We start from the raw sequence: 55180 nt of genomic DNA on the forward strand, positions 1-55180 counted from the left end.
CGGGGCATGACCTCGACCTGCAGGTGATAGTCGACGTTGACGCAGTGGTACACGACGGCCGCACCCTCGACGGCGGAGCGGGCCCCCGCCGGCGTCGACACGTCGGCCGCGAAGCGGGTGGCCCCCTCCATCACCGGCCCTGCCGCCTTCCGGTCGACCAGCCGGACGCGATGGCCCCGCGTGACGAGTTCGCGGGCGAGGGCGGTGCCGGCGGGTCCGGCGCCGAGGACGGCGTGAAGGGCGGGTGCGTCAGTCATGACTGACCCCTTTGGGTGAGGAGGTGACGGCGGCGCGGGCGGCTGCCGCCGAAGGTCTACGTACGGCTTCTTACTTCTGTTAGAGACCATAACTAGACTTACGAACCCTCGCAAGCCTTCTTGTTAGACTCCGTAACTGAAGTGAATGCAGCTAGCGTCGCGCCTCCGTACCCGGACGAAGGAGTCACCCCGGTGGACCGCACCAAGGACAGCCCACGGGCCCGGTACCGGGAGCAGACCCGGTCGGAGATCAAGGACACCGCCCTGCGACAGCTGGCCGAATCGGGCGTGGCCGCACTCGCGCTGACCAGGATCGCCAAGGAGATGGGGCTTTCGGGCCCCGCTCTCTACCGGTACTTCGCCAGCCGGGAAGACCTGCTGAGCGCCCTGATCAGGGACGCGTACGACGACGCCGCGGCAGCCGTCACGCAGGCCGTGGTGGAGGCCGACGCCGCCGCGCAGGGCCCTCGGGCACGGCTGGGCACCCTGGCCGGTGCCTACCGGGCCTGGGCGGTCGCGGAGCCGCACCGCTATCTGCTGATCCAGGGCGCGCCGGCCCCCGGGTATGTCGCCCCGGACGACACGCGGGGACGCGCCCGCGCAGTTCTCGGGCCGTTCCTTACGGTGTTCGCGGCCGGGGAACCCGGCGCGGGGCTCACCGGCCTCGTGACGGAGATGGCGGCCTGGCACGCGGGCGACGACGCGGTGGCCGCATGGGTGGCCCACTACGTACCGGATTCCGCGCGTGATCCGCTACGGCCCGCGGCAGCCCTGGCCGGAGCCGTCCTCGTATGGGCGCAGTTGCACGGCTCGGTTGGTCTGGAGGCGGCGGGGCAGTTCGCCGGGATGGGGCACAGCGGCGGCACACTGCTCACCGCCCAGTTGAGTCTCCTGGCGGACTCCTTCGCGCTGTCCTGAGCAGCCGGGCAGGCTGTCCGAGGGGCCGAGCCCGGCCGCAGGCCGGCGCCCGCTCAGGCGCGGAAGACCTCACGCCGGTCGATGTGCCCGACCACCAGGCCGAGCCTGCGCAGCCGGGCGCCTCATCGGGGCCCGTCCCGGTCGACGGGTGGGAGCAGCGGATGCCCGATCCCGTAAGGGATCACGGGGGAACTCCGGAGCCCGACAGCGGTGCCGGTGCCGTGGCGTTGATGAGGTGCTGGACGAGGGTGACCAGTGCCCCCGTTCCGGAGCTGGCGATCCGGGCGTCGCACAGGACGACCGGCACGTCGGGCATGAGGTCGAGGGCCGCCCGTACCTCGTCCGGTCCGTAGCGGTAGGCGCCGTCGAACTCGTTGACCGCGACGATGAATCCGATGCCCCGGCGCTCGAAGAAGTCCACGGCGGGGAAGCATTGCGCCAGCCGTCGTGTGTCGGCCAGCACCACGGCACCGAGCGCGCCTTTGGAGAGTTCATCCCACATGAACCAGAAGCGCTCCTGGCCGGGCGTCCCGAAGAGGTACAGCACGTGCTGCTCGGAGAGCGTGATCCGGCCGAAGTCCATGGCCACGGTGGTCGCCGTCTTGGACTCGATGCCTTCGAGGTTGTCGGTCGCCGCGCTGACCTGGGTCAGGAGTTCCTCGGTGCTCAGCGGGGCGATCTCGCTGACGGCCCCCACGAACGTCGTTTTCCCGACGCCGAACCCGCCCGCCACCAGGACTTTGAGGGCCACGGGGAAGTGCTCGGAGCTTCCGGCGCTGTCAGAGCTGTCGTCGTAGACCATCGAGCACTGCCTCCAGCAGGGATCGGTCGGTGGGCATGTCGTGGAAGGCGGGGGCGTGGGCGGTGACCGCGCCGCAGTCGACCAGGTCGGAGAGGAGGACCTTGGTGACGACCACGGGCAGCCGGAGCTGGGCGGCGATCTCGGCCACCGAGGTGGGGCCCTCGCACAGCTCCAAGGCCACGGTGTGTTCGGGCCCGAGGGGAACCTGGGGCCGGCTCCCCGTGGCCATCACCAGGGAGAGCAGGTCGAGCTCGGTCGTCGGCCTCGTCCGGCCGTTGCTCACGGTGTACGGGCGGACGAGCCGGCCGGCCTCGTCGTCGAGCAACGGCCCTTCCTGCGGGGCCGCCATCCTCACAGCCCCGGCGTGAACGCCGCTCCGGCCGGCTGCCGGAGCGGCGTCATCAGATAGGGGCGGACGCTCTTGACCAGCATGGCCATCTCGTAGCCGAGAACGGCGGCATCCGCCTCCCGGCCGGCGAGGACGGCGAGGCAGGTTCCCGATCCGGCGGTCGACACGAACAGGAGCGTCGAGTCCAGCTCGACGACGACCTGCCGCACGTCACCGTTGTCGCCGAAGCGGGCGCCGGCACTGCGGCCGAGGGAGTACAGGCCGGCGGCGAGCGCCGCCATGTGGTCGGCGCTGTCGGCGTCCATGCCGTGCACGGACTTCACCAGGCCGTCGGCCGAGAGCAGAACCGCGCTGCGCGTGTGGGGAACGCGCTGTACCAGTCCGCTCAGCAGCCAGTCGAGGTCCGAGACCTGAGCGGACGGCATTTCGCTCGTCATGGTGCATCTACTCCTTGGGGTGATTCGATCGATGGGGCGGGAGGCCGGGGCCGGGCATTCCGGGCCGGGCGGAGCGGTCGTCCGGGCCACTCCCCGCCAGGGGCCGGCTCGGTTCGCACGGCTCGCTCCGTTCACGGCTCCCCCGGTCCCCTGGCCGGGTCCTGGCCGGGCAGCCGCGGCCCCGGGGGGCCGCCCGGTCCCGCCGTGGTGGCGGGGCCACGGACCGGCAGCGGGACGAGGCCGTGGCTGCGCGGCGCCCCGACGGGCACCGGGGGCCCGTCACCCGTCGCCGTACCGGCGGCGGCACTCGGCGCCGCCTGCCGCGGCGGGGCTGAGGCCGGGTCGTACGGGGACGCCGCCCCCGGGTCATCCGCCGACTGGGCCTCGGCGAGGTCGACGCCCCTCCGGAAGGCGGCCAGCAGGCCGGGGTCGTGCAGGGCGTTCCCGTCTTCCACCCGCGGGGCGGGGGCCTGCCTGAGCTGGGGAACCAGATGCTCCTGGTTGCTGCGGCGGGGAAGCTGCGGGCGGGCCGGGGACGCGCCCCTCGGCTCCGGGTCACCGTCCCCGGCCGCCGCCGGACCGTCGACGCCGGCTGCGGCGCCGGCGGCCGGCCTGCTGGACGGCATAGCAGCGGCGGGGTTCGGCCGGTCGACACGTTCGGCGCGCAGCGGCAGCGGGGGCGGTGCCTCGTCCTGCCGCCGGGTCTGTCCGCCGGGCCGGTCGTGCCCGAGCGCGGGCTGATGCGGCGGAGGGGGCGGCGCGTCCGGGTGCGGGGCGGAAGGGTGCGCGGCGGAAGGGCGCGGGGCGGGCACCGCCCCGGGATGGTCCTGGCCCTCGGTGTCGATGCCCAGGAGGATCTGCGGAAGTACGAGCACCGCCTGCGTTCCGCCGTAGATGTTGCTCTGGAGCCGTACGGCGATGCCGTGCCTGCGGGCCAGCGACGCGACGACGAACAGGCCGATTCTGCCGTCCTGCAGCAGATGGGCCACGTTGACCTGGTCGGGGTCGGACAGGATGTCGTTCATCCGCTTCTGCTCGGGGCCGGGCATGCCCAGTCCGCGGTCCTCGACCTCCAGGGCGAGTCCGGCGGTCACGCGTTGCGCCCGCAGCAGCACCTGGGTGTGGGGGGCGGAGAACACGGTCGCGTTCTCGACGAGTTCGGCGAGCAGGTGGATCACGTCGGCGACAGCGTGGCCGCGCAGCGTGCCGTCGAGCGGGGGCACCAGCTTGACCCTCGGATACTGCTCGACCTCGGCGATCGCCGAGCGCAGCACCTCCGTCACGGTCACCGGACTGCTCCACTGCCGCCGGGAGACGGCACCGCCGAGGACCGCGAGGTTCTCGGCGTGCCGGCGGATGCGGGTCGCGAGGTGGTCGACGTGGAAGAGGCCCTTGAGCAGGTCGGGATCCTCGACCTGGTGCTCCAGTTCGTCGAGGATCTGGATCTCCCGGTGCACGAGGGATTGCAGGCGCCGCGCCAGGTTGACGAAGACTTCGACCTTCTGTTCGTTCCCGGCGCTCCTGAACAGCTGGGACGCCCGGACGACGGCTGCCACGGCCCCGTCCTGTGCCCGGCCCATGTCCTGGGCGAGCAGGTCGAAGGGGTCTTCGCCGGGGGCGGTGGGCGGCCTGGACGCCGCGGGCGGCACGGGTTCGCCCTCACGGAGCTGGTCGACGACCCGTTCCAGGTCGGCGGCGTACCGGACGCTGGTGCGCCGGAGGGCCAGGCAGCGGTCGAGCACGCCGGCGGCGGCCCGGTTGGCTCCGAGGAAGGCCGCGCCCACTGCGGCGACGGCCAGCGCCGCGGAGCCGCTGAGCGCCGCCAGGAGGCTGCCCGACGGACGGACACCGGCGAACCGCACGGTGAAGACGACGGCCGCGACCCCGCTCAGCACGGCGGTGGCGACCGGCAGGAGGGCTGTGCGCAGCACCTGTTGCCGCAGGCGGGCGTCGGGGGCGGGCGGTGCGGAGCGCGGCCGGCCTGCGGCCGAGTGCGCACGGCCCGCCGGGCGGCCGTGCCGCCCGCCTTCGCGGCGTTCCGGTCGCGCGGAGGGTGCGCGAAGTTGAGACATCATCGTCCTCGGTACGCGGGACACCGGGAATCGGCTTTCGTCCGGTGCGCCTACGGTGGTCGGTCAGGCCCGGGTCAACGGCTTGGCAGACCCGACCGATATGAGCCCACCGTTGATCACCGGCAACCCACGGTAGTCGCGGATCACCCCTGCCTGGCGCGCAGTTGCCGAAGTTGCCCGTCCGGCGTCCTGCTCCGGTATGAGGCCTCGCACAGGCAGCCGAATACCCGCGTCGGTCTCTTGGCGCAGGAGTCCGCATCTCGCCTGTACGTACGAACCACGCCTGCGGCGACGGGCCGTTCCGCCCAGCGGACCCGGCAGGCCGGGGGGCAACGCGGGACGCCCGCACAAAGAGAACGAGCCGGACATTCATCTGTTTACCGGTTCGAGGGCGGGTACCCGGACGGCGTGTCGTGAGACATCCCCGGAGGGAGACCCATGAAGGCCATTGTCTGGCACGACGTCGGTGACATCCGGTTGGACGACGTCCCTGAACCGAAGATCCAGGAACCGTACGACGCGATCGTCCGCATCACGGCCTCAGCCATCTGCGGAACCGATCTGCACTTCGTGCGGGGCACGATGCCCGGTATGAAGGAGGGCCGGATCCTGGGCCACGAGGCGGTCGGGGTGGTCGAGGAGACCGGCCCCGGGGTGCGTAACCTGACCCCCGGCGACCGCGTGGTCGTGCCCTCCACCGTGGCCTGCGGAGTGTGCAGCTACTGCAGGGCGGGGTACTACGCGCAGTGCGACAACGCCAATCCGGGCGGTCGGCGGGCGGGGACCGTCTTTTTCGGAGGGCCCGAGGCGGCGGGTGGTCTGGACGGGCTCCAGGCCGAGTATGCCCGCGTACCGTTCGCCCATGTCGGGCTCGTGCCCCTGCCGGACAAGCGTGGACGACGCGCAGGCGATCCTGCTGTCGGACATCTGCCCCACGGCCTGGTTCGGCGCCCGGCTCGCCGGTGTGAGCAGCGGCGACACCGTCGCGGTCCTCGGCGCGGGGGCGGTGGGGCAGGCCGCCGTGGCGTGTGCCCGTATCCAGGGCGCCGGGCGGATCATCGTCGTCGACGGCATCGCCGACCGGCTCGACCTGGCGAGGCGCCAGCACGCCGAGACCGTCGACTTCAACGCCGAGGACCCGGTGGAGACCGTGGTCGACATGACGGGCGGCATCGGGGTCGACCGGGTCATCGACGCGGTGGGCGTGGACGCGGAACGGCCGAAGAGCGGCCCTGCGGCCCGAGACGGCGAGCAGTTCGCCGGGGAGCAGGACGACATCGCTCCCCGGCAGCGGCCGCACGACGGCACCTGGGTGCCCGGCGACGCCCCGTCACAGGCGGCAGGCTGGGCGGTCGCACTGGTCGCCAAGGCGGGGACCGTCGGAACGATCGGTGTGTATCCGCCGCAGGTCGAGAGCTACCCGTTCGGTGAGGCCTTCATGAAGAACCTCACGCTGCGCATGGGCAATTGCAACCACCGCCGCTACGTGCCCCGCCTCGTTTCGCTGGTCGCCTCCGGCGCACTCGACCCCACCCCGTTGATCACCCGCTGGGCGGGCACCCAGGACGCGCTCGACGCCTACGAGTCGTTCGACCGCCGCGAGGCGGGGTGGACGAAGGTGGCACTGGGGCTCGGCGGCACCGGTGCCGTCGCGCCGGGCCTGGGCGAGTCCGCCGGAACGGGTACGGCGACCACCGCCGGGACGGCCGGTGGCCCGGCAACCACCTGACCGGTTCCTCCACCACCGCCCGCGGACCTCTCCGTGTGCGACATCACCCACCGAGCAGAAGGAGCTCCGTCATGACCGACACGAACCCCATCGAGCTGCAGAAGGCACTCAAGGGAGCCGAGTACCCCGCCGCCCGGGACGACCTGGTGGCGGTGGCCCGGGACAACGGCGCCGACGACGCCTTCGTCGACAGGCTCTCCCACGCGAAGAGGGCCCGCTTCGACGGGCCGAACGACGTGCAGAAGGCCGTGTTCAGCGACAGCTGACGGCCGGAGCACGGACGTCCGTGCGCAGACACGGGCCGTTCGGGCCGCCGACGCACGGCCGGTGCGCGGGTGCCTGCCCGCGCCCGCCCCGAGCGAGGTGCGCGCCGGTCATCGGTGAGCGCGTCCTTGTCCGGGCGTCCGCCCCCGTACCCGACGGAGGGCCGGCAGTGCCCCTGCCGGCCCTCCGTCGATACCGCCCGTCCGTCGCGGTGCGGTCAGATCCGTCCGCCGGTGAGCCGGGTGATCGGCCCACCGTGGACCTTGGCCGTCTGGCGGCCGAGAGCGAAGGCGCCCCCGACGAGGCCGACGGCACCCGCGGTGGCGCCCGCCGCTATCGCCTTGCGGTTCTTGACGACGGTCCACGCGGTGGTGGCGGTCGAGGCGACCTTGCCCGCCGTGGACCTGACGGTCTGCTGTCCGGTGTCCCACCCGGCGGCCGCGGCGCGCTTCGTCGCCTCCCCCGCGGAGCGGACTCCGGACTGCACGGACCGGGCGGCCTTGCCTGCTTCCTCGGCCGATTCCGTGGCCTTCGAGGCTGCGACCGCCGAGTCCGCCTTGGCGCTGCTCCCGGCCGAAGCGGTGGTGCGCCGACCCTTGGCAGCGGCTGCCTTGGTACCCGCACCGTTCTTCTCCGTGGCGCCGTTCGCGTTCTTCGTGTCTTCGTTCTCTGCAGTCATGGTCTGCGTGTTGCCGCTCGATCCCGGCTGAAACAAGGGGAATTAACTCTTGTGCCGATTGTTTCAGGCTGCGTCGCGGGGCAGCAGGGAGCCCAAAGGCCCCAGATCGAGATTCAGGTCGTCCATGGTCAGGCCATAACGCTCGCACAGTTCCGTCATCCGGTCCTGGAGAATCATCAGCGTCAGACCGATGCGTTCTTCCTGATCCTCACCCAGATCGCCTTGGTCGACCCTGTGCAGCGCGGTACGTTCCATGAGCTGGCGCAACAATTCCACGATGGTCAGCACCAGTTTGATGAGATCGCGTTCCACCGTGTCCGGATCGGTCTCCAGCCGCCGGGTGGCGGCGTTCTGCGTCTTCCGCTCCCCGGGTCCCGCGGGGACGAGGTCGAAAGCACGCGCTGCCGCGTGCGCCACCTCGTGCAGATCGGCCCCCCGGGGGCCCGGTCCCTCCGTGTCGTTCATGCGCTGTCTCCTCGCTCGTCGGCGCGTCCGTGGCGGGCCGGCCTCACCAGGGAGCCGGCTCGTCCGAGGTGATCGACCGGATGACGGCCCGCAGATTGATGTGGACCAGGTCCACATCGGCGACGGACAGCACCAGGTCACCGGTGAGGACCGCGCCGCCGTTCAGCAGACGGTCGAGCAGGTCGATGAGTGCGATCTCACGGCCCGCCAGGGATTCGACGGAATCATCGGCGTCAGCTGCCTGCCGGGTGCCGGTCCCCCCGGGACCGGCACCCGGCCAACCCTCCTCGGTAGGCTCGCCGTTCATCGGGTTCCGCCCCCGCTCTCCGGCGGTGTCGCGAAGGAGTAGGGGGCCCACGGACCGGTGACCTCGACCTCGACGCCCGGAACACCGTCGGCCACCCCCTGAAGCGCCTGGCGGAACTCCTCCTCCTGTGACGCCCGGACCAGATACGCCTCGTTGGCGATGTTCTCGCCCGCCGCGCGGGCCAGTTCCCCTTGCTGGGGCCGGTGCGAGACACGGGCCTCGGCGAGGCCCGCCACCCGTGCGGGGATGTCGGCCGCCACCGCCCCGGCCGCCCGGTAGGCGTCCCGGTGGTTCTGGCGCTGTGCCCGGCGCTGCTGGAGGTACGCACGTCCGGGGCTCGACGGCTGCCCGCTCCCCGGTCCGCCGCCCGCGGGGGCGGGGGCGGCAGCGCTGCGGGGATCGGCATATACCTTGACGCCCATCTCCACGTGGTCTTCGAGACGGGCCAGCAGGGCACCGAATTCCGGCTCCCGCTCCTCGAGCATCGACCGCACCCGGGCGTCGTCCACGTACACCGTGGCCAGCCGCATCGGGAGGACGGTCGTGTGCGCCGAGGCGAGCTCGACGACGGAATGGTGGGTACGGGCCAGGACCTCGAGCGCGTCGAGGTCTGCCATCCGGGACGCGATGCCCGCCGAGTCGTAGGACGTGGACGGCACCGTGGACACCACCGCGACCAGGCCACCACCCGCGACGGTCCGCAGCGGGCCGCCCTCCAGGCCGGGGCGCCCGTCCGGCACCGTGTCGAGAGGAGTGCCGGTGCGGCCGACGGCGTAGACGTAGGAGAGGCCCTGCCCGGCTGCCGGGTCGGCGTTCACCGTCACTGTCGTTCCTCGCCTTCCGCCTCCCCGGCCGTTCCCGGCAGGGGTTCGGGTGTGTGCGCGTCGGAGCCGGCGGTCAGTCCTGCCGCGCCTCGCAATTCCGCGATCTCTGCCCGGAGCCGCGCGTTCTCCTCGGCGAGGGCGCCTTGCGGCTGCCCGTCACCCGACGGTGCGCTGCCCCCGTCGAGTTGCTGCTCGGGGCGCGCCCGGGAGGAGAGCGAGGGATCGTGCTCCCACCAGTCGATACCCATTTCCTTGGCCTTGTCCACGGAAGCGACCAGCAGCCGCAGTTTGATGGTGAGCAGTTCGATGTCGAGAAGATTGATCTTGATATCTCCCGCGATCACGATTCCCTTGTCGAGAACGCGCTCGAGGATGTCGGCGAGATTCGCGGAGGATCCTTGCTGCCCGTACGGGGAAACTCCTGACGAGTTCCCCATCCGGCCGGCCAGTGAATCGGACACGTGCAATCAGCCCCGTCCGCTGTCGTCGTATCTGCGAGGCATGTCAGTCACGCGCCGACGGGGTCCGGCGCCGGCTGCGGGGGGCCGGCTCCTCCTCGGCCTCCTCGCCCTGTCCGGGCTCCTCGACGTCGTCGTACTCCTCGTCGCCCTCGGCCTCTTCGGGCTCGTCGTCCTGCTCGAACTCGCCCTCCTCGGTCTCTTCGGGCTCGTCGTCCTCCTCGAACTCGCCCTCCTCGGCTTCGTCGCCCTCCTCGGCTTCGTCGCCCTCCTCGGCTTCGTCACCGTCCTCGGCTTCGTCACCGTCGAGAGGTTCCTCGTCGGTACCGTCCTCGGCGGGGGGCTCGTCGGCGGTCTCCGGGCCCTCGTCCTCCTCCGGTTCGCCGTCCGTGAGACCTTCCTCCTCGTCGGCGTAGCCGTCGTCGGGCTCGTCGTCCCCGTCCGCCGTCTCTTCGGGCTCGGCACCGTCCGCACCGGGCTCCTCCTCGGCGCGCGACTCCTCGGCCTGCGACTCCTCCTCCTCGACGGCCTCGTCGTGTCCTACGACGACCTCTCCGTCCCGGATCTCGCCGCGCCAGCCGTCGGTCGCCTCACCGCGCATCATGATGAACTTGCGGTAGAGCTTGAGGTCGAGGCGGGCCCGGCGGCCCTGCGCCCGCCAGATGTTGCCGGTCTTCTCGAAGAGCCCCTTCGGGAAGTACTCCAGGACGAGCAGGACCCGCGTCAGGTCGTCGGTGAGCGCGTGGAAGGTCACGACGCCCTTCACCGTGCCCTTGGCGCCTTCGGTCGTCCAGGTGATCCGCTCGTCGGGCACCTGCTCGGTGACGTTCGCCTTCCAGCTGCGCGTGGACTTGGCGACCTTCACCTTCCAGTTGCTGCTGGTGTCGTCGGTCTTCTCGACACTGACGACGCCCTTGGCGAAGGTGCTGAACTCCTGGAACTGCGTCCACTGGTCGTACGCCTCGCGCACCGGCACGCCGACGTCGATGTCCTCGCTGATGGTGACGCTCTTCGACTTGCCGCCGCCGCTCTTACGTCCCTTGCCGAACAGTCCCTTGACCTTTTCCTTGAGGGCGTCCTTCACATGCGAGGCGCCGGCGGACATGGCCGCCTGGGCGGGCGACTTGCCCTCGCTGAGGTGCCGGCCTCCCTCGGCGATGGTCTTGGCCGCGCCGGTGAGACCGCCTCCCTTGCCTTCGGCCATCGAGCTGACGCCTTCGCCGAGCCGGTGGCCGAGGCTGGTGACCGCGTGCTGGGCGCGAGCCGTGAGGTAGCTCTGCAGCTCCTGCTTGAGCCGGTCGGTGGCCGGATTGTTCGCCACCTCTTCCCTGACCTTGCCGAACGTCGAGTCAGCCATTGGCGCCACCCCGCTCCTTACGGGCGGACGAGGTCGCCTTACGGGCGCCGGAGGAGGTCTTCTTGCGTGCACCGCCGGACGCCGAACGAGCGCCTCCGGAAGCGGACCGGCCTCCTGACTTCGCCGGGGACTTGGCCGTGGCCTTCGAAGCGGTCTTCGCCGTGGACGTGGCGGAAGTCCTGCGGCGCGGCGCGGGCTTCTTCTCGGCCCGCTCCTGACGGTCGTCGTCGGTCGTGCCGCTGTCGTCCTGGTCGTCGTACTCCTCGGCGTCCCGCTCCCGTCCGTCCCGCTCCTCTGCACGGTCGCCCGTGCCGTCGGGGTCCCCGAGAGCGAGGGTGCGCCGGTGCAGGGAGTCGGCGAGGCCGCTCGCCCGCTGGGTCAGGGCGTTGGTGGCGGCCGTCTTCGTGGCGCCCACCACCTCCTTGCGCACCTGTTCGTTGAGCGTTCCGAGGACCGGAGATTCGGCGAGCATCCTGCCGAGCTGCGCGGGGTCCAGGTTCAGCTTCTTTCCGGCCAGGAACATCCCGAAGCCGATCGCCATCTTGGCCTTCTTCGTGCGGCCCAACAGATATCCACCCACAAGGGCCGCAGCTATCTTCGCGTTCTTCGTCATCTTTCGAGCACCTCAATCTCCCGTCTCAGGATTCGCTGTTCCGACGCTCCTGGTACGCCTCGCATATTTCGAGACGATCCAGCAATCCGTCCTCACGCCGGTCGAACTCATCCTCGTCGATGGCACCACTCAGCAGTTCACGCTCGAGTTCCGCCAACTGCCCACGTACGGGCTCGGGGTCGTAATGGTCGCGCTCGGCCGCGAGCACGACCTGGTCGAGAACCCAGGCCGTGCCGCGTACCGGAGCGAGGGGAAGGGTGAGTATCTGCCCGATGAGGCCCATGACAAACGCTCCTCCGTTTCACGAGGGCGGTTCCGCGAGGGCGGTCGCCGCCTCAGGCGAAGCTGTAGGGCGGCAGCGGGCCGTTCAGCCTGAACTCGTATTCGTCGCCGCGCCGTTCGGCCTCTTCGTGCACTGCCTGCGAGAAGGCGGCTGCTTCGTTCCGCTTCACGAGATAGGAAGCGTTCAGGAAGTGCTTCGCGGTCGGTTCGGCCTCGGACGTACGCTCGGCCAGGGCGGAGAAGACAGCGGCGATGTCGCGTCCCAGCGCCTCCTGCCGGGCCTGTACTTCACGAGCGACGATTTCACCGAGAGCCATCATCCTGTCCTGCGCACCCGGATTACGGCGTGTGTACTCGCTGAGTTCCCGCGCCTCGGTCGAGTCCCGAAGGATTTCCCTCAGCATGCCTTCCTCGTCACGGGACACCTTGAGGTTGTACTCCAGGCATCCGGCGATCTCGGCGAGGCGAGCCGTGTATTTCTCCTTCTCCCGTTCGAGGGCGTCCTGCACCTGGCCGTCGTCCGGTCCGACGAGCCCGAACCGCATGGGCAGTACGGCCCCGTCGGCCATCAGCCGCTCCAGCACGCCCTGGTGGGCGACGAGGTCGCGGCGCTTGGCCCGAAGACCGGGCGGTGTGTCGCTGACGACGGCTCCCAGCTCAGGCGTCTTCACGGTCCGCAGTTCCGACGGCGGGTCACCGACACCGGCCAGGCCCTCGAGCCTCAGCGGATGGTCGGCCGCGGTGATCGCGTAGACGTACGTGGCCATGTACTACTCCTCCCCTTGCCGGCTGGAACGGCGGCTGCTGCTCGATGCGGTGGACTTGCGCGCCGGCCGCTTCGTGGTCTCCTTCTCCTTCTCCTCCGAGCTGTCGCGCCCGCCCTGGAAGGACTCGGTGAAGGCTTCCACCGCGCCCGTCAGCGCTCCTTTCGACTTTCCTTTGGCGCCGCTCTCCACCGTGTCACCCACTATGTCGGTGAGCTGGGCCGGGGCCTTGCGGCCCGACTCCAGATCCAGCCGGTTGCACGCCTCCGCGAACCGCAGGTACGTGTCCACACTCGCGACCACGACGCGGACGTCGATCTTGAGGATTTCGATTCCGACGAGCGAAACACGAACGAAGGCATCGATGACGAGCCCCCTGTCCAGAATGAGCTCGAGGACGTCGTAGAGATTTCCGGACCCGCCTCCGCTGCCGGAGGCGTTGCTCTGTTGTACGAGACTCATGGTCGGCCTTCCTTCCGATGTGCGTCACATGCACCGGCCTTGCACGGGGCAGGTCTCAACGGTCGACCTGTCCTCGCGAATACCGGCGCATTCTTTCGTAGCCCATGAGCTGTCCCTGGCCGTCGAGTTCGAGGCGGTAGGAGGCCATGACACTGGTGGTGTCGGGGATCTTCTCGATCTCGACCACCTCCACATCGGCCGTCCAGCCGTCGTTCGTGGCCTTGATCGCGGAGACGGAAGCAGGCTCGCACTGGAGCAGTTCCGCGAGCTGGCCGGCCGCTTTGCGCATGGCCGTGGAAATGCCTACGCGCTCCGGGCCGCTTCCGCCGCTCTTTTCGTCAGTACTCTCGGTCGTCGCCATGCGTCCGCCTGCCGTGTCATCGGGACTGCCGTCGAAGGGTTCCGGTCAGCCATTTGTTCGGGGCTGAACTGCGCGTGCCCGTCGAAGCCGAACATATGCATCCCGAAAACACGTGCCGGAAGCCGAGCAGGATCGGAAGGGGCACGTCGACGGCACTGCGGCACCCTCCGCGCGGGGAACGGCGGGCGATCAGCCGAAGAGTGTCCGCCCCAGGGCGTATCCGCCGGAAGCGGCGCCGAGGCCGGCCACGACCGAGGCGATCACATTGGCCGCGGCGAAGTACCTCGCTCCGCTCTCGGCCAGGCGCAGCGTCTCGTAGGAGAACGTCGAGTACGTCGTCAGGCCCCCGCACAGCCCGATGCCCAGGAGCAGTCGCACGGACTCCCCGGCCACTCCTGCCGCCAGGACACCGGTCAGCAGGCCCAGGACCAGTGAGCCGACGACGTTGACGGTGAAGGTGCCCCAGGGGAAGACGGTGCCGTGCCGGGCCTGTACGGCCCGGTCGGTCAGGTAGCGCAGCACGGCGCCGCCCGCACCGCCGGCGGCCACCAGAAGCAAGTCGCTCACGGCCTCGTCCCGCCGGGTGCGGTGAAGCGCACGGCCTGTACGGGCTCCAGCGTCACCGGCCCCTCGATGTCCAGTTCCTCCAGCTGCGGAAGGAAGGCGTGGATGCGCTCCTCGCTGTCCACGACGACCACCATGACGGGCAGATCGTCGGCCATGGACACCAACCGGGTGGTGTGCACGGTACGGCCCGCCCCGAAGCCCTCCACGCCGTGGAAGACCGACGCACCGGCCAGTCCGGCGGCGTGGGCCCGGCGCACGATCTCGCTGCACAGCGGATGGTGGTGCCGGCGGTCGGTGTCGGCGATCAGCACGGTCAGCCGCAGCGCCGGGACGGTGGTCCAGGTCATCGCTCGCTCCACTTCGCCAGAAGACGGCGCGCGCCCCACGCGCCGGCGCTCACCGCGGTGAGCGCGGCGAGGAGGGTTGCCGCCAGGTAGGTGAGCGCCGTCGCGGCGTGCCCGTCGTCGAGCAGGCGCTGGATGTCCACGCAGTAGGTCGAGAACGTGGTGAAGCCGCCCAGCACGCCTGTACCGAAGAACGGGCGCAGCAGCGGGTGCACCGAGAACACCTCGGTCACCGCGACCAGAAAGACTCCGATCACCAGACTTCCCACGGCATTGACCGTGAAGGTCGTCCAGGGGAACGTGCCCGGGTCGGTGGGCCACAGCCGGGACGCCCCGAAGCGGGCGACGGCGCCGAGCGCGCCGCCGACCGCGATGACGGCGAGCACGGCCAGGTGCGAGCGCCGACGGCGCCTGGCGGCCGCTGCGGAAACGGCAGCGGTCCCGGGCGGCTGCGCCGTCATCGGCAGTTCGGTCTCTTCACGGGCCATGGCTCTCCTACGCGTGGTGCCACGTCCGCGCACGGGGAGCGGGCGGTCACGAGTAGGGACCGTTGGCGGCGGGTGCCGCGGTTCGGGTACGGCGGGCCCCACCGCCGCGCGGCACCAGGGGCGTCGCAGATGTCCACCATACCGGGCCGGGCCGTGCGGAGGAGGTCGCGCGGCAGGCGGCCGGTGTGGCGGCGGGGCGGTGACCCGGGCCGGGACGGGAGTGCGCGCGGACGCAGCCTGCGCGGCGGCGCGCGCAGGCGTCGGCCGGGCACCTGCACCTCGACCTCGGGCGACCCCGGCTCGTCCGGGGCCCGCGACGGCGCGCGGGAGATCCGGAGGGGCGCCGGCCGTCGGCCGCCTCCTCATGGGGGCAGCCGACGGATCGTACGGACTCACTCACCGAGTGTTACCGAGCGAGGGACGGCATGAATCAGCCGATGATCGCCACAGGTGCGTCCCAGGCGTTACGGTCGACGGTGATGGTGTACCCGCCGCGTGTTTCCTTGCTGTTGACCATGTACTGGTGGCCACGACTGTGGTTCGTGAACTGGGCGGGGTTCCAGGGCCAGTCCGTCGTGGTCGTGTTCTTCTTGTCCCACAGCGCGTACCAGAGGTTCCCCGGCAGGTCCGTCTTGTTCGTGGCGGTGGCGATGGCTTTGGCGCTGGAGCTGCTGAACCCGTAGAAGCCGCCCCGGTAGGTCGCGTTGCGCAGCGTCTTCGTGAAGGAACGCACGTACGTCAGGACGGCGTCGTTGCACGCCTTGTCGGTGACGTCGTACGGCTCCATGTCCAGGTAGACGGCACTGCCGGTCTTCATCCCGAGCGCCGAGGCCTTGGCCACCGCGTCCTTGGCGTTGCTCGCACCGAGGGAGGAGGCCGTGGAGGCGGTGAACCGTTCGCGGTTCGCGCTCTTCTGGCAGGGCGGCTGGGCGCCGACGTAGAGCGGAATGAGCTTCCAGCCGGTGGCGTTGACCGACTTCACCCAGGACGTGGTCAGATTGGGCTGGGAGCAGCCACGGTTCTTACCACCGATGTAGACGGCCGCAGCTCCGTAGAAGCCGGTGTTCCACGCCTTCATCGCACTGAGCGAGGGAGCGGTGCACGCGTCGAACGCCCGGCCGGTGTACGTCTTCTGCGCGGGCCACGCCGTGGCCGCCATGGAGCTCTGTGCCGCGATTCCCGCCCCCGCGACAACGACGACGCCCGCCGTCGCCCATGCGATGTAGCGGCCCTTCTTGGACAGCCGATGACTGGACAAACCCCACCCCATTAGTATCGCGACCCCCGGCCGCACCGGATCCCCAAGCCTGTACGCCCCGGTACACGCTGCGGCCGTGCGGGGAGCGCCTGCGCACCGGTGACTCCGCGCGAACGCTCCGGACGCAGGCAGCGCACCGCAGGATAGCCGATGTTTGTACGGTACACAGGGCGGTCGCGACAACGGCCCGGGGCCCTGCGGTGGCGGGCACCCCTCCGCAGGCGGCGGAGCGAGAGCGGGGCGGGCTCGGGCACGCACCATGAACCGGCGAAGTCCCACCACCCCGGCGCGCGTTGGGCGCCACGACAGCGCGCAGCGCCCTCTATACTTCTACACGCCTGTAGAGCGGAGGAACTGGCCGCCCGCCCCTGCCGTTTCCGGGCGTCCACCGCCCTTCGCCACCGTCATACGCATGTAAGGGAGTGAACGCCTCCATGGTGTTCAAACGACTGCTCGGCTCGCTCGGTGTGGGCGGCCCCACCGTCGACACCGTCCTCACCCCAGGGTCCACCGCCCCCGGCGGGGCCCTCACCGGCCGGGTCGATCTCAAGGGCGGTAGCGCCGACTTCGACATCGAGCACATCACCCTGGAACTCGTCGCCCAGGTCGAGGCCGAGCACGACGACGGCGAGAGCCACGGCAGCATCGCCTTCGAGCGCTTCGTGGTCGGCGGGGGCTTCCGGCTCGCCGAGGGTGCGGAACACAGCGTGCCGTTCACGGTGCCCCTGCCCTGGGAGACCCCGATCACGGAGTTGTACGGGCAGGGTCTGGGTATCGTCCTCGGCGTGCGTACCGAACTCTCCGTAGCAGGCGCCAAGGACAAGGGAGACCTCGACCAGCTCGCCGTGGCGCCGCTGCCCGTACAGGAAGCGATCCTCGAGTCGTTCGGCCGGCTCGGCTTCGGCTTCAGGTCCGCCGACCTGGAGTACGGGCGCATCGGTGGGACGGGACAGCGACTGCCCTTCTACCAGGAGATCGAGCTCACGCCGGCCCCGCAGTACGCCCACGCGGTCAGCGAGATCGAGCTGACGTTCCTCGCCGGCCCGGGCGGCATGGAGGTCGTCCTGGAGGCGGACAAGCGCGGCGGCCTCTTCGCCGACGGCCACGACGTGGTCACCCGCTTCACCGTCGGTCACGACGACGTTCCCCACCAGGACTGGGACGCGCTCGTCGACGGCTGGGTGCGGCAGTTGGTCGAAATCCACTCGACCCGCCCGGCACACGCCTCGTACGGCCAGGGGTACGGCGATCACGGCCACTACGAGGACCACCGTCACCACGACGCCGGGCACCGCTCGGGCCCCGGCGTGGGCACGGCGGTCGCCGCCGGCGCAGCCGGGCTCGCCGTCGGTGTGGTCGGCGGCATGGTCGCCGCCGAAGTCGTCGACGAGGTCGGTGACTTCTTCGAAGGCGACGACGAGGACGAGGGCGGCGAGGACTGACCGTGCTCGGCATGAGCGAAGTCGCCATCATCCTGATCGTGGTCATACTCCTGATCGGGGCGAAGAAACTCCCCGAACTGGCCCGCAGCGCCGGGAAATCCGCCCGCATCCTCAAGGCGGAAGTCCGGGCCCTCAAGAACAAGGACGCGGCGGACCCGACCCCGGGCACCCGCGGCACCCGGGCGCCGCGTGTGGTTGCGGGCGAGACGATTCCCCCGCGCGACGCGGATCGGATACCGCGTCCGCAGTGATGCGGCCTCGGGGGTGGCGTGTGCGGCTGTGCCCTCGGCGGCATGCCCCACCCTCGACGCGGCAGACGTACACCGCGGGCACCGGTGCAGTGCCGGGAGCGCACGCGACATCGATCCGCCGAAGAGGCTCCCGACGCGGTTCCGGGGCCGCTTCGGCGCGAGCCGGGCCCTCCGGGGCCTGATCGGACGCACCGGTCGACGCCCGGTGACCATCTCCCCTCAGACAAGGGGAGGCAGGGTGCCGGGCGTCGACCGACGCCGCCGATGATCCGACGGACGTCACGCGGCGGGCCGTCCGACCACGTGCGCCTGCCTGCCCCTCCGCCGGACCCACGTCCACAGGACTCGAAGGATGCCTCCGACGAGACCGCCTCACCGAGCGGCGTCGGCCGGGAGGCCCTGCAGGCGACAGAATGACTGCATGCCGACACGACCATTGATCACCCTCGTGCGCGGGGACATCACCGAACAGCATGCCGACGTCCTGGTCAACGCTGCCAATTCCTCGCTCCTGGGCGGCGGCGGGGTGGACGGCGCGATCCACCGGCGTGGCGGGCCTGCGATCCTTGCTGCCTGCCGTGAACTGCGGGCCTCGCACTACGGCAAGGGACTGCCCACGGGGCAGGCGGTGGCGACGACAGCCGGCCGGCTGCACGCCACACACGTCGTCCACACGGTGGGCCCGGTCTGGTCGCGTACGGAGGACCGTTCCGCGTTGCTGGCCTCCTGCTACCGGGAGTCTCTGCGGGTGGCATCGGAACTGGGCGCCCGGACGGTCGTCTTTCCGGCGATCTCGACGGGCATCTACGGCTGGCCCCTCGATGACGGGGCCCGGATCGCCGTGCGTACGGCCCGCGAGGCCGCGCTCCCTCCGGTCACCGAGATCCGGTTCGTGCTCTTCGACGAAGAGGCCTACGCACGCTTCGACGAGGCGCTGTCGGCGTAGGCAGGGTCTTCGGCACCTCCGCCGGTCCCGGCGTGACTGGTGGCCAGGGTTGCCGGCGGACCGATCAGGCGTTCGGACCTCACCTCGGTGAGGTGAGGAAGGCGGGCGCAGCGCGACCGGCATCAGCTGGATGAGGACGAGATGCCGGATCGCCCGCCACCACGCCTCCACCGCCAGCCTTCCCGTCGGCTCAGCACACCCAGTGGCGGGAGCGCCAGTGCCTGGCCGACTCCTCGGCTAGGGCGTGTATCGAAAGTCCCGCCTGCCCGGCGGCGCCCGGCACGCACACTCGCCGCGTTGTCGGGATCGCCCCGATACATCCAGTATCGGGGCGACCCTCCGCCTTGCGATCGCACGCACCGGACACCGCCGAGCCTGCCCTTCGGGCAGACGGCGCTACTTTCGACACACGCCCTAGGTGGTGCCGACAGGTCAGGCGTCGGCAAGGAGGGGATCGTACGCGGTGCCCGAGCGGCGCCCCGACATGAAGGCCAGGAAGTCGCCCACGAATGCGCTGCGGCCGTAAGTGCCGTCCGTTGTGGTCAGGTTGCGGTGGAAGGCGGTACGGAAAAGTGTTCGGTACTCGTCCGCGTCGATGGTTCCGTTGCCGTCCTTGTCGGTGGCCTCGAAGAGAACCTCGGCGACGCGGATGAGCGCGGGGCCCGCGAGGGAGGGGACGGCGGTGCCATACTCGTCGGCGCTGACGCGGCCGTCACCGTCCGTGTCGAGGGCGACCTGAAGTTCGCGCCACCAGGCGGCGAAGGCGTCGTAGAGCCGAGCCTCCTCGGGTTCGTCCAGTTCGAGTCGGGTGGCCAGTTCTCGTGCCATGGCGGCGAGGTCGGGCCAGTCGAGGTAGCCGTCACCGGTCTGGTCCAGCACCGTGCGAAAGAACTCCACAGCTGAACGCCGCCCACCCCCCGTGTTCGCCGAAGGTACCGAATCCGCGTCGGTGGCAAGGTCGCCACTCAGCGGTGCGAGGAGACGAAGGAGAGCCGATGCGCGCTTCATACGGGCACCCAGAGCAGACATCATCCGGGCGCGGGGGTCGTCGCTGTCGGCAGGGAGGGAGAGGGTTTCGATGATGCTTTCGGCGTTGATCCAGCCCCGGGGCAGGAAACGGGCCAGACCGGCGGTCAGATAGGCGCCTTGCATGAGGGTCGAGGCGCCGGGCATCTCCGGTAGCCCGGCTCGGCGCCGGTACGGCTCGGGAAGCGAGGCGACGGTGATCGCGCCGAGAAGCGGGCCGGCGACCGCCCGGCCGGCCGCCCACAGTGTGGGTGCGCCGACGAGCAGCGCTGGGGCGGGCAGGTGATCGAAGAGCCGGTAGAGAATCACCCGTGCCGCCTCGGTGTTCTCCAACTCGTTCTCGACGACGCCGTCGAAGTACCGCCAGAAGTCGTTCAGATCCTCGGGAAGCTCGGCGGCGTCGCCGTCGAGCGCGGCAAGGAAGGTGCGGTACTCGGCGTACATCCGCTCCATCGTGTCATGGCCGAGCGGCTGGCCGCTCAGTCGGCACATGGTGACCGCGCTCTCGAAGAGAGTGGCGACCACCCAGGCCCGGGTCGCCCGGTCCATCGCGTCGTAGGCGCGGCCGCGGGAGTCGGAACCGCTCATCCGGGCGTGCAGTCGATTGAGCCGCGCTGCTTCACGTGCGCGTACCACCGGGTCGGTGCCGAACATGCGACGCATACTGAAGAACGTGTTGCGCAGCCTGCGCCAGGGATGGGCGACGAAGGTGGAGTTGTCGGCGAGGGCGGCGCCGATCTGCGGATGGGCGGCTTCCAGCACCGTGGCGCGGATTATCGCCAGCGCCCAGCGCGGGTCGTCGAAAAAAGCGCCGAACTGTGAATCCGGGCCGAACAGGGGAGCCTGGTCGTCCGCATCTCCGGTGACGGTTGTCATGATGGGTCTCCGTTGGTCCGGGGCGGCACGCCGCCGAAGCGGCGGTCACGGCCCCGATAGGTCTGCAGGCAGGCGAGGAAGTCGGGGGCGCGGAAGTCCGGCCAGAGGGCCTCGGGGTAGACCCACTCGGCGTAGGCGACATGCCAGAGCATGAAGTTGGAGATGCGCTGCTCGCCGGAGGTGCGGATGACCAGATCCACATCGGGGGTGCCGGGGAACGGCAGGTGCTCCGCGAAGAGCTGCTCGGTCACCTCGTCGGCGGGCGTTCCGGCCCGGATCAGCGACTTCGCGGCCTCGACGATGTCCCGGCGCCCCCCATGGTCGAAGGCGACGGTCAGCGTCATCCCCCGGTTCTCGGCGGTCAACGTCGTCAGATCCTCGAAGTCCCGGGCCAGTACGCGGGGGATACGCGGATCGGCGACCCCGAGGAAGCGACAGCGGATGCCACGGGCGAGCAGCAACGGCGCGTACGTGCGCACGACCCGCCGCACCAAACGCATCAGGAATTCGACCTCGGGCTCGGGACGGTTCCAGTTCTCGGTGGAGAAGGCATACAGACTGAGCCACTGGACACCGGCGGCGCGGGCTGCCTCGATGACGTCGATGACGGTCGTCTCAGCAGCCCGGTGCCCGGCCGTGCGAGGAAGCGAACGGCGCTGCGCCCAGCGGCCGTTGCCGTCCATCACACAGGCCACGTGCTGCGGCACCGCACGCACCTGCTGACCGTCCTGCCGCTCCCCTTCCGGCCCGCCCGCGTATTTCCGTCCGCCCTTCCGCTCCTCCTCCGCCACGCGTACGCGCGGGACGACGTGCGCCCTCAGACTCGGCCCCGTCTCACCCGAAACGGCGGAATCGGCCGCACAGTGCTCGGTCACACCCACCCCCTCACCGCCCCGCCACGCGCACACGCATGCGCGACCGGGGGTTCTCTGTCAGAGTCTGGCAGCACGAAAGGGGCCGGGCCATCGGCATGTCTGGCTGTCACCCCTGACTCAGGCGTTCGTATGTACCAAGTACTCGAGGGCGGGAGACTCACGCGAACGTCCGTGCGGTCGGGGCATCGCGAGTGACCGGGCGGCATGGGTTTGCGAACCATCGAGGACCCACCTGAGAGCCATGCCCGGCGTCTCTGTCGTTCCGGACTTCACGACTGACCCGTCCCACCCGGCGAAGGAACCAGCTCACCAGCTGGACGACGCCCCAGCCTCCGCACCATCTCGTTGAGCCCTTCCCTGGCTGGGCCCACCGCTCATCCCCGAGGTCGAGATCACCCCTTGTCGTCCCGGCCACACCCTCAGCGCGGCGAGGACGGCACCACGGACGGGCGATCGGACCGGACACAGCACGCCACCACGCCTCCACCGGAAGCGTCCCCGCAGGCTCGAACGGCTCACCCGGCCGCGGAAGCGCCACTGCCTGGCCGGCTTCCTCGGCCGCAGCCTTCATCCACTCCCCCGGCTCCGCCCAGCAGGCGGTGCGAGGTTGAACGTGCCCCCATGGATCGGCATCAGCACACGCGCCAGTCAGTGGCCGAGCCACGACCACCGGGACCCGGGTATCAGCGTCAATGTCAGTGGCATGCGGCAGCATCGGCCAGATGACGGACACCACAACATTCGGCTGGCGGTCCTTCCTGCTCCGGTGGAGCGGGGAGTGGGCAGATTCCCTGCCGGACGGCGAGACGCGGCGCGAGGCAGACGAAACCGCCCGGCAGGCGAGATGGCTGGGGTTCCCGCCCGCGTCCGAGGAGCGGATCGCAGCCGTGGAGGAGCGCCTCGGCCGACGGATGCCCCCGTCGTACCGGGAGTTCCTCAAGGTCAGTGACGGGTGGCGGCACGCGGGCGGGTTCGTGTGGCTGCTTGCAGGGACCCAGGACGCGCACTGGCACAACGACGAGTCGGGACTCGCGGACGTCTTCGAGGAGTACCTGGACGAGGACGCCGGGCCCGAGGAGCGGCGGGAGGTGGACCTCTGGCGGCGCGGGTTGCAGCTCGATGTCGAGTCCGACATCACCCACGTCCTCATGGATCCCGAGGACGTGGATGAGGACGGTGAGTGGGCCGTGTACACGTGGTCGAGCTGGCGGGCCGCGCCGCCCGAGCGGCACGCGAACTTCCTCGAGTTCATGCGGGAGATGTACCGGGAGTTCCACAGCCTGCGGGCGCACCGGAGCGACGCGGAGCCGGTGTTCGCCAATGACACGACGCGCACGCTGGACACTCTGGTGGAGGAGGCACGGCTGGAGGCGCTGCGCGGCGGCTGGGAACGGGCCGGGAAGGCACTGGACGAGGCCAAGGAGTACGGCAGACCGCGGGCTGCCGGGCTGGGTGACCAGATACGCCGGCTGCTCGGACAGACCTCCATGGTGTACTTCGACGGCCTGGGGACGGATCCTCGGTATGCGCCCGAGTTGCTGCCGCCGCTGGTCGCCGAGCACGCGGCGCACTCGTACCGGGACGACTCCACGCTGACGTTCCATCTGCGGGGCGCCGACGACGCCCTGGTGTCCCTGGCTTACGCGACGCTGGATCAGGTGAGGAACGGCACGTACCGGTACACGCCGGCCGGACCGTTCGGGGAGGCGGTCGAGCGGGCGCGGGAGCTGGCTCGTTGGGGAGACACCGACCGGGCGTGGCGGACACTGATGGACGCTGTTCCCCTGTGGGAGCCGCTGGGACCGGACCACCTGGTGCCGCTGGGGTGGGTGGCCGATCCCTTGCTCGGTCCGCTGCTGACCCCGGAGCGGGGCCGCGAGTTGCTCTCCACGCCAAGGGGCGGGCAGGCGGGTGAGACACCGAGACCGGCGGCCGGGCTCGACCCGGGCGGCCTGGCGTGGCTCGCGGAGCCGGACCCGGGCAACAACCGCACGTCCTACCGGTTCGTCCTGGTGGAGGGGGTCGAGCCGGAGGAGCTGCCCGGACGTCTCGCGGACGGGGACGGCACCGCACTGAACAAACCCCTGACCTTCTGGGAGGCGCGCCGCAGGTCGCTGCACAACCAGTCCTCGTCCTACGACGACAGGGCTCTCATGGCGGTCGGCCGGGCCGGCACCGGCTGGAGCTTCGCCTTCGACGGCGATCCCTCCCCGTTCAACCGGCAGCGGTTCGTCTCCCCGGCCGCGGCCGCCGGGGCGGGCACCCGCGCGGTGGTGGTGTGGAGCGTGAGGACGAGGCACGGGGAGCCGTTCTTCCACCTTTCGGTGGCGCGAGACGGTGTCGAGCAGTACGCCTTCACGTACGCGGACGGAGAGACCCGTCAGAGCGGGGAGATACCACCGGCGCTGGACCCGAGCCGGTTCTTCGGCGCCCTGGAGGACAGGGCCGAGGTGGAACGGTCGCTGCTGGAAGCGGTGGCCAAGGAGTTCGGTGCGTCCCTGCCGCGTCATGCCATCGTGAACGGGCGGCTGCACACATTCACCACCCGCTCCTGGACGCGGCCGCCCAGGGACGGAGAGACGTACGCGGTGATCCGCATGCACTGAAGAGCCCCACGCCCAGCAGGCATCGAGTGGACGCGAGATGACGGGCCGGGGAACAGGTGGAAACCGGCCGGGCTGCGCACCTTTGCAATGCGATGAGAGTCGAGCGCGCTGGGTGGCGTCCGGTTCGAGGACTTGCGCTCGGTCGGGCCTGCGGTGTGCTGGTGGGCATGGACGGGCGGTAGTCGTCCCCGAGTGATCCACCGGCCGAGGTGTCGAAGCAGATCCGGCCGATCACCCCAAGGCTGACAGAGAGGGGCGTTGCACGGCACTTGAGGAGACAGCGCGCTTCTCAGGCGCCTGCCGGATGTGAGCGTCCCAGCCCGATGACGCACATCAGGCGTCGGCAAGGGCACGACGTGCTGTTACACGGGCGCCTTCCGCCCGCGGGGGCGGCCATCGTCCGCGTCCAGGACGCGAGTGCGTTTCTCGGGTGCCGTCTCCGAGAGCATCTGGATCAGGACAGCCAGGTCGTCCCTGCCATGCTCATCGCTCCCCTGCCGACTCCAGCCCGGCCTACCTCTGAGCCGTGTACCACCTGCGGATGAAGAATCTCCTGGTGTCTCTTCCATCAGGGAAGTGGCCGGCCTGGCCCGGCTCAGCCCCTTTCCGCCACAGCCCTACGCGCCATTCACCGTCACTCACACACGCACGCCTCCACGGCTGGCGGAGGACAACGACCGGAGCCCCGGCGCCCGTTCCTGGCTCTGCCGACGCGGCGGCCCGTCGATGGGCAGCACGCATTCCACTCGCTCGCCCTCCGACATGGATGCAAAGACTGCCGTCCCGCGCTTCAGCTCCTCCACCTCAGCCCTCGCCCACAAGGTCGAGGTCGTCACGAGACGCCGCCGGGAGGATCTCCGGAACGGGCCACTTGCGGTTCAGCGGCTGGGACACGTCCCGCCACCAGGGGCGCGTGGGAAGGTCTCCAGCGGGCTCGAAGGGCTGACCCGGAACAGGGACGGCGACCGCCTGCCCGACTGCACCAGCTGCGGCCAACGTCCACTCCCCCGGCTCCGCCCAGGGATGCAAGGAGAGATTGAACGTTCCCCAGTGGATCGGCAGTATCACCCCGCTCGGCCGACCTTGCTGCAGGTCAAGGTGGCTCTGAACCCCCTGCGAGGGGTTCATGTGAATGTCCGGCCACGCGCCGGGCAGCGGCGTGGAATCCGTATGGTTCTTGGGCCAGTACTCCGAGTAGGCGCCGACCTGGATCATCGTCGCGTCGAACGGACCGTGTTCGGCTCCGATCTCCCGGAAGCCGGAGAAGTAGCCGGTGTCCCCGCTGTGGTAGACGCGGTGTTCCGGGCCGGCGACGACCCACGACGCCCATAGTGTGTGCTGCTGGTTGCGCAGCCCGCGGCCGCAGAAGTGGCGCGCCGGTGTGGCGGTGAGGCTGATGCCTGCGACGTGCGCGGTCTCGTTCCAGTCGAGTTCGTGGATGCGGTCGAGGGGGATCCCCCAGGCCTCCAGATGGGCACCGACGCCGAGCGGCACCGCGAAGACCGTGTCCGTCCTGGCCAGGGCCTTGATCGTGGGCAGGTCGAGGTGGTCGTAGTGGTCGTGCGAGATCACGATGACGTCGACGGCTTCCAGCGCGGACACCGGCAGCGGCACCGGATGCAGCCTCTTCGGCCCGGCGAAGGCGAACGGCGAGCAGCGCTCACCCCAGACCGGGTCGAAGAGGACCCGTCGGCCGTCGATCTCGGCGAGCACGCTGGAGTGACCCATCCAGGTCAGTCGCAGGCCGGTGACGGGCGGTTTCGCCAGGTCGGCGAGTGTGGTGGGGTGGACGGGGACTGTTCCGGCCGGTGACCTCCGGGCCCGCTCCTCCCGGCGGAAGTAGACCTGGGCGAATTCGAGCATGGAGCCGGAGGACCGGGTGCGCGCGCCCTCCGGGTTCTGGAAGACCCCGTCGGCGAAGTTGGGTGAGCGGCGGATGCGCTCCATCCGCGCACCGTCAGGGTCCGCGCCGAAGGCGGCGGGACGCAGCGCGCGGAGTCTGGTGCGGAGCGGAGGATGAGTGTCGGCGCCGGTCACAAACGTCTCCTGAGGGAGTGGGTGCGGTTTCAACACGGTCGGCCGGTGCGGCTCAGCCATGGGGCCGACCGTACGCGTGTTCGATGCGTGGGGTTGCGGACACGCGGATGACGCCTTCGTTCGGATGATAGGCGTGGTTCCCGTGGGGCATATGGGGCGTGCGAACCCGCTTGAGCGTGATCGCCCCTCCCCCGTCGTGCTCACCGAGGAGCCGCGGCAGCGCGTCGTCCCCGGATCCGATGTCCGTCATGCCGACTCCAACGTCCGTGCGGGCCGAAGGATTCCGCGTCCGGCAACCGATGTCCTCACCGTCGGCGGTGTCGGCGCGCTGCGAGCCCTGGCGGGGGCGGGGCTCGCTGCCCGCACGGAGCCGGCGCACGGGGCTGCTGCTCGGAGCCCGCACGCGGAGCCCGTACGCGGGATCGCGCGTGGGATGAGGGCTGGGGCGGGTGTCCCGGTCGATCAGGGCACGGCATCGGGTGCCCGCGCGTCGCACGGCGGAGGTGCGTCCGCATACGGAAGGGAGGTGGACGCTCCGGCAACGCCGGGGGGCGCCGCACCTGTCATCGATCGCCCACCGGGAACTGCCGGACAGCCCTTAGGGTGAGAGGCGTGGCGAGAGTGCGACTGAGCGTGGCGGAGCGGCGTGAGGAGCTCCTGCGCGCTGCCGTCGAGCAGATCGAGGTGCGAGGTGTCTCCGCGGTACGGATCGCGGATGTGGCTTCCGTCCTCGGGGTGAGCAACGCGCTGGTGTTCTATCACTTCTCGTCCAAGGAGAAGCTGGTGGCGGCCGCCTTCGCGTATGCGGCCGAGGCCGATCTGGCACATCTGCGGAAGCTGCTGGGCCGCCGCACCACGGCGGTCCGACGGCTCAGGGCCGCCGTACGCTGGTACGCCCCTCATGGGCAGGCCAAGGGCTGGCGGCTGTGGATCGAAGGGTGGGCTGCGTCCCTGCGCGACCCGGCGCTGCGCGAGGTGGCCGGTGATCTCGACCAGCAGTGGAAGGCCGAGCTGGCCGAGGTCATCGAGGAGGGCGCGGCCACCGGCGAGTTCGACTGCGACGACCCGATGTCCGTGGCCTGGCGGCTGACTGCCCTCCTGGACGGCCTGGCCGTACAGATGACGTCATACGGCGGTCCGCTGTCCCGGGCAACGGTGCTGCGGTGGACCGAGGAGGCGCTGGCCCGTGAACTCGGCCTGCAGCGCTCGGCCCTGACGGACTGAGACGGACGGACGGCATCCGCGGCGACGGAACGGGCAGGTCCCGGCGTGCCCGTTCCGCCACCGTATGCTGTGACGGTCCCCGCGGTCAGGTCTGGCGCACCGGGGCGTACGCGGCGCCGTCGAGCCCGAAGGTCCACGCGACACCCTCCTTGGCGGTGCTGGTCCTGGGGGGCACCCGCAGCCAGTAGGTCCGGTGGGTCCCGTCGGGTTCGGGGGTCGAGTTGACGACTTCCACCATCACCACGTCCTCGTCGCCCTCCAGAGCGATGCGCCAGAGGACACCGGTCTCGTCGCGGTGCACGGGCTCCGCGCCCGATTCTGCGAGGTAGCGGTCGTAGCCGTAGTACTCGAGCATGACGCGGCGCAGTTCGGCGTTCTCCTCGGCGCGTATCCGCTCGGGTGTCAGGCTCGACAGCCCGTCGAGGAACTCGGGTGGCACGGGCATCCCCCGCCAGGCGTGCAGCGCGAAGCCGTCGCGGTAGGCGAGGGCCGGGCCGTCCCCCCGGTCGAGCCGCCCCGCCTCGTCGCGGTGGAGGGCAACGGGCCGTTCGCTGATCACTACGGCACGCTCGTACGGCCACCACCATCCGGCGTTCCTGGCGACCTCGGCCAGCCCTGTCAGCCGGTCGCCACGGCCGTCGAAGGCGGCGAGCCAGGCCGCGTCGTGCTGGCCGAGGACGGCGTCGAGCAGTACCAGCCGTACGTCGGACTCGTCCTCGGGCACCGTGGCGAGCTCCGCGACGACACCCGCCCGTATCCGGTCGGCCAGGGCGGCCGTCGTCTCCCACAGCTGGGCCCCGGTGGCCGACCACAGCGCGGACCAGCCGGCCGGGCCCAGCTCGTCGTGCATCCGCCGGCGCTCCTCCGCCCAGGGGCGGGTGCGCACCTCCTCGCGCACCGAACGGCCCGCGTCGGTCAGCTTCTCCACCACCTCGACCGCGGACCTGGGCGAGTCCGCCCAGATGATGCGCTCCGGTTCGGCGAGTCCGGCGCCCCGGTAGGCGAGCCGCACCCCGTCCTCGGCGGCGCTCCGGTCGCCCTCACCCGTCGCCGCAGCCACGGCGCGCCATGTGTTCACGTACTGCATCGTTCTGCCCGTCCCCTGGTTCGTCCCGTAGCCGTCCGTCTGTCCGGACGGCGCCGCGCGTCAATCACGACCGCGTTCCCGCCGCCGCGTCCGCTCGTCCCGCACTCCGTCGCCCGCGCACGACGACGCCGTTCGCCGCCCACCGCGGCGCGGGCTCAGTCCGCGACGATGCGGACCGCCCCCGGCGCGTACTCCCGCTGACGCACGACGCGGAACCAGCCCTTGGGCAGCGCGATCGCTGCGTGCTCCTCGTGCACCACCCGCCCGCCTTCGGGGAGATGGAGAAGCATCGGGTCGAACGGCCCCGCCTCGCGCACCAGCCGGCCCGGCCCCTGGACGGCGTGCGCGTGTCCGGTCACCTCACCCAGCGCGAGGACCAGGCGCCCCCGCCCGTCGCGCAGTTCGCCCGGTGCGTCGAGGAACCGCGCGGGAACCTCCGACTCCTCCAGCGCCATGATCAGCACATCGCCCTGCCGGTACACAGACGTCTCCCCTCCACGGCGGCACCCGCTGTGCCGACCGTGGAGGCAACGCTACGACGGGGGTCTGACAACCGGCCGTACGCCGTCGAGGGGCCGCCCGCACGATTGTCAGTGGCACTTGATACACCTTGCGGACATCAACCGTCCTCAGCATCAGGAGCTCAGTGCCATGTCCGGTGTGGAACACCTGCGCGAGTTGCTCGGCCTCCCGGTCGTCACCTTCCAGCAGAAGGCCGAGGAGGCCGACCTTCCGGCGGCAGACGCCGTGGCCTGGCGTATCGGCGTCGACCCGTACGACATGGATGACGAGGGCGGAACGTGGGAGGACCGGTTCGCCGCCTTCCTCGGCACGGTCGACCCGTCCGCGGTCAAGGCCCTGGTCATCGGCCCGTGGGGAGAGGTGTACGACGACCCGTCCTCCTACCCCGTCGGCCTCGTCGTGGCCGCGGCCCACCGGCTGACCTCGCTCGAAGCCGTCTTCGTCGGGGACCTGGTGATGGAGGAGGCCGAGATCTCCTGGATCGAACAGTCCGACGTCACGGCCCTGCTCACCGCCTACCCGGGGCTGACGACCCTCGGCGTGCGGGGAGGCACGGGCCTCGAGTTCCCGCCGACATGTCACGCCTCCCTGCGGTCCCTTTCCATAGAGGCCGGCGGTCTCCCCGCCGAAGTGGTGCGCGGGATCCTGGACAGCGAACTCCCGGCACTGGAGAGCCTCGACCTGTGGCTGGGCGTATCGAACTACGGGGGTGACGCGACCCTGCCGGACCTGGCTCCCCTCCTCAGCGGCACCCGCTTCCCCCGCCTGCACCACCTGGGCCTGCGCAACAGCGAGCTGCAGAACGAGATCGCGGCCGCGATCGGCTCCGCACCCGTCGTCGCGCGTCTGCGCACCCTCGACCTGTCCTTCGGCACCCTCGGTGACGAAGGGGCGGCGGCTCTGCTGGAGGGCCAGCCGCTGCACCACCTCTCCTCGCTCGACCTGCACCACCACTTCCTGACCGAGCCGATGGAGCGCCGGGTCAAGGAGGCCCTGGAGCCTCACGGGGTGCGGGTGGATCTGTCCGAGCGCTGCACCCCGTGGGACGGCCTCGGCGCCGAGGGGCGTTACACCATGGTGGCGGAGTGATGCGGCGATGACCGAGATCGAACATCTCGACGTCGAGCACCCGGACGTCTTCCACGGCCTGCCGGTCCTCACCCTCCCGGCCCCCGACGCCACGGCTGCATCGCTGCCCGCGGCCGACACGGTCGCCTGGCGGCTGGAGTGCGAGCCGGACGGCCCCGTGTTCCCGCAGGTGTGGCGGCAGTTCCTGTCGGCCGTCGACACGAGCCGGGTCCGTGCCCTGCTGATCGGGCCGTGGTGGGAGGACGACTACACGTCCATCGCCCCCGTGGTCCAGCTCATCGCGTCCGACGCGGACCGTCTCCCGGAGCTGCGCGGGCTGTTCCTCGCCGATGTCACCAGCGAGGAGTGCGAGGTCTCCTGGTTGCGGATGTGCGACATCACCCCGGTGTTCGACGCCTTCCCCTTCCTCCAGGAGCTGGTCGTGCGCGGCGGGGGCGGCCAGTTCCCGGACGAGGAGAATCTGCGGCTGCGACCGGTGAGACATCGGGCCCTGAGGACGCTCCGGTTCGAGTCCGGCGGACTGCCGGGCCACGTCGTCCGGGCGCTCGGTGCGTCCGAGCTGCCCGCCCTGGAGCGGCTGGAACTCTGGTTCGGTACGCAGTGGTACGGCGGTGACGCCACGGTCGAGGACATACGGCCCGTTCTGTCGGGCAACGCCTTTCCGGGTCTGCGCCATCTCGGTCTGCAGAACAGCGAGATCCAGGACGAGTTCGCGGCCGCGCTCGCCTCGGCCCCGGTCGTCGCCCAGCTGGACTCCCTCGCACTGTCGATGGGAACCCTCGGTGACCCGGGCGCCACGGCTCTTCTCGAAGGGCAGCCGCTGACCCATCTCTCCTCCCTGGATCTCCACCACCACTACCTCACCGGTCCGCTGGTCTCCCGGATTCATGACCTCTGCGCCCGGGCGGGCGTGCACGTCGATCTGGCCGAGGCGGAGGACTGGGACCCCGAGGACGACGAGACACGTTATGTCGTCGTCAGCGAGTAGCGCGCCGCCCCTCGCGGTCGTCGGCAACCCCGGCAACCGCAGGGTGGCCCTGTTCCAGGACGCGCTGGGCGCCGCCGGGCTGCCCCGGGCGCGCACCGTCTCCTGGCGTGAGGTGCTGCGGAGCGGGGCGGCGTTCCTGCCGGGTGAGCGGGTCCGTATCGACTCGCCCGGAGAGGACGCCGAGGTCGAGCGGCTGCTGCGCGAGGTGGACGACCCGGCCAGGGTGGAGGGAACAGCCCTCTGGTACACCCGGTTCACCTCAGCGGTACGGGACGTGGCCCGGGCGGCCGAAGCGGCCGGCGCCGTGCTGCTGGACGACCCCCGCGACATCGCGGTGCTCTTCGACAAGCGGCTCTGCCACAAGGTCCTGGACTCCGCCGGGGTACGGGTACCGGACTCCCCCACGTCGGGCGCTGCTGGGGCCGCGGCCCCCGTGCGGGGCTGGACGGACGTACGCCGGCTGATGGCCAATCACCACATGCCGCGGGTGTTCGTGAAGCTCGCGCACGGCTCCTCCGCCTCCGGTGTGCTGGCGCTGGAGACGGCCGGCCCGGGCCGGGTGCGTGCGAAGACGTCCGTGGAGGTGGACGAGGCGGGCCGACTCTTCAACTCGCTGCGGCTGCGCACGTACAGGTCGGAGCGAGAGGTGGCGGCGGTCGTCGACGCTCTCGCACCGGACGGCCTGCACATCGAGCGCTGGCTGCCCAAGGCCTCCGTGCGGGGCGGCCGGGTGGCCGATCTCCGGGTCGTGGTGATCGCCGGCCGGGCGACCCACGCCGTCGTACGGACCAGCCGCTCCCCCATGACCAACCTGCACCTGGGCGGCGCCCGTGGCGATCTGCACGAGGTACGGGCAGCCGTCGAGGCGGCGGGCGGCAGGTGGGACGAGGCTCTGGAGGTGTGCGAGCGGGCCGCAGCCTGCTTCCCTGACACCCTGTGCGTCGGCGTCGATCTTCTGCCCGCCACCGGCTGGCGGCGCTTCGCCGTCGGCGAGGTCAACGCGTTCGGGGACCTCCTGCCGCGCCTGACCGGCCTGCCGGGCAGCGGCGCCGAGGGCATGGACACCTACCGCGCGCAGGTCGCCGCCGTCCTGCGGAACGACCGGAACGAAGCCCCGCCGAGAAACGGCCCGTCGACGAACCACCCGCCCCACCACAGACCGCCCGACCACGAACCCTCGGGGAACGGGCGTCGGGGCAAAGGGCCGTCGAGCGCCGGGCCGGCGAGCGGCAGGCCACCGAGCGACGAGCCCTCGGGTAACGGGCCGTCCGACCACGAGCCACCCGACCACGAGCCGCCGAGGACGGGGCAGTCCCACGACGACCCGTCGAAGAACGACCGAGCGAGGAACCACCGTGCCACTCCCGTCACCTGACCCTGCGTACGGCGTCATGGACGCCCATAACCCCGACATGAACGCGGTCGTGGGCACCCACGATCTACTGCTGGTCACCCTGGACACCCTGCGCTACGACGTGGCCGAAGAGCTGGCCGCCGCCGGGCGCATTCCGCATCTCGCCCGGCACCTGCCCGGGGGCGTCTGGGAGAAGAGGCACGCACCGGGAAGCTTCACCTACGCCTCCCACCAGGCCATGTTCGCCGGGTTCCTCCCGACGCCCGCTGCCCCCGGCCCGCACCCGCGGCTGTTCGCGGCGCGCTTCGCGGGCAGTGAGTCCACCGCGGACGGCACGTTCGTCCACGACGCGCCGGATCTGCTCGCCGGGCTCGCGGACGCCGGGTACCGCACCGTGTGCATCGGCGGCGTCGGCTTCTTCAACCGTCACCCCCCGCTCGGCTCGGTGCTGCCAGGGATGTTCCAGGAGAGCCACTGGGAGCCCGCGTTCGGGGTCGCCTCTCCCACGTCCTTCGAGAGCCAGGTGACCCGCGCCGAGCAGGTCGTCGCCGAACTCCCTTCCGAGCAGAAGCTGTTCCTCTTCGTCAACGTGTCGGCCCTGCATCAGCCCAACTGGTTCCACCTGCCCGGCGCCGACGCCGAGGCGGGCGACTCCCGGGCGTCCCACGCCGCCGCTCTGGAGTACGTCGACCGGCACATCGGCCGGCTCTTCGCCGCAGCGAGCAGCCGCCGCAGATGCTTCGCCATCGTCTGCTCCGACCACGGCACGGCGTACGGCGAGGACGGGTACACCGGTCACCGGATCGGTCACGAAGCCGTCTGGACCGTGCCCTACGCCCACTTCTTCCTCGACCCTGGGGCAAGCCGATGACCAGCGCGACCGGCCGGACGGGCATGACGCACACGACGGGCACCATGGGAACCGCGAGCACGGGCATCAGGCCCTACCGGAGCTACGTCTACGCCTACCCGCACAAGACCGCCTACCGCCCGCTCGGCAGCCACCCGGCCGGACGGCCTGCGCTGAGCGAGCTGTGGGCGGGCGAGCGCAAGGACGCCCTCTCCCTCTATCTGCACATACCGTTCTGCGAGGTCCGCTGCGGCTTCTGCAACCTGTTCACCCGCATCGGCGCACCCGACGAGCTGACCACACGGTACCTCGACGCGCTGGACCGGCAGGCGACGGCGGTCCGCGAAGCCCTGGGCGACGACGAGCCGGTACGTTTCGCCGCCGCCGCCTTCGGTGGCGGCACCCCCACCTTCCTCACCGCCGGCGAGCTGGACCGTCTCTGCGACATCGCGGAGAAGCGGATGGCCGCCGACCTGCGGTCCGTTCCCCTGTCTGTGGAGACCTCGCCGTCCACCGCGACGTCGGACCGGCTGACGGTGCTGGCCGACCGCGGCACCACCCGGATCAGCATCGGGGTACAGAGCTTCGTCGACGCGGAGGCCCGTGCGGCGGTCCGGCCGCAGCGCCGGTCCGAGGTCGAGGCCGCCCTGGGCCGCATCCGTGCTGCCCGCATCCCGGTGCTCAACATCGACCTGATCTACGGCATCGACGGGCAGACGGAGGCGAGCTGGCGCACCTCGCTGGACGCGGCCCTCGTCTGGCGCCCCGAGGAGCTGTACCTCTACCCGCTGTACGTGCGCCCGCTGACCGGCCTCGGGCGGCGGGGCGGCGCGGAAGGCCCGGCGGCCCCGCAAGAGGCCACCGACGCACCGGGCACACCCGGCGCACCAGCCACCCCGGACAGTGCGGAAGCCGCCTGGGACGAACAGCGGCTACGCCTGTACCGCGTGGGGCGCGACCATCTGCTGGAGCGGGGCTACGAGCAGGTGTCGATGCGGATGTTCCGCCGTGCGGACGCCCCGCGGACGGGCCCGGACGACTACGCGTGCCAGACCGACGGCATGATCGGGCTGGGCTGCGGTGCCCGTTCGTACACCTCGTCCCTGCACTACTCCTTCGACTACGCCGTGGAGATGCGGGAGATCCGGGGCATCATCGACGGTTTCACCGCGACGGAGGACTTCTCCCGGGCGGAGGTCGGCAGGTACGTCGACGGCGACGAGGCGCGCCGGCGCCACCTCCTCCAGTCCCTGCTCCAGTCGGAGGGCCTGCGGCCCGCCGAGTACCGCGAGCGGTTCGGCACCGACCCCTGCGCCGACTTCCCGGCCGAACTCCGGCTGTTCGCCGACCGCGGCTGGCTGGACGACTCCGCGGGCCCCGGTCTGCTCCGGCTCTCACCGGAAGGCCTGGCCCACTCCGACGCTCTGGGTCCGGAGCTGTTCTCCCCCGCCGTGCGGGCCGCCATGGCCGCCTACGAACAGAAGTGAGCAGTCCGATGAGCGGGGGCCGATGACCGTGGACCTGACGATCCTCTACCGGGGCCCGCTGGCCTCGTGCGACTACGACTGCCCCTACTGCCCGTTCGCGAAACGGCGTGACAGCGGGGACCAGCTGCGCGCCGACCGGGCGGCTCTGGAGCGCTTCACGGCGTGGGCCGCCGCACAGACCGGTGACCGGCTGTCGGTGCTGTTCACTCCGTGGGGCGAGGGGCTGGTGCGGTCCTGGTACCGGAGGGCGATCGTCGCACTGTCACGGCTTCCGCACGTGAACAGGGTCGCCATTCAGACCAATCTCGGCGGCCGCACCGACTGGCTGACCGACGCCGACCGGGAGAAGGTCGCCCTCTGGTGCACGTACCACCCGGGTCAGACCCCGTACGAGCGGTTCCTCGGCTCCTGCGGCAAGCTGTCGGCACTCGGGGTCCGTCACAGCGTCGGAGTCGTCGGCCTGGAGGGGCATCTCGAGGAGGCCCGGCGGCTGCGTGCCGACCTTCCCCCCGAGGTGTACCTGTGGGTCAACGCCGCCGAGGGCCACACCTACACGGACGAGGAGGCCGGCCGCTGGACGGCCCTCGACCCCCTCTTCCCGTACAGCAGGTATCCGCACGCCTCGGCCGGACTGCCCTGCCGGACGGGCGAGTCGGTCATCTCCGTGGACGGGGACGGCACGGTGCGCCGCTGTCACTTCGTCCCCGCCGAGCTGGGGAACCTCTACGACGGCAGCTACCGCCGTGCCCTGGGCCCGCGCGGCTGCCCGCTCGACGTGTGCGACTGCCACATCGGCTATGTGCACCTGGAGACACTGCCGTTGTACGACGTCTTCGCGGGCGGCGTGCTGGAGCGGATACCCGCCCGCCCGCTGCGGATCCCCCTCCCGGGCGGTCTCGCGCCGCCGGTCGCGGAGCGGCCTCTGCTGCCCGTGATCACCCGGTAGCGGAGTTCGCTCGGCAGGGCCGCAGCCGCGATCCGGTACGCCGCCCCCGGCGGGAGGCGGCGTACCTCACGGGCCGGCTGCCGCACCTCGCGGTGGCGCCGCGTCAGGTACCCGGCGGGCCACCGCTCGCCCGACCGGCCCCTCGCCCCCGCCGCCGGCGTGGTCCCGGTCACGCACCGCTATCACAGGGGGAGCAGATCGGGACGCTTGGCCTCGACGTGGTCCCCCGACGACTCGCCGCGCAGCCGCCGCCCGATCCACGGGACGAGGTACTCGCGCGCCCAGTGGATGTCGTCGCGGCGCACCTCGAGCGTGCCGCGCTGCAACTGCGGCGGCCACCCCTGGTCGGGATCGGCCGGCACCTCGATCCCGAGGACCTGGGCGGCCCGAAGCGCGACCCTGGTGTGTCCCTCGGCGGAGAGGTGCAGCCGGTCGGCGTCCCAGGCACGCCTGTCCTGGACGGACCGCAGCGACCACAGGTCCAGGACCGGGCAGTCGTAGCGGTCGGCGATGGACCGGACATGGGCGGTGTACGTGGCGATCTTGCCGCGCAGGTGCCGGAGTACCGGGATACCGCGGGTGTCGAAGCCGGTGGTGACCATGACGGTGCCGACCGCCTGTGTCAGGTCGGCGACCGCGCGCTCGAAGCGTTCGGCCACGTCGTCCGGGTCGGAGCCCGGCCGGATGATGTCGTTGCCTCCCGCGCAGAAGCTGACCAGGTCGGGGGCCAGTTCCTTGGCGCGGGGCACCTGTTCCTCGACGATCTGGTCGAGGAGGCGTCCGCGTACGGCGAGATTGGCGTAGCGGAAATGCCCGTGCGGGTCGTCCACCGGGCCGGCCTCCGGAACCGGGAGCTGGTCGGCGAGGAGCACCGCGAACCGGTCCGCCCAGCCGACGAGCCTCCCGTCTGGGCCGGGGTCTCCGACGCCTTCGGTGAAGCTGTCGCCGATCGCTGCGTACGACCCGATGACGCCTCGTTGTCTGTTTCTCGAATCGTCTGCCACAAGCGCATATCCTGCACCGTAGAATGTGACCTACGCGACCGTAATGAGGGGTTGACGGGTGGTGAGAAAGACCACCTGGTCAGGTTTCGGTAAAGCAGGAATAAGGAAGAGGGCGGTGCGCCGCCGCGCACCGCCCTCTTACTCGGTCCCTCTGCTGAACTGCCGCACCTACGCGGTCGCGTCAGATGGAGACGCCGTGCGAGCGCAGGTAGGCGATGGGGTCGACGTCCGAGCCGTAGCTCGGACCGGTGCGGACCTCGAAGTGCAGGTGCGGGCCGGTGGAGTTGCCGGTGCTGCCGGAGAGGCCGATCTGCTGGCCGCCGGTGACGGTCTGGCCGGCGGAGACGTCCAGCGAGGACAGGTGGCCGTACTGGGAGTACATGCCGTCGCTGTGCTGGATGACGACCTCGTTCCCGTACGAGCCGCTCCACCCGGCCGAGACGACGGTGCCGGGGCCGATGGACCGGACGCTGGTACCGGAGGCCGCCTGGAAGTCGGATCCCGTGTGGTAGCCGCTGGCCCAGCTGGAGCCGGAGGCGTGGTACTGGGTGGTGACGTTGGCGTCGGCCACCGGGGTGGTGTAGCCGGAGCTGTTGCTCGCGGCGGCGGTGGTTTCGGCGGCGTCCGTCACCGCGGCCGCCTTCTCCACGGGGGCGGCAGCCTTCGGCGCCGGCTCCGCCTTGGTGGGTGCCGCCTTGGTGGGTGCGGCCTTCGCGGCGGGAGCGGACGCCTCGGCGCCGAGGGTCAGCTTCATGCCCGGGAAGATCAGGCTCGGGTTGTCGCCGACGACCTCGCGGTTGTCCTTGTACAGCTTCTGCCAGCCACCCTTGATCTTCTGGGCGGACGCGATCTTCGCCAGGTAGTCGCCCGGGACGACGGAGTAGGTCGCGGTGACGCTCTCCTTCTTCGCGGCCGGAGCGGCCGGCGCGGACTGCGCCGCGGCCGCGGCTGCGGGCTTGGTGGCCGGGGCGGCCTGCTCCGCGGCGTGGGCGCCGGTGGCGCCGATCAGCGGAAGGGCGAGTACGGCGCCGCCGGCCCCCGCGGCTATGACGCCTCGGGAGATCGGCCCGGTCTTCGTACGGCGGTGCTTACCCTGTGCGGGCATGGTGCTTTCCTCTCCGGCGCCTGCGAGGTGAGCTGTCGGGTTCGGACTGGAGATGCCCGGCCGCGTCGGACGCGACTTGACCCCGAGCCGTCCGGATCTCCCGGTCGGCGGCTTACCTGGTTCCCCCGCTCCTGCCACACGTGGGTCGGTGCGGATTCCGGGCGGCGGCAGGATTAGGCGTTCCGTCCGGATTGACGGTGACCGTAAGCGAGTGGGGACGGGGTGAACAAGCCACCGGCTCCCGACCGGAATGCGCGCCTCAATTCCGGTACGGAATTCCCGTCACACTCCGTGGATTACGGATCTTGGCTTTCCGCGCGGCGCGGGGAATACCCGTCGGCCTTTCCGCCACACACCGTCACGGATATGATCCCGCTCACCCGGGACCTTCCATCTCCCGCATAAGACCGGCATGTTCGCCTAAATGCACCAATACGGACACAGCCTTCGCACCCCCGGCACACCCGGGTGAGGGCACGCGCATCGGCCGAGGGCACGGCCATGGCCCGGCGCCCCCGTGTCGTATCGTCGCGAGCGTGCCCTTCGCCGGCGAGCGGCGCCGGCACCAGACACTCCAGGAGTCCTTGTGACGCAGCTGCCAGAGGTTCCGCCGGCCGATGCCGAGCTCACCGGTGTCCGCAACTTCCGCGATGTGGGCGGGCTCCCGACCGTCGACGGCCGGAGGGTGCGCCAGGGGCGCCTCTACCGCAGCGGCCACCTGGCGCACGCCACGGAGTCGGACGCCGCGTTCCTGGCCGGCCTGGGCCTGCACACCGTCTTCGACTTCCGTAACGCCGCCGACCACAAGCTCGACGGCCATGACGTGGAGCTGCCGGGCGTCCGGAACGTCAGCATTCCGCTCTCCGACCCGGCGGACGGCGCCGAGTTCTGGCGGCTGGTACGGGACGGCGACATCCGGCAGCTGCGTTCGATCCTCGCCGACGGCAAGGGGACCGCGCGCATGATCGCCTCGTACCGGGCCATCATCACGGACCGCACCGCGGAACACAGCCGCGTGCTGCACGCACTGGCCGAGGACAGTGTTCCGGCGCTCATGCACTGCGCGGCGGGCAAGGACCGGGCCGGCCTGTCGGTCGCGGTCTCGCTCCTCGCCGTCGGCGTCGAGCGGGAAGCCATCGAGGCGGACTACCTCAAGTCCGACGACACGCACCGCCGATACCGGATCCGGCGGAGCGACACGTCGTCGGCGGGGATGTCGCAGGAGGTCCTGGAGCTCTTGAATCCGCTCTTCGGAGCGCGCTCCGAGTACCTCGCCGCCGCCTTTGCCGCGATCGAGGAGAACTGGGGCAGCACGGACCGCTACCTCCGGGACGGCTTGAAGCTCTCCCCGGAGACCCGCGAGAGGCTGCGCGAGCGCCTCGTCGAGGACGCGTGACCGCAGCTCCGGCGACGCGCCGTTCACCATCATCACCCTTGGCACCGGGGCGACACCCCGACACGGCGGGCGGCAGCCCCGGGCACCTGGCAGTCGGCGGACGGCACCGGCCTGAACGCGCCGGACGCCACCCGCACCCTGGCGCCCAGGCGGTCACCCGGCGCGTCGCCGAGCCGTCACACCCCCCGGTGACAGCCGGCCCGTCAGCCCTTGCCCGCCACGGTGAACAGCAGGAAGAGGAACGCGGCGACGACGTGTCCGGCCACCAGGTAGGCGAAAAGACGGATGATCACACCCCGTGGCATCTTGCGCTCGTGGGTGTCCTGCCCCTTCGGTCGGCGGGGTGTGAGCGGGTCGTAGTCCTCTGAATCAGACATGTCAGTCCTTCCTCTCAGCCGTCCGGCGGAGAGAGCGAGCGGGCGGTGCGGGGGTCAGAAGCGATGGGTTCCGCTGCCCAGGCACAGCTCCGCGACGGGGCTCTGCAGCAGTGTGTGGACGAAGAGCAGGTGGGCGCCCGAGGGGTCGAGCGCCGCGATCCGGTGCGGGGTGAGCGAGTCGAAGTGCGCGCTGTCCCCCGGTTCGAGGTCGTGCACGGTCTCCCCGAGTACGACCCTCAGCCGGCCGTCGAGGACGTGCAGCCACTCCTCGCCGGGATGGACGCGGACCAGATCACTCTGGACGCCGTAGGTCACGTGCACCCGCAGGGCCTGCATGGCGCGGCCCGGGCCGCCCGCCTGCCGGTACTGCCAGCCGTCGGCCTCGGCGCCCGCGCCTCCGAGCGGTCCGCCCCTGACGATCGCGTCACGTTCGGGCGGCATCTCGCCGAGGAGCTCGGAGACCGTCGTACCGTAGATCCTGGCAAGGCCGAGCAGCATGGGCAGCGAAGGCTGGCGATTACCGGTCTCCAGCCGGGAGAGGTGGGCCGGGGAGAGTCCGGCCCGCCGGGCGGCGCCCTCCAGGGTGAGACCCCGGTTGCGGCGCAGGTCACGCAGGCGTGGCGCGATGCCCGGCAGTTCGTCGGCCACCCCCGCCTCAGGAGGATTCATACCTCCATTGGGCCAGGAACTTTCCTCACAGGCAAATTTCTTGCCCGTGAGGCAAAGATTGCCGGCGAGAACCGGCCGGACCAGAAGGGACAGGCCGGAGATCCGGACCGGCGGGCAGGAGCAGGACGCCCGGAACGCGGTCTCAGCGGTTGCCGACGGCCTGCTTCACCAGTGTCCTGCCGAAGTCCCACATCAGTCCGCCGCCGTTGTGCGCGTCGTCCATCACGGCCGTGAAGGCGGTCACGAAGCGGTCCACCTCGGGCTCGCCGATGACCAGCGGCGGGATCAGCTTGATCACCTCCAGGTGGTCACCGGACACCTGCGTGAGGATCCGGTGCTTCTGCAGCAGCGGCACGACCACCATCTGCGCGAAGAGCCCCTTGCGTGCCGCCTGCAGCATCGTCCAACGGCTGCGGAGCTTCAGTGAGGACGGCCGCCCGAACTCGATGCCGATCATCAGCCCGCGTCCCCGCACCTCGTGCAGCAGCTCGTAGCGGCCGACGAGCGCGGCGAGCCGCTCCCGCAGCAGGTCTCCGGTGCGGCGGGCGTTCGCGACGGTTCCCTCGCCGTCCATCACCGACAGGACCGCGAGCCCGGCCGCCATGGCCTGGGCGTTGGAGCCGAAGCTCGCGGAGTGGACCAGGACCCGGTCCATGGAGGAGTAGACACGCTTGAAGATCCAGTCCTTGCCGAGGGTCGCCCCGACCGGCACATATCCGCCGGAGAGTGCCTTGGCGACACAGATCAGGTCGGGCTCGACACCCTCCTCGTGCTGGTACGCGTAGAAGTCACCGGTCCGGCCGAGCCCCGTCTGCACCTCGTCCGCGATGAGTACCGCCTTGTGACGGTGCAGCAGTTCCTGCGCGGCCCGCAGGAAGCCGGGCGGCGAGGCGTGGACTCCCTTGCCCTGGACGGGCTCGACGACGAGCCCCGCCACGTCGCCGCGTTTCAGTTCGCGCCGCAGGGCGTCGAGGTCGCCGAGCCGGATCGCCGTGTCGGGCAGCAGGGGTGCGAAGCCTTCCCGGAACCCGGACTCGCCGTTGACGGAGAGCGAGCCGGTCGTCAGCCCGTGGAAGGCGTGCGTGCAGTAGAGGATCCTGGGCTTCCCGGTGGCGTACCGGGCGAACTTCAGCGCGGTCTCGACCGCCTCCGTGCCGCTGTTGCCGAAGAAGACCCGGTCCAGGTGCGGGCTGTGCTCCAGGAGCCTCTCAGCCAGCAGACCGGGCAGCGGCTGGCAGTCGAAGCGGGTCAGGTCGGCGAGGGAGGCGTCCAGGACGTCGTGGAGCGCCTTGCGTACGACGGGATGGTGCCTGCCGAGCCCCATCACCCCGAAACCGGCCAGCATGTCGAGGTAGTCGTTGCCCTCCGCGTCCCAGAAGTACGCGCCCTCGGCCCGTTCGTAGACCCTGTCGAAGCCGATGGTACGCAGCATGCGCGGCAGCTGGTGGTTGAGGTGACGGGCGTGCAGGTCGTAGCGTTCGGCGCCGCGCTCCGCGAGGAGCCGCGTCAGGTCGAAGCCCTCGGGCCGGTCGTTCGTCATGCCCCGCTCTCCTTCGGCACGTCCCGCTCCCCCGCCGTCCCGTGGGCTGTCGGCGCCTCGCCGATCCGCCCGGCGATCCTCACGGGCGTGAGCCCGGTGTCGCCGAGGACCCCGGCCTGCCTGGCGTGGGCGGGGAACCGCCCGGGGATGCCGAACGTCCGCGGCGTCTCGACGACGTCGTGCTCCGGCTCCTCGCGCGAAGGGTAGCCGGAGAGTCCGGCCTTGCTCCGCAGCGCGGAGGAGTCCTGTCGTCCGGTCAGGAGCTTGTGCACGTGACTCCGGTGCCCGGCGTCCCACAGGATGCGGTCCGCGGGCGAGTCGAAAAGCCGGTGCAGGGTGGTGGAGCGTTCGGCCACTCCGAGGGTGGGGCCGAGATGTCCTCCCGCCCGCGTCACGGCCCGGTCGAGGAACGTCCGGATCTCGTCGGCCGGTCCGGCGAGCTCCGGTCGGCTCAGCGCCTTGAGATCCTTCGGCCCCTTGACGGTTTTCGGCATCGTCACGCTCGGCCCCCTCTCTGGTCCTGTTCCTCAGCTCACTGCCACGGCGGGTACCCCGCGATCAGCGGGCTCCGGCGGTCGCCGACCCGGCCCGGACGCACCGCGAGGGGCGGCGCCCACCGCCGACGGCCTGGCCGGCAGTCCGGGGAGCCCCCCGGGGTGGCCGGCTACCCGTGGGTCATGACGTCACCGGTTCCCGCCGATGGTCTCCCGGGCGGCGCGCAGGGACTCCTTGAGCGACCCCATCGTGGCGAGCACGGCGGTGGGCTCGTATCCGCAGTGCGCCATGCAGTTGGCGCAGCGCGGGTCCTTGCCTCGGCCGTACTTGTCCCAGTCGGTCTCCTCGATGAGCTCGCGGTAGGTGGGGACGTATCCGTCGCTCATCAGGTAGCAGGGCCGCTGCCAGCCGAAGAGGGAGTAGTTGGGGATCGCCCAGGCGGTGCACGGGAAGTCCGCCTTGCCCTCCAGGAAGTCCAGGAAGAGCGGGGAGTGGTTGAGCCGCCAGCGGGCCCGGTTGCCGCCCGCGAAGGACTTCCTGAAGAGTTCGCGGGTCTGCTCGACACCCAGGAAGTGCTCCTGGTCGGGTGCCTTCTCGTAGGCGTAGGCGGGCGAGATCATCATCTCGTCGACCTTCAGGTCGTCGTTGAGGTAGTTGAGTACCTCGATGACGGTCTGCGGGGTGTCGGTGTTGAAGAAGGTGGAGTTGGTGGTGACCCGGAAGCCGCGCCGCTTGGCCTCCTTCATCGCCTCCACCGCCTCGTCGAAGACGCCTTCCTTGGCGACCGACTCGTCGTGCCGCTCGCGCAGTCCGTCGATGTGCACGGCGAAGGCGAAGTAGGGCGAGGGGGTGAATTTCTCCAGCTTCTTGCGCATCAGCATGGCGTTGGTGCAGAGGAAGACGTACTTCTTCTTGGCGACCAACTGGCGCACGATCTCGTCGATCTGAGGGTGCATCAGAGGCTCACCGCCGGCGATGGAGACCATCGGGGCACCGGATTCGAGCACCGCGCCGACCGCCTGGGCGACCGGCATGCGCTGCTTGAGCACTCCGGCCGGGTGCTGGATCTTCCCGCATCCCTCGCACGCCAGGTTGCAGGCGAACAGGGGTTCCAGCTCGACGATCAGCGGGAACTTGTCCCGCTTGCGGATCTTCTGTTCGACGAGATACGTCGCAACCTTGATGGACTGACGGAGCGGCATGGCCATCTGGGCTCACCTCCTGGGGAGCAGCAAAGATCGGTGCCATTCATGGAAAGCGGGAAGGACGGCACGGAGAACGCGGAATGCCGATATTCCACCGCGGACCGTGCCGATACGGACGAGCTCATGCTCTGGGGCGTCCACGACCACCCGTACGGCGGCAACCGGGCGCGGCCCGGTCCGTACGGCGGTGCGAAGTGTGGCGGCGGACTCCATGTCCACCGCGATGGCGCCGGTCGCCAGCAGCCCCGCCCGTTCGGCACCGCGGACGACATGGTCCGAACCGGACAGCGGGCCGGTGTGGACGGTGCTGCCGGGTACCGCCCTGGTCAGGGCGTCGACGAGCAGACCGGCGCCGGTGCAGGGCGTGGTGCCGGCGGCGTCCCTCGTCTCCTCGGCCACCACGAGGTCGCCTGGGTGCATGCCCGGAGCGAGACCGGCGCAGAAGCCGGAGGCGATGACCGCGGCGCCCCCGGCCCCGTGCCGGTCCAGTGCGCCGCGGACCGCTTTCTCGGCCGCCCTGGGGCCCATCCCGGTCCTGACGACGGTGACGGTGCCGGGCCCGTCGCCGGCCCTGCCGGTGCGCAGGGCCAGCTGTTCGATACCCAGGGCACAGGCGATCAGGAGCGGCACGGCGAGGCCGGGCGGCGCCTGGGGACCGCCCATCGGATCAGGCCCCCTTTCCGCTGCCCGCACTGTCGTGGGCGGCGAACGGGTCGCCGTACACGTACCGGCCGAGGGCGGTGAGGGGGAACACCTGCCGGTAGAGGTGGTAGTTGATGGAGAAGTCCCACGGGAAACCCGTACCGGTGAAGTACGGCTCGTCCCAGGAACCGTCGGCCTGCTGGGTCCCGACCAGCCAGGCGATGCCGCGTGCCACGGTCCTGCTCTCGCGTTCCCCGGCCGCGAGGAGCGCGAGGAGCGCCCACGCGGTCTGGGAGGCGGTCGAGGCGCCGTGCCCGATCCACTTCTCCTCCCGGTAGGAGCGCAGGTCCTCGCCCCAGCCCCCGTCGTCGTTCTGGACGGACTCGAGCCAGCCGACGGCCCGGCGGACGGCGGGGTGCGAGGCCGCAAGGCCCGCAGCGACCAGAGCGGGCACCACGGAGCCCGTCCCGTAGATGTAGTTGACGCCCCAGCGGCCGAACCACGCGCCGGAGGGCTCCTGTTCGGCCAGGAGCCATTCGACACCGCGGCGGGTACGGGGATGGCGGGCACGGCCCTCGATCGCGAGCATCTCCACCACGTGCCCGGTGACGTCCGCGGAGGGCGGGTCGATGACCTCGCCGAAGTCGCAGAACGGCAGCCGGTTGGGGAAGGGGCTCGTGTTGTCCGCGTCGAAGGCGCCCCAGGCCCCGTTGCGGGACTGCATGCCGAGGTTCCAGCGCACTCCGCGCTCGATGGCGGCCTCGACCCTGGCGGGGTCCGGGTGACGGACGCGGCGCAGCGCCAGGACGACTTCGGCGGTGTCGTCGATGTCCGGGTAGTTGTCGTTGTGGAACTCGAACGCCCAGCCCCCCGGGGCCAGTTCGGGCTTGCGTACGGACCAGTCGCCCGGCCGTACGATCTCCTCGCCGAGCATCCAGTCGGCAGCCTTCACGAGCGCCGGATGGTCGGGGCTCACCCCGGCGTCGGCGAGAGCGATGGTGGCGAGGCAGGTGTCCCAGACCGGTGACTGGCAGGCCTCGACCATGCGGGCGCCGTCCTCGCGCATGACGGTGAACCGGTCGAGCGAGGCGAGCCCCGCGCGCATCACCGGATGATCGAGGTCGTAGCCGAGCAGGTGCAGTGCGATGACGGAGTACACGGCGGGCGGCTGGATGCCGCCCCAGCAGCCGTCGTTCTCCTGGCGCTCGATGATCCAGCGGGCGGCGGTGTTCATGGCGAGGCGGCGCAGCCGGCGCGGGGCGACCTTGTGGTAGGCGTGCAGGACCTTGTCGATCCGCTGGAAGACGCCGTCCCAACTGGCTGCCGGGGCCATGGGTCTGGGCGGGTTCGGTCGGGCCGGGTCGGTGTGCAGCTCGTCCAGGGTGAACGGCGCGGGGCGGACGGGCCGCTTCGCGGAGACGATGGTGAGCGGGACGATGGTCTGGCGGGCCCAGCAGCCGAAGTCGTAGATGTTGAGGGGGACCCACGGAGGGAAGAACATCAGCTCGGGCGGGAGTTCCGGCAGGTCGTCCCACTTCCACCAGCCGAAGAGCGCGAGCCAGATGCGGGTGAAGACCCGGGAGGCCGCGATGCCGCCCTCTTCCCTGACCCAGCGGGCCGCCCGGATCATGTGCGGGTCGTCCGGCCTGTCCCCGGCCAGCCGGAGTGCGACGTATCCCTCGATGGTGGCGGAGAGGTCGGGGGGCCCGCCGTAGAAGGTGGCCCAGGTGCCGTCGCCGAGCTGTTCTCCGCGGATGAAGCGGGCTGCCGCCTGCACCGTGTCCGGGTCCTGGATCCCGAGGAACTGGCGGAGCAGGAGGTCCTCGGCGTCCATGGTGATGTTGGTGGCGAGGTCGCCCTTCCACCAGCCCTGCTCGTCCTGCCTGCCGAGGAGGTGCTGTACCGAGCGTTCCGCGGCGTGCCGTGCGGCGACGAACGCGTCGTCCGCGGCGGTGGTGGTGGTGGTTGATTCGGTCGGTCGGCTCACCGAGGCTGCGCGGAGGTTCGCGGCTCCGGTGCTTCCGTCGGTCGTCGCTGTCATGGCTTCCCCTTCGTGCAGTGTGGTCCTCTGCTGTGCTGGGGTCTCCGTCGGGGGGGGGCCCCCGGGGGGGCCCCCCGCGCCAGGGAGTGAAAATTTTAAGGTGGTAAAAAAATTTGGAACAACCCCAAATGGGCGGGCGCGGTGAGCTGCGCCCGCACGTGTTCCGGCATGTCGACGCCGTCCAGCGCCTCGATGGCTACCGTGTGCTGTCGACGGGCTTCCTGTGCGGTCCATGCACGGCCGCCCGCCTCCTCGATGAGTGCCGCGCGCGCGGCGAACTCCTCTTCGGAGAAACTGTCGAAATCGCTGCTCTTCGCGTCGGCGGCGAGCAGGTCGCCGAGCCGGGTGGAGGCCGGTCCGCCGGCGGCGAGCGCGGCGACGACGGGCAGGGACTTCTTGCGCTGGCGCAGATCGCTCCAGGTCTGCTTGCCCGTGGACTCGGGGTCGCCCCAGATGCCGAGCAGGTCGTCGACGGCCTGGAAGGCGAGTCCGAGGTGGTAGCCGTACGCCTCCAAGATGTCGGCGGTGCGGTCGTCGGCGCCGCCGAGCACGGCACCGATGGAGACCGCGCAGGCGAGGAGGGCGCCCGTCTTGTTGCCCTCCATCTCCAGGCACTCCTCGACGGTGACCCGCTCCCGGTGCTCGTAGGAGATGTCCTGGGCCTGGCCGTCGATGAGCTTACGGCTGGCCGTGGTCAGCCTGCGGGCGGCGCGGCCGGCTTCCACGGTGCCGAGCTCCAGCAGGATCTCGTTGGCCAGCGCGAAGAGCGCGTCGCCGACGAGGATGGCCTGGGCCGGGCCGTGCACCTTCCATACGGTGTCGCGGTGGCGGCGCTGTTCGTCACCGTCCATGAGGTCGTCGTGCAGCAGTGAGAAGTTGTGCACGAGTTCGACAGCGACGGCGCCGGGGATGCCGGCCTCGGCGGGGGCGCCCGCCGCCTCGGCGGACAGCAGGGCGAGCGCGGGCCGCACGGCCTTGCCGCCGTCGCCGTCGGCGGGCCGGCCCTGGGCGTCGATCCAGCCGAAGTGGTAGGCCGCGACGGTGTCCATGGGCGGCGCGAGCCGGTCCACGGCAGCTCGCAGCACCGGCGCTGACAGGGCCCTTCCACGCTCCAGTAGCGCGGTGACATCCATGGTGTCCACCACGGTGTCGTAAGCCGGATTCGCCGGGGTCACAGACTCTCCTCTTGTTCCGGTGGTACTGCTCATGCCGCCTCCTGCAGCGGATGTTCGTGGGTCCGGCCGAGGGCACGCAGCGCGGCGTCGGCGGCGCCGAGGCCGCTGCGGACGGCGCCCTCCATCGTGGCGGGCCAGCCGGTGGCGGTCCACGCACCCGCCAGGTGGATTCCGGGGGCACGGGTGTGGGTGGCCGGCCTCAGGCGCCCTACGCCGGGTGCGGGGGCGAAGGTCGCGGTGCGTTCGCGGGTCACGAAGAAGTCGCGGATCCCGGCACCGCGCGCGGCCGGCAGGAGCCGCTCCAGTTCCGGCAGGTAGCGGCTGCGCAGTTCGGCGACGGGCAGGTCGATCTCGTCCTGCGCCGCGGACTGGGAGACCGCCAGGTACTGGCCGGGGCCCTGGAGGCCGGAGGGTGCGGTGCGGTCGAAGACCCACTGGACGGGAGATCCCAGAGCGGCGAAGAACGGCCTGCGCAGGACCGTGCGGTCGTAGACGACGTGCACGTTGAGGATCGGCGCGTCCGTGATGTCCAGCAGGCGGTCGGGGTTCTCGAGCGCCCCTTCCGGCAGCAGGCGGTGCGTCTCGCCCTGCGGGACGGCGAGGACGACGGTGTCCGCCTCGATCCGCTCGCTGCCCGTGCCGACGGACCACCGGCCGTCCTCGCCCCGGGTGACCGACTCCACCCGGGTGCGCAGGCAGGTGCGCACGCCCGCCGAGTCGAGGGACTTACGGGCGAGGGTGTCGTGCAGGTCGCCGAGCGGGACCGCGGCCCAGCCGATGTCGGCGGCGCCGGGCTCGGAGAGCAGGCCGGTCTTGAAGACCATGGCGGCCAGCGCCATGGAGGCGTGGGGCGCCGTTGCGTTGAGGGTGGCGACGCCGACGAGGTCCCAGAGCGCCTCGATGGTGCGCGGGGACTGCCCGTTACGGCGGAGCCAGGTGGCGAAGTCGATGCCGTCGAGCGCGGGGTCGGCCGGGTCGAGGCGGCCGAGGGCCAGCGCGGCCCGTGCGACGCCCGCCTTCTCGGCCAGAGAGAGGTGCGGGTAGGCGGCGAGCCCGCCCGCGAGGTGCAGCGGGACGGGCAGCCCGGTGCGGCGCAGCCGTCCGAGCCTCGGGCCCGCGGGCCGCGCGACGTCGAGTACGGGCACGTCGAGGCGGTCCTGGAGCGGCGCGAGGTGGGTGCCGTCGATCCGGTCGAGGAACCAGCGGTAGCCGGTGCAGCAGCGCAGGTACACGTGCTGGCCGTTGTCGACGGACAGCTCGCCGCGGCGGAAGGAGAACGCCAGGCCGCCGAGTCTGGGCCGGCCTTCGAGGAGGGTCACGTCGACCCCCGCGTCGGCGAGTCGCAGGGCGGTGGTGACTCCGGCGAGGCCGCCGCCGACGACCACCGCACGGTGCGGCTGCGGATGACGGCCGGTCATGGGTTCCCCTCTCGCCGTGGTGTCGCTGTCCTGGACGCGTCGCGCGGGCGGGAGGTTGCCCGCCCCGTGCGCCCGGAGCCGGTCCGACGGTGAGTCATCGGACCCGCCCCCTGAGCGTCCGGCGCGCGATGTGGCGCGCGTCGAATCCCGACAGGCCGCGTACGGCAACGTACGCCTTCTCGTGGCCGGGCAGTGACACCCTGCCGCGCAGGACCGCCTCCGGGTCGCGTTCGATCCGGTCCAGGAGCCTGCGGTAGATGCCCGCCATGGCGGCCACACAGGCACCGCTGCGCCGGTCCAGCATGGGCAGCAGCCGGTATCCCTCGGCGAACAGGGCCCGGGCGCGCCGCACCTCGAAGTGCACCAGTCCGGCGAAGTCGGAGCCGGGTGGCGGGGTGGCTCGCCGGAATCCGTCGGCGCAGCCGAACTTGGCGAGATCGTCGGCGGGCAGGTACGTACGCCCGTTGCCCGCGTCCTCGCGGACGTCCCGCAGGATGTTGGTGAGCTGGAGGGCGAGGCCGAGGGTGTCGGCGTACTCCGCGGCCCGGTCGGCGCCGGGTGCGCCGGGTACGGTGCCGAAGACGCCCAGGCTGAGGCGCCCGATCGCACCGGCGACGCACCGGCAGTAGGTCCTGAGGTCGTCCCAGGTCTCGTAGTGCTCGCCGCGGACGTCCATCAGGACGCCGTCGATGAGCTCGTCGAGGCCGCCGAGCGGCAGCGGGAACCGGCGCGCGGCGTCGGTGAGCGCGACGGCGACGGGATCGGTGTCGTCCTCCTCGACGGCGCCCTCCCGGATCCGGTCGAGCAGTTCGCGGGTGCTCTCCAGCCGGGTGCTCTTGGTCTCCGGGTCCAGCTCGCCGTCGCCGATGTCGTCGACGCGGCGGGAGAAGGCGTACAGCGCCGACATGGCCTGCCGCTTCGCGTACGGCAGCAGTCTGATGCCGTACGCGAAGTTCCTGGCCTGTTGTCCGGTGACGGCCTCGCAGTAGCTGTACGCGGCCTGTACCGGTGCCGACATGTACGTCGTCTGTCCCTCCACGGTCCGGCTCACCTCTCTCTGTGCGCTCTTCGCAGGACGGTTCCGACGGCGCGCAGCAGGCCGGGCGCGGTGGGTCCGGGCGGTCCGGGCAGTACGTCGAAGCCGGCGGCCGAGATCGCGCCGAGGGCGGCCCGGCCTCCGCCGACGAAGCCGGCGAGGAGCAGCCTGAGCCTGCCGTGGACGCTGCCCACCAGGGGGATGCCCTCGTCCAGCAGGTCATGGGCGCGCTGGGCCTCGAACGCGATCAGGGCGCGCACGGAGGCGCCCGCGGACGGCACGGCCAGGTCCGCCTCGCTCACATGGAACCGGGCCATGTCGGCGGCGGGCAGATAGATCCGGTCGCTGTCGAGGTCCTCGGCGACGTCCTGGAGGTGTTCGACGATCTGCAGGGCGGTGCAGACCGCGTCGGAGCGGCGCAGGCGCTCGGGGCTCGCGGTGCCGGTGATCTGCAGGACGAGCCGGCCGACGGGGTTGGCCGAGAGCTCGCAGTAGGCCACGAGCTCCTCGTACGTCGCGTAGCGGCGGATCTTCTGGTCCTGGCGGTTGGCCTCGATGAGGCCGAGGAAGGGCTCGGGGGTGAGCGCGCAGCGTCGCACGGTGGGACGCAGGGAGCGCATCAGGGGGTGGCGCGGGCCCTCGCCGCGGCCGGCGAAGACCCGGTGCAGGTCGGCCTCCAGCGCGTCCAGCATGGCCGGCCGGTCCTCGCTCTGCCCGGCGTCCAGGCCGAGGTGGCGGGCGTCGGCGCCGCCGGGTGCCAGGTCGCCGTCACCGATGTCGTCGACGAGCCGGGCGAAGCCGTAGACCGCCATCAGGTCGTCGCGCCAGACGCGGGGCAGGAAGAAGGGCGCCACGGGGAAGTTCTCGGCCGCGGCCTTGTCGAGCGTGCCGGTGGCGGCGTCGGTACGCGCCTGCTGGGTAGGCGTCACTGCGTACCGCCCGACGCGGGGACGGCGACACCACGTCGGAGCTGGAGATTTCCCATCATTGCCGTCATATCTCCCGTTCTACACTGCTGACCCAAAACATCCCTTTTCGGACACGCCGCTCGTCTTCCCGAGTGCGACCGGCACACAGCGGGCGAGGCGCCGGGGGACGTATCGGCCACATTGCCGCGAATCAGCACCGGTACAGCTTACGTTGTACAGCTCACAGAGCCGCTGCGGGGTCCAGCGCGCCCTGGTTCAACACGTTGATCTCCGCCAACCTTCCCCGGGTCGCGGCTGGTTGACGTCATCCGACGGGAGGAGATAGTCCCCACAGGTCTCCTCCCACCCCCGCACACCGCGTGGCCCCCGCCGCTCTGCTCCGGCGGGGGCCACGCGGTCACGACGGCCTACTTCCCGGTCTCCCGCTCGTACGCCTTGAGCACCTCGTCGGTGGCGCCGTCCATCAGGAGCTCCCCCTTCTCCAGCCACAGCACACGGTCGCAGGTCTCCCTGATCGTCGTGTTGTTGTGGCTGACGAGGAAGACGGTGCCGGCCTCCTTGCGCAGCTCACGGATCCGCTCCTCGGAGCGGACCCGGAACTTGCGGTCCCCGGTGGCGAGCGCCTCGTCGATCATGAGGACGTCATGGTTCTTGGCTGCCGCGATCGAGAACCGCAGCCGCGCCGCCATGCCGGAGGAGTACGTGCGCATGGGCAGCGTGATGAAGTCGCCCTTCTCGTTGATCCCCGAGAAGTCCACGATGTCCTGGTAGCGCTCGCGGATCTCCTCGCGGCTCATACCCATGGCGAGGCCGCCGAGCACGACGTTGCGCTCACCGGTCAGATCGCTCATCAGCGCGGCGTTGACACCCAGCAGCGACGGCTGACCGTCCGTGTAGACCTTGCCGGACTCGGTCGGCAGCAGTCCGGCGATGGCCCGCAGCAGGGTGGACTTGCCGGAGCCGTTCGTACCGATGAGACCGATCGCCTGGCCCCGGTAGGCGGTGAACGACACTCCTCGCACCGCGTGCACCTTCCGCACGCCGCGCTGCTCGCCCTTGCCACGCCGCACCATCCGGCTCAGTGCGGCCGTGGCGCTGCCCTTGCCGGCGCGTGTGCCGTTGACCCGGTACACGATGTGCACGTCGTCGGCGATCACGGTGGGGATGTGTCCCTGGGACGATTCGTCAGCCACGGCCGTACCGTTCCTCTGCCTTCCAGAAGTACACGAAGCCCAAGGCGCCCACCACGAGCGACCAGGCGAGAGCGACGGCCCAGACGTGCGCCGGCAGGTTCTCGGAGCCGTAGCCGTCGATCAGCGCGAAGCGGACCAGGTCCATGTAGATGGCCGCCGGGTTGTACTGCAGCACGTCGGCGATCCACTGCGGCTTGTCGGCCAGCATCACCGGGATGGAGAACATGACGCCCGAGGCGTACATCCAGGTGCGCATGATGAACGGCATCAGCTGCGCGAGGTCCGGGGTCTTGCTGCCCAGCCGGGCCATGATCAGCGCCAGGCCGCTGTTGAAGAGGAACTGCGACGCCAGCGCCGGCACGACCAGCAGCCAGGACAGCGTCGGGTAGCTTCCGAAGCCCACCGCGACCGCGATCAGCACGATCATCGAGAACAGCAGCTGCTGGAGCTGCTGGAGCGAGAACGAGATCGGCAGGGAGGCTCGGGGGAAGTGCAGGGCGCGGACCAGGCCGAGGTTGCCGGAGATGGACCGCACCCCCGCCATGACCGAGTTCTGGGTGAAGGTGAAGACGAACACACCCGTCACCAGGAAGGGGATGAAGATCTCCTGGCTCATCCCTTTCCTCGTCCCCAGGATCAGCCCGAAGATCAGGAAGTACACCAGGGCGTTCAGCAGGGGGGTGGCCACCTGCCACAGCTGGCCGAGCTTGGCCTGGCTGTACTGGGCGGTCAGCTTGGCTCTCGAGAACGCCAGGATGAAGTGGCGGCGGCCCCAGAGCTGTCGGATGTACGCGAACAGCCCGGGTCTGGCGCCGCTCACCGTCAGGCCGTACTTGTCGGCCAGCCTGGAGGCGCTGAGCCCCTCGTCGGCGGACGGCGGGGGGCTCAGCGCAAGCCCGCCGTCGTGGGTCGTGTCACTCACAGGTAAGAACTCTCGTCTTCACAATGCGCAGCCGGGCACGGCCGAGGGCGGACATGTTCCCCGTACGGATGAATACGGCTCATGGTCTCAGAGGGAAGCCTCTCAGATCACAGGTGGTCGGCCCAGTCTGGTCAGCCGCCATACCGTACGCCACCTCATGGGGCGCCGCGGTCCGCAGGGCTTGACCCAGCCCTCCCGGAACCCCCCGAACCAGGCCTTGAGCGCGGGCAGCGACGGCCTGCGCACCAGGGTGAGCAGCAGCCACACCCCGAGGTAGGCGGGGACCAGCGGTGCGGGGAGGTTCCTGCGGGCGAGCCAGACCCGGTTGCGGGCGACCATGCGGTGGTAGACCGCGTGGCGCGAGGGGGCGGTGGTGGGGTGGTTGAGCACCATGTCCGCGCGGTAGTCGATCATCCAGCCGGCGTCCAGGGCACGCCAGGCGAGGTCGGTCTCCTCGTGTGCGTAGAAGAAGCCCCCGGGCAGCGGACCGACCTCGGCGATCACCTGGGTGCGCACGGCGTTCGCGCCGCCGAGGAACGTCGTCACCCGGGACGAGCGCATCGGGTCGGAGGCGCGCAGCCGCGGCACGTGCCGGCGCTGGGTGGCCCCGGTGTCCGGGTCGGCGATGCGGAAGGTGATGATGCCGAGCTTCGGGTCCGCCTCGAACGCCTGCCGGCAGAGCTCGGCGGTGTCGGAGTTCGGCAGCAGACCGTCGTCGTCGAGGAAGAGCAGGGCGTCCACATCGGCGCCGGAGGGGCCGAAGGCCTCGATGCCGACGTTGCGGCCGCCCGGGATGCCCAGGTTCTCGGGCAGCTCCACCGTCCGGACGCCCGCCGGGACGTCGGGGACGGGGGCGCCGTTGCCGACGACGACGACCTCGATCCGGTCGCCGTCCTGCCCGGCGACCGAGTCGAGGAGGGCGCGCAGCTCGTCGGGGCGGTTGCCCATCGTGATGATGACCGCGCCGAGCTTCAGGGCGGGACTCACTTCAGCCTGCTGGACACCAGGATCGACACCAGGTGCAGGAGGGTCTGCAGCAGCGCGATGCCGGCCAGCACCGCGACCGCGAGACGGCTGAAGAAGAGGTCGTCCCTGACCGTGTCGAGTACGGCCACCACCAGGATGACCAGCGACGCCTCGATGCCGAGGATCAGCCGGTGGAACTTGAGCGCCCCGGCGGCCCGGCGGGCGAGCGCCATGCCGGAGGAGCGCGGCTCGGACGCCTCCTCCTTGACGGGGGGCAGCCCGCCCTGGTGGCGTGCGACGCCGACGAGGTCGGTCTCGGCCTTGATCAGGATGGCGCCCAGGGCGGCGAGTGTGCCCAGGAAGGCCCACAGCCAGTCGACGCGCCCCGGGCCCCACAGGTCGGCGGCACGCAGGCCGAAGCCGACCAGCACCGCCGCGTCGCAGAGGTAGGCGGCCACCCGGTCCAGGTAGACCCCGCCCAGCGAGAACTGCTTCTTCCACCGGGCCACCTCGCCGTCGACGCAGTCGAACAGCAGGTAGAGCTGGACCGCGAGCACGCCGAGCAGGGCGCCCGGGATGCCCGGGACCAGCAGGGCCGGAGCCGCGAGCACACCGGCGACGGTCATCACGTACGTCAGCTGGTTGGGCGTGACCTTCGTGGTCACCAGGCGCCGGGTGATGCGCAGCGAGATCTCGCGCATGTAGAGCCGGCCCGCCCAGTGCTCGCCGCTGCGCCGGTCCTTCACGCCCGGCGGGTGCACGACGGGACGGAGTTCAGCTATGGATGGCTTGTGCATAGTCGGCGTACGCGTCCCTGATCTGGTCGGTGGACAGGTTGAGGTGCTCCAGGATCGTGAAACGTCCCGGGCGCGTCTGCGGGGCGTACTCGACGGCCCTCACGAATTCTTCGGCGGTGAACCCGATCTCGTCGGAAAGGACCGGCAGCCCGTGCCGTCGCAGGACGGTGGCCATGCCGAGCGCGTCCGCGCGGGCGCCGCGCAGGTGCATGGCGAAGCAGGCGCCGAGCCCGACCTGTTCGCCGTGGCTGGCCGCGCGCTTCGGGTACAGCAGGTCGAAGGCGTGGTTGATCTCGTGGCATGCCCCGGAGGCCGGCCGCGAGTCCCCGGCGATCGACATGGAGATGCCGGTGAGGACGAGGCCCTCGGCGAGCACCTTGAGGAAGGCGTCGTCGCCGACCCCGCCGGGGTGGCGCAGCACCGCCTCCCCCGCCTGCCGGGCTATGGCCGCCGCGAGACCGTCGATGTCCTCGCCGCGCACCGCGTGGGCGAGTTCCCAGTCGGCGACGCAGGAGATGTTGGAGACCGCGTCCCCGATGCCCGAGCGCACGTACCGTGCGGGTGCCGCACGGATCACGTCGAGGTCGATGACGACGGCGATCGGGGT

General features: G+C 71.0%; 57 protein-coding genes, 3 pseudogenes and 1 riboswitch (2 of these 61 running past the window's edge). Of the genes and pseudogenes, 16 read left to right on the top strand and 44 right to left on the bottom strand.

Going from position 1 to position 55180, the window contains the following annotated elements; translation table 11 throughout:
- Window positions 1–257 carry the 5' portion of an NAD-dependent epimerase/dehydratase family protein gene (locus ACH4VO_RS25040; RefSeq protein WP_360996928.1) on the bottom strand. Its footprint begins 709 nt before the window's first position, so the window shows 257 of its 966 coding nt (coding positions 1–257); the start codon lies at window positions 255–257; its stop codon lies off the left edge, out of view.
- A gap of 192 nt (window positions 258–449) precedes the next feature.
- Between ACH4VO_RS25040 and ACH4VO_RS25045 the strand changes: the two genes are divergently transcribed.
- Window positions 450–1175 carry a TetR/AcrR family transcriptional regulator gene (locus tag ACH4VO_RS25045; protein WP_360996930.1) on the top strand — a complete coding sequence of 242 codons (726 nt, stop codon included), beginning with the start codon at window positions 450–452 and terminating at the stop codon, window positions 1173–1175.
- Between the two features lie 181 nt (window positions 1176–1356).
- On the opposite strand, the gene ACH4VO_RS25050 is transcribed toward ACH4VO_RS25045, so the two are convergent.
- The 4 genes from ACH4VO_RS25050 to ACH4VO_RS25065 form a co-directional block, all read right to left on the bottom strand.
- Window positions 1357–1977: an ATP/GTP-binding protein gene (locus ACH4VO_RS25050; protein ID WP_360996932.1), complete on the bottom strand. Its 621-nt coding sequence runs from the start codon at window positions 1975–1977 to the stop codon at window positions 1357–1359.
- Complete coding sequence (locus ACH4VO_RS25055) at window positions 1955–2326, bottom strand: DUF742 domain-containing protein (protein ID WP_360996934.1); 372 nt, start codon at window positions 2324–2326, stop codon at window positions 1955–1957. Before ACH4VO_RS25055 ends, ACH4VO_RS25050 begins: the two co-directional genes overlap by 23 nt.
- 2 nt (window positions 2327–2328) lie before the next feature.
- Window positions 2329–2763: a roadblock/LC7 domain-containing protein gene (locus tag ACH4VO_RS25060; RefSeq protein ID WP_360996935.1), complete on the bottom strand. Its 435-nt coding sequence runs from the start codon at window positions 2761–2763 to the stop codon at window positions 2329–2331.
- Between the two features lie 131 nt (window positions 2764–2894).
- On the bottom strand, window positions 2895–4835 hold the full coding sequence (locus ACH4VO_RS25065; RefSeq protein WP_360996937.1) for an ATP-binding protein: 1941 nt from the start codon (window positions 4833–4835) through the stop codon (window positions 2895–2897).
- Window positions 4836–5273: 438 nt separating this feature from the next.
- Here ACH4VO_RS25065 and ACH4VO_RS25070 point away from each other — a divergent pair.
- From ACH4VO_RS25070 to ACH4VO_RS25080, 3 genes and pseudogenes are all read left to right on the top strand, one after another.
- Window positions 5274–5660 (top strand): annotated as a pseudogene (locus ACH4VO_RS25070) (alcohol dehydrogenase catalytic domain-containing protein); the annotation flags it as partial.
- 67 nt (window positions 5661–5727) lie between these two features.
- Window positions 5728–6564 (top strand): zinc-binding dehydrogenase, encoded by an 837-nt coding sequence (locus tag ACH4VO_RS25075; RefSeq protein ID WP_360996939.1) that lies wholly within the window; start codon window positions 5728–5730, stop codon window positions 6562–6564.
- A gap of 71 nt (window positions 6565–6635) precedes the next feature.
- Window positions 6636–6830, top strand: coding sequence for a DUF2795 domain-containing protein (locus ACH4VO_RS25080; protein ID WP_360996940.1), 195 nt, complete (start codon window positions 6636–6638; stop codon window positions 6828–6830).
- Window positions 6831–7045: 215 nt separating this feature from the next.
- Here the strand turns inward: ACH4VO_RS25080 and ACH4VO_RS25085 are convergent, their stop codons facing one another.
- From ACH4VO_RS25085 to ACH4VO_RS25155, 15 genes are all read right to left on the bottom strand, one after another.
- The gene (locus ACH4VO_RS25085; protein ID WP_360996942.1) at window positions 7046–7507 is read right to left on the bottom strand and encodes a hypothetical protein; all 462 of its coding nucleotides are present in this window, start codon (window positions 7505–7507) and stop codon (window positions 7046–7048) included.
- A 63-nt stretch (window positions 7508–7570) separates the two neighbouring features.
- Entirely contained in the window at window positions 7571–7972 is a 402-nt protein-coding gene (locus ACH4VO_RS25090) for a gas vesicle protein K (protein ID WP_360996944.1), read from the bottom strand.
- Between the two features lie 43 nt (window positions 7973–8015).
- Complete coding sequence (locus ACH4VO_RS25095) at window positions 8016–8279, bottom strand: gas vesicle protein (protein ID WP_398441414.1); 264 nt, start codon at window positions 8277–8279, stop codon at window positions 8016–8018.
- Window positions 8276–9103, bottom strand: coding sequence for a GvpL/GvpF family gas vesicle protein (locus tag ACH4VO_RS25100; RefSeq protein ID WP_360996946.1), 828 nt, complete (start codon window positions 9101–9103; stop codon window positions 8276–8278). The genes ACH4VO_RS25095 and ACH4VO_RS25100 overlap by 4 nt, the downstream gene beginning before the upstream one ends.
- Window positions 9100–9564 carry a gas vesicle protein gene (locus tag ACH4VO_RS25105; RefSeq protein ID WP_398441416.1) on the bottom strand — a complete coding sequence of 155 codons (465 nt, stop codon included), beginning with the start codon at window positions 9562–9564 and terminating at the stop codon, window positions 9100–9102. Before ACH4VO_RS25105 ends, ACH4VO_RS25100 begins: the two co-directional genes overlap by 4 nt.
- A 43-nt stretch (window positions 9565–9607) precedes the next feature.
- Window positions 9608–10918 carry an SRPBCC family protein gene (locus tag ACH4VO_RS25110; protein ID WP_360996948.1) on the bottom strand — a complete coding sequence of 437 codons (1311 nt, stop codon included), beginning with the start codon at window positions 10916–10918 and terminating at the stop codon, window positions 9608–9610.
- The gene (locus ACH4VO_RS25115; RefSeq protein WP_360996950.1) at window positions 10911–11531 is read right to left on the bottom strand and encodes a hypothetical protein; all 621 of its coding nucleotides are present in this window, start codon (window positions 11529–11531) and stop codon (window positions 10911–10913) included. The genes ACH4VO_RS25110 and ACH4VO_RS25115 overlap by 8 nt, the downstream gene beginning before the upstream one ends.
- Before the next feature lie 25 nt (window positions 11532–11556).
- On the bottom strand, window positions 11557–11814 hold the full coding sequence (locus tag ACH4VO_RS25120) for a gas vesicle protein GvpG (RefSeq protein WP_360996951.1): 258 nt from the start codon (window positions 11812–11814) through the stop codon (window positions 11557–11559).
- Between the two features lie 52 nt (window positions 11815–11866).
- A complete protein-coding gene (locus ACH4VO_RS25125) occupies window positions 11867–12580 on the bottom strand; it encodes a GvpL/GvpF family gas vesicle protein (protein WP_360996953.1) in 714 nt (237 codons plus the stop codon).
- A gap of 3 nt (window positions 12581–12583) precedes the next feature.
- Window positions 12584–13039, bottom strand: coding sequence for a gas vesicle structural protein GvpA (locus ACH4VO_RS25130; protein ID WP_360996955.1), 456 nt, complete (start codon window positions 13037–13039; stop codon window positions 12584–12586).
- A 55-nt stretch (window positions 13040–13094) separates the two neighbouring features.
- Window positions 13095–13400: a gas vesicle protein gene (locus tag ACH4VO_RS25135; RefSeq protein ID WP_069169858.1), complete on the bottom strand. Its 306-nt coding sequence runs from the start codon at window positions 13398–13400 to the stop codon at window positions 13095–13097.
- A 189-nt stretch (window positions 13401–13589) separates the two neighbouring features.
- Window positions 13590–13967, bottom strand: coding sequence for a fluoride efflux transporter CrcB (crcB, locus tag ACH4VO_RS25140; RefSeq protein WP_360996957.1), 378 nt, complete (start codon window positions 13965–13967; stop codon window positions 13590–13592).
- Window positions 13964–14314 (bottom strand): DUF190 domain-containing protein, encoded by a 351-nt coding sequence (locus ACH4VO_RS25145; protein WP_360996958.1) that lies wholly within the window; start codon window positions 14312–14314, stop codon window positions 13964–13966. The genes crcB (ACH4VO_RS25140) and ACH4VO_RS25145 overlap by 4 nt, the downstream gene beginning before the upstream one ends.
- On the bottom strand, window positions 14311–14799 hold the full coding sequence (crcB, locus tag ACH4VO_RS25150) for a fluoride efflux transporter CrcB (RefSeq protein ID WP_398441420.1): 489 nt from the start codon (window positions 14797–14799) through the stop codon (window positions 14311–14313). Before crcB (ACH4VO_RS25150) ends, ACH4VO_RS25145 begins: the two co-directional genes overlap by 4 nt.
- A 430-nt stretch (window positions 14800–15229) precedes the next feature.
- Entirely contained in the window at window positions 15230–16057 is an 828-nt protein-coding gene (locus ACH4VO_RS25155) for a glycoside hydrolase domain-containing protein (RefSeq protein WP_360996960.1), read from the bottom strand.
- Window positions 16058–16491: 434 nt separating this feature from the next.
- Between ACH4VO_RS25155 and ACH4VO_RS25160 the strand changes: the two genes are divergently transcribed.
- The 3 genes from ACH4VO_RS25160 to ACH4VO_RS25170 all read left to right on the top strand — a co-directional run bounded on the left by ACH4VO_RS25160 (window position 16492) and on the right by ACH4VO_RS25170 (window position 18696).
- The gene (locus ACH4VO_RS25160; RefSeq protein WP_360996962.1) at window positions 16492–17499 is read left to right on the top strand and encodes a sporulation protein; all 1008 of its coding nucleotides are present in this window, start codon (window positions 16492–16494) and stop codon (window positions 17497–17499) included.
- A 2-nt stretch (window positions 17500–17501) separates the two neighbouring features.
- Window positions 17502–17750 carry a twin-arginine translocase TatA/TatE family subunit gene (locus tag ACH4VO_RS25165; RefSeq protein ID WP_360996963.1) on the top strand — a complete coding sequence of 83 codons (249 nt, stop codon included), beginning with the start codon at window positions 17502–17504 and terminating at the stop codon, window positions 17748–17750.
- A 421-nt stretch (window positions 17751–18171) separates the two neighbouring features.
- Window positions 18172–18696: an O-acetyl-ADP-ribose deacetylase gene (locus ACH4VO_RS25170; RefSeq protein ID WP_360996964.1), complete on the top strand. Its 525-nt coding sequence runs from the start codon at window positions 18172–18174 to the stop codon at window positions 18694–18696.
- Window positions 18697–19128: 432 nt separating this feature from the next.
- Here the strand turns inward: ACH4VO_RS25170 and ACH4VO_RS25175 are convergent, their stop codons facing one another.
- The 3 genes and pseudogenes from ACH4VO_RS25175 to ACH4VO_RS25185 all read right to left on the bottom strand — a co-directional run.
- Window positions 19129–20598, bottom strand: coding sequence for an oxygenase MpaB family protein (locus ACH4VO_RS25175; protein ID WP_360998139.1), 1470 nt, complete (start codon window positions 20596–20598; stop codon window positions 19129–19131).
- Window positions 20595–21314: a polyprenyl diphosphate synthase gene (gene uppS, locus ACH4VO_RS25180; protein WP_360998170.1), complete on the bottom strand. Its 720-nt coding sequence runs from the start codon at window positions 21312–21314 to the stop codon at window positions 20595–20597. The genes ACH4VO_RS25175 and uppS overlap by 4 nt, the downstream gene beginning before the upstream one ends.
- Before the next feature lie 529 nt (window positions 21315–21843).
- Window positions 21844–22112, bottom strand: a pseudogene (locus ACH4VO_RS25185) (MBL fold metallo-hydrolase); the annotation flags it as partial.
- 83 nt (window positions 22113–22195) lie between these two features.
- Between ACH4VO_RS25185 and ACH4VO_RS25190 the strand changes: the two are divergent.
- Window positions 22196–24079, top strand: coding sequence for an SMI1/KNR4 family protein (locus ACH4VO_RS25190; RefSeq protein ID WP_360998141.1), 1884 nt, complete (start codon window positions 22196–22198; stop codon window positions 24077–24079).
- Between the two features lie 804 nt (window positions 24080–24883).
- Here ACH4VO_RS25190 and ACH4VO_RS25195 read toward each other — a convergent pair.
- A complete protein-coding gene (locus ACH4VO_RS25195; protein ID WP_360998143.1) occupies window positions 24884–26116 on the bottom strand; it encodes an MBL fold metallo-hydrolase in 1233 nt (410 codons plus the stop codon).
- 612 nt (window positions 26117–26728) lie between these two features.
- Here ACH4VO_RS25195 and ACH4VO_RS25200 point away from each other — a divergent pair.
- Complete coding sequence (locus tag ACH4VO_RS25200; protein WP_360998145.1) at window positions 26729–27340, top strand: TetR/AcrR family transcriptional regulator; 612 nt, start codon at window positions 26729–26731, stop codon at window positions 27338–27340.
- A gap of 85 nt (window positions 27341–27425) precedes the next feature.
- On the opposite strand, the gene ACH4VO_RS25205 is transcribed toward ACH4VO_RS25200, so the two are convergent.
- Together ACH4VO_RS25205 and ACH4VO_RS25210 are read right to left on the bottom strand one after the other, a co-directional pair.
- Complete coding sequence (locus tag ACH4VO_RS25205; RefSeq protein ID WP_360998146.1) at window positions 27426–28427, bottom strand: DUF6745 domain-containing protein; 1002 nt, start codon at window positions 28425–28427, stop codon at window positions 27426–27428.
- A gap of 155 nt (window positions 28428–28582) precedes the next feature.
- Window positions 28583–28909: a hypothetical protein gene (locus tag ACH4VO_RS25210; protein ID WP_069169850.1), complete on the bottom strand. Its 327-nt coding sequence runs from the start codon at window positions 28907–28909 to the stop codon at window positions 28583–28585.
- Window positions 28910–29078: 169 nt separating this feature from the next.
- On the opposite strand from ACH4VO_RS25210, the gene ACH4VO_RS25215 reads away from it, so the two are divergent.
- The 6 genes from ACH4VO_RS25215 to ACH4VO_RS25240 are packed head-to-tail and all read left to right on the top strand — an operon-like array spanning window position 29079 to window position 35663.
- Window positions 29079–30038 (top strand): STM4015 family protein, encoded by a 960-nt coding sequence (locus ACH4VO_RS25215; RefSeq protein ID WP_360998148.1) that lies wholly within the window; start codon window positions 29079–29081, stop codon window positions 30036–30038.
- 7 nt (window positions 30039–30045) lie between these two features.
- Window positions 30046–31026: an STM4015 family protein gene (locus ACH4VO_RS25220; protein WP_360998150.1), complete on the top strand. Its 981-nt coding sequence runs from the start codon at window positions 30046–30048 to the stop codon at window positions 31024–31026.
- The gene (locus tag ACH4VO_RS25225) at window positions 31007–32401 is read left to right on the top strand and encodes an STM4014 family protein (RefSeq protein ID WP_360998152.1); all 1395 of its coding nucleotides are present in this window, start codon (window positions 31007–31009) and stop codon (window positions 32399–32401) included. The genes ACH4VO_RS25220 and ACH4VO_RS25225 overlap by 20 nt, the downstream gene beginning before the upstream one ends.
- A gap of 37 nt (window positions 32402–32438) precedes the next feature.
- A complete protein-coding gene (locus tag ACH4VO_RS25230) occupies window positions 32439–33251 on the top strand; it encodes an STM4013/SEN3800 family hydrolase (protein ID WP_360998172.1) in 813 nt (270 codons plus the stop codon).
- Between the two features lie 23 nt (window positions 33252–33274).
- On the top strand, window positions 33275–34717 hold the full coding sequence (locus ACH4VO_RS25235) for an STM4012 family radical SAM protein (protein ID WP_360998174.1): 1443 nt from the start codon (window positions 33275–33277) through the stop codon (window positions 34715–34717).
- 28 nt (window positions 34718–34745) lie between these two features.
- Window positions 34746–35663, top strand: a complete 918-nt coding sequence (locus ACH4VO_RS25240) for an STM4011 family radical SAM protein (RefSeq protein WP_360998175.1) — start codon at window positions 34746–34748, stop codon at window positions 35661–35663.
- Between the two features lie 182 nt (window positions 35664–35845).
- On the opposite strand, the gene ACH4VO_RS25245 is transcribed toward ACH4VO_RS25240, so the two are convergent.
- Together ACH4VO_RS25245 and ACH4VO_RS25250 are read right to left on the bottom strand one after the other, a co-directional pair.
- Entirely contained in the window at window positions 35846–36667 is an 822-nt protein-coding gene (locus ACH4VO_RS25245; protein WP_360998154.1) for an SGNH/GDSL hydrolase family protein, read from the bottom strand.
- A 181-nt stretch (window positions 36668–36848) separates the two neighbouring features.
- Complete coding sequence (locus ACH4VO_RS25250) at window positions 36849–37772, bottom strand: LysM peptidoglycan-binding domain-containing M23 family metallopeptidase (RefSeq protein WP_360998156.1); 924 nt, start codon at window positions 37770–37772, stop codon at window positions 36849–36851.
- Window positions 37773–37774: 2 nt separating this feature from the next.
- A riboswitch (cyclic di-AMP (ydaO/yuaA leader) is annotated at window positions 37775–37933 on the bottom strand.
- Between the two features lie 425 nt (window positions 37934–38358).
- Between ACH4VO_RS25250 and ACH4VO_RS25255 the strand changes: the two genes are divergently transcribed.
- Window positions 38359–39168 carry a tyrosine-protein phosphatase gene (locus tag ACH4VO_RS25255; protein WP_360998158.1) on the top strand — a complete coding sequence of 270 codons (810 nt, stop codon included), beginning with the start codon at window positions 38359–38361 and terminating at the stop codon, window positions 39166–39168.
- Between the two features lie 203 nt (window positions 39169–39371).
- Here the strand turns inward: ACH4VO_RS25255 and ACH4VO_RS25260 are convergent, their stop codons facing one another.
- From ACH4VO_RS25260 to ACH4VO_RS25335, 16 genes and pseudogenes are all read right to left on the bottom strand, one after another.
- Window positions 39372–39545 carry a DUF6126 family protein gene (locus tag ACH4VO_RS25260; protein WP_360998159.1) on the bottom strand — a complete coding sequence of 58 codons (174 nt, stop codon included), beginning with the start codon at window positions 39543–39545 and terminating at the stop codon, window positions 39372–39374.
- A gap of 54 nt (window positions 39546–39599) precedes the next feature.
- The gene (locus ACH4VO_RS25265) at window positions 39600–40214 is read right to left on the bottom strand and encodes an XRE family transcriptional regulator (RefSeq protein WP_360998161.1); all 615 of its coding nucleotides are present in this window, start codon (window positions 40212–40214) and stop codon (window positions 39600–39602) included.
- 142 nt (window positions 40215–40356) lie between these two features.
- Window positions 40357–41754: an aspartate aminotransferase family protein gene (locus ACH4VO_RS25270; RefSeq protein WP_360998163.1), complete on the bottom strand. Its 1398-nt coding sequence runs from the start codon at window positions 41752–41754 to the stop codon at window positions 40357–40359.
- 166 nt (window positions 41755–41920) lie between these two features.
- Window positions 41921–42248: pseudogene (locus ACH4VO_RS25275) on the bottom strand (1-deoxy-D-xylulose-5-phosphate synthase N-terminal domain-containing protein); the annotation flags it as partial.
- A gap of 189 nt (window positions 42249–42437) precedes the next feature.
- A complete protein-coding gene (gene hpnH, locus ACH4VO_RS25280) occupies window positions 42438–43457 on the bottom strand; it encodes an adenosyl-hopene transferase HpnH (protein WP_360998165.1) in 1020 nt (339 codons plus the stop codon).
- Between the two features lie 6 nt (window positions 43458–43463).
- Window positions 43464–44117: a 1-hydroxy-2-methyl-2-butenyl 4-diphosphate reductase gene (locus tag ACH4VO_RS25285; RefSeq protein WP_360998166.1), complete on the bottom strand. Its 654-nt coding sequence runs from the start codon at window positions 44115–44117 to the stop codon at window positions 43464–43466.
- Window positions 44118–44121: 4 nt separating this feature from the next.
- On the bottom strand, window positions 44122–46137 hold the full coding sequence (gene shc / locus ACH4VO_RS25290) for a squalene--hopene cyclase (RefSeq protein WP_360998168.1): 2016 nt from the start codon (window positions 46135–46137) through the stop codon (window positions 44122–44124).
- A 95-nt stretch (window positions 46138–46232) separates the two neighbouring features.
- Window positions 46233–47345 (bottom strand): polyprenyl synthetase family protein, encoded by a 1113-nt coding sequence (locus ACH4VO_RS25295; protein ID WP_398441428.1) that lies wholly within the window; start codon window positions 47343–47345, stop codon window positions 46233–46235.
- On the bottom strand, window positions 47342–48730 hold the full coding sequence (gene hpnE, locus ACH4VO_RS25300) for a hydroxysqualene dehydroxylase HpnE (RefSeq protein WP_360998178.1): 1389 nt from the start codon (window positions 48728–48730) through the stop codon (window positions 47342–47344). Before hpnE ends, ACH4VO_RS25295 begins: the two co-directional genes overlap by 4 nt.
- 94 nt (window positions 48731–48824) lie before the next feature.
- Window positions 48825–49748 (bottom strand): presqualene diphosphate synthase HpnD, encoded by a 924-nt coding sequence (gene hpnD, locus ACH4VO_RS25305; protein WP_398441455.1) that lies wholly within the window; start codon window positions 49746–49748, stop codon window positions 48825–48827.
- A gap of 29 nt (window positions 49749–49777) precedes the next feature.
- A complete protein-coding gene (gene hpnC / locus ACH4VO_RS25310) occupies window positions 49778–50695 on the bottom strand; it encodes a squalene synthase HpnC (protein ID WP_360998182.1) in 918 nt (305 codons plus the stop codon).
- A gap of 407 nt (window positions 50696–51102) precedes the next feature.
- Complete coding sequence (locus tag ACH4VO_RS25315; RefSeq protein WP_360998184.1) at window positions 51103–51888, bottom strand: ABC transporter ATP-binding protein; 786 nt, start codon at window positions 51886–51888, stop codon at window positions 51103–51105.
- Window positions 51881–52810, bottom strand: a complete 930-nt coding sequence (locus ACH4VO_RS25320; protein WP_360998186.1) for an ABC transporter permease — start codon at window positions 52808–52810, stop codon at window positions 51881–51883. Before ACH4VO_RS25320 ends, ACH4VO_RS25315 begins: the two co-directional genes overlap by 8 nt.
- A gap of 102 nt (window positions 52811–52912) precedes the next feature.
- Entirely contained in the window at window positions 52913–53785 is an 873-nt protein-coding gene (locus tag ACH4VO_RS25325) for a glycosyltransferase (RefSeq protein ID WP_360998212.1), read from the bottom strand.
- A gap of 8 nt (window positions 53786–53793) precedes the next feature.
- Entirely contained in the window at window positions 53794–54573 is a 780-nt protein-coding gene (locus ACH4VO_RS25330) for a CDP-alcohol phosphatidyltransferase family protein (RefSeq protein ID WP_360998187.1), read from the bottom strand.
- Window positions 54551–55180, bottom strand: the 3' portion of a protein-coding gene (locus ACH4VO_RS25335) for an iron-containing alcohol dehydrogenase family protein (RefSeq protein WP_360998189.1). 432 nt of this gene lie beyond the right edge of the window; only the last 630 of its 1062 coding nucleotides appear in the window; its start codon lies beyond the right edge, outside the window — the gene reads right to left on this strand; it ends in the stop codon at window positions 54551–54553. The genes ACH4VO_RS25330 and ACH4VO_RS25335 overlap by 23 nt, the downstream gene beginning before the upstream one ends.

Origin of the sequence: Streptomyces sp. NPDC020780 (assembly GCF_044334475.1) — a bacterium.
In the GTDB taxonomy this organism is placed as follows: Bacteria; Actinomycetota; Actinomycetes; order Streptomycetales; family Streptomycetaceae; genus Streptomyces.

Coding starts and splice junctions, on each gene's coding strand:
- ACH4VO_RS25050 (WP_360996932.1), bottom strand. CDS start 1,977: ATGGTCTACGACGACAGCTCTGACAGCGCCGGAAGCTCCGAGCACTTC.
- ACH4VO_RS25055 (WP_360996934.1), bottom strand. CDS start 2,326: ATGGCGGCCCCGCAGGAAGGGCCGTTGCTCGACGACGAGGCCGGCCGG.
- ACH4VO_RS25060 (WP_360996935.1), bottom strand. CDS start 2,763: ATGACGAGCGAAATGCCGTCCGCTCAGGTCTCGGACCTCGACTGGCTG.
- ACH4VO_RS25065 (WP_360996937.1), bottom strand. CDS start 4,835: ATGTCTCAACTTCGCGCACCCTCCGCGCGACCGGAACGCCGCGAAGGC.
- ACH4VO_RS25080 (WP_360996940.1), top strand. CDS start 6,636: ATGACCGACACGAACCCCATCGAGCTGCAGAAGGCACTCAAGGGAGCC.
- ACH4VO_RS25085 (WP_360996942.1), bottom strand. CDS start 7,507: ATGACTGCAGAGAACGAAGACACGAAGAACGCGAACGGCGCCACGGAG.
- ACH4VO_RS25090 (WP_360996944.1), bottom strand. CDS start 7,972: ATGAACGACACGGAGGGACCGGGCCCCCGGGGGGCCGATCTGCACGAG.
- ACH4VO_RS25095 (WP_398441414.1), bottom strand. CDS start 8,279: ATGAACGGCGAGCCTACCGAGGAGGGTTGGCCGGGTGCCGGTCCCGGG.
- ACH4VO_RS25110 (WP_360996948.1), bottom strand. CDS start 10,918: ATGGCTGACTCGACGTTCGGCAAGGTCAGGGAAGAGGTGGCGAACAAT.
- ACH4VO_RS25115 (WP_360996950.1), bottom strand. CDS start 11,531: ATGACGAAGAACGCGAAGATAGCTGCGGCCCTTGTGGGTGGATATCTG.
- ACH4VO_RS25120 (WP_360996951.1), bottom strand. CDS start 11,814: ATGGGCCTCATCGGGCAGATACTCACCCTTCCCCTCGCTCCGGTACGC.
- ACH4VO_RS25125 (WP_360996953.1), bottom strand. CDS start 12,580: ATGGCCACGTACGTCTACGCGATCACCGCGGCCGACCATCCGCTGAGG.
- ACH4VO_RS25130 (WP_360996955.1), bottom strand. CDS start 13,039: ATGAGTCTCGTACAACAGAGCAACGCCTCCGGCAGCGGAGGCGGGTCC.
- ACH4VO_RS25135 (WP_069169858.1), bottom strand. CDS start 13,400: ATGGCGACGACCGAGAGTACTGACGAAAAGAGCGGCGGAAGCGGCCCG.
- ACH4VO_RS25145 (WP_360996958.1), bottom strand. CDS start 14,314: ATGACCTGGACCACCGTCCCGGCGCTGCGGCTGACCGTGCTGATCGCC.
- crcB (WP_398441420.1), bottom strand. CDS start 14,799: ATGGCCCGTGAAGAGACCGAACTGCCGATGACGGCGCAGCCGCCCGGG.
- ACH4VO_RS25160 (WP_360996962.1), top strand. CDS start 16,492: ATGGTGTTCAAACGACTGCTCGGCTCGCTCGGTGTGGGCGGCCCCACC.
- ACH4VO_RS25170 (WP_360996964.1), top strand. CDS start 18,172: ATGCCGACACGACCATTGATCACCCTCGTGCGCGGGGACATCACCGAA.
- ACH4VO_RS25175 (WP_360998139.1), bottom strand. CDS start 20,598: ATGACAACCGTCACCGGAGATGCGGACGACCAGGCTCCCCTGTTCGGC.
- ACH4VO_RS25190 (WP_360998141.1), top strand. CDS start 22,196: ATGACGGACACCACAACATTCGGCTGGCGGTCCTTCCTGCTCCGGTGG.
- ACH4VO_RS25205 (WP_360998146.1), bottom strand. CDS start 28,427: ATGCAGTACGTGAACACATGGCGCGCCGTGGCTGCGGCGACGGGTGAG.
- ACH4VO_RS25215 (WP_360998148.1), top strand. CDS start 29,079: ATGTCCGGTGTGGAACACCTGCGCGAGTTGCTCGGCCTCCCGGTCGTC.
- ACH4VO_RS25220 (WP_360998150.1), top strand. CDS start 30,046: ATGACCGAGATCGAACATCTCGACGTCGAGCACCCGGACGTCTTCCAC.
- ACH4VO_RS25225 (WP_360998152.1), top strand. CDS start 31,007: ATGTCGTCGTCAGCGAGTAGCGCGCCGCCCCTCGCGGTCGTCGGCAAC.
- ACH4VO_RS25230 (WP_360998172.1), top strand. CDS start 32,439: ATGAACGCGGTCGTGGGCACCCACGATCTACTGCTGGTCACCCTGGAC.
- ACH4VO_RS25235 (WP_360998174.1), top strand. CDS start 33,275: ATGACGCACACGACGGGCACCATGGGAACCGCGAGCACGGGCATCAGG.
- ACH4VO_RS25250 (WP_360998156.1), bottom strand. CDS start 37,772: ATGCCCGCACAGGGTAAGCACCGCCGTACGAAGACCGGGCCGATCTCC.
- ACH4VO_RS25260 (WP_360998159.1), bottom strand. CDS start 39,545: ATGTCTGATTCAGAGGACTACGACCCGCTCACACCCCGCCGACCGAAG.
- ACH4VO_RS25265 (WP_360998161.1), bottom strand. CDS start 40,214: ATGAATCCTCCTGAGGCGGGGGTGGCCGACGAACTGCCGGGCATCGCG.
- ACH4VO_RS25270 (WP_360998163.1), bottom strand. CDS start 41,754: ATGACGAACGACCGGCCCGAGGGCTTCGACCTGACGCGGCTCCTCGCG.
- hpnH (WP_360998165.1), bottom strand. CDS start 43,457: ATGGCCATGCCGCTCCGTCAGTCCATCAAGGTTGCGACGTATCTCGTC.
- ACH4VO_RS25285 (WP_360998166.1), bottom strand. CDS start 44,117: ATGGGCGGTCCCCAGGCGCCGCCCGGCCTCGCCGTGCCGCTCCTGATC.
- shc (WP_360998168.1), bottom strand. CDS start 46,137: ATGACAGCGACGACCGACGGAAGCACCGGAGCCGCGAACCTCCGCGCA.
- ACH4VO_RS25295 (WP_398441428.1), bottom strand. CDS start 47,345: ATGAGCAGTACCACCGGAACAAGAGGAGAGTCTGTGACCCCGGCGAAT.
- hpnE (WP_360998178.1), bottom strand. CDS start 48,730: ATGACCGGCCGTCATCCGCAGCCGCACCGTGCGGTGGTCGTCGGCGGC.
- hpnD (WP_398441455.1), bottom strand. CDS start 49,748: ATGTCGGCACCGGTACAGGCCGCGTACAGCTACTGCGAGGCCGTCACC.
- ACH4VO_RS25330 (WP_360998187.1), bottom strand. CDS start 54,573: ATGCACAAGCCATCCATAGCTGAACTCCGTCCCGTCGTGCACCCGCCG.